The following is a 48,035-nucleotide window of genomic DNA, read 5'->3' as shown; positions in this document are numbered from 1 at the left end:
GAAAGTACTATGGCCTTGGTGCCTCTCTTCCCCCCACTGGTGGGTAAGGTCTGGGGGGGGGGGGGCGGCCGGCCGGGTCCCCCCCCCCCCCCCCCCCCCCCCCCCCCCCCGCGTTCTGTGGTGTGGCGGGCGCTGGGTCGCGGCAAGCACTGCGTTGGGGCACGCACTGCGTTGCAGCGGACCTGCTTGCTTGATTCTGCGCGCTATACCGGCAGTCTTGACATCAACGTGCAGCACGGGTGCACTGGTTGCGCACCAGACCGCTCGGAACAGACCCCCGTCCGACTTCCCCGGCGCCCCCACGGCCGCCCGGAAGGAGCCCTCGTGCCACCGGTCCGCAGCGCACTCCGTCGTCTGCTCACGGCAGCCACCCTGCTCGCCCTCCCACTGACCGCCGCCCCGGTTGCCGCCGCCACCCCGGCCACTGCCGCCCGTTCGGACCAGCTCGCCGCCACACCACCGATGGGCTGGAACGACTGGGCCCACTACCAGTGCGGCATCACCGAACAGACCATCACCTCCAACGCCGACGCGCTGGTCTCCTCCGGCCTCGCCGCCAAGGGCTACACCACCGTCACGGTGGACGACTGCTGGATGGCCGCCAACCGGGACAGCGCCGGCAACCTGGTCGCCGACCCGGTCACATTCCCGCACGGCATGGCCTGGCTGGGGGCCTACCTGCACAGCCGCGGCCTGAAGTTCGGCATCTACGAGGACGCCGGCTCGGCCACCTGCGGGGGCTACCCCGGCAGCGGCCAGCCCCAGGGCGGCGGCGCCGACCACTTCGCCCAGGACGCCGCGACCTTCGCCTCCTGGGGCGTCGACTACCTCAAGCTGGACGGCTGCAACGTCTGGAACGCCCCCGACCAGACCCAGGAGCAGGCCTACCACCAGGCGTACGACGCCGAGTCCGCAGCGCTCCGGGCGAGCGGTCGCGACATCGTCTTCTCCGAGTCCGCGCCCGCCTACTTCCAGAACGGCGAGTGGGGCAACCCGAGTTGGTTCTCGGTCCTGGGCTGGGTCGGCCAGGACGGCCAACTCTGGCGCGAGGGCTGGGACATCGCCACCTACGACGCCAACGACCCGACCGCCTCACGGTGGAGTTCGGTGCTCTCCAACTACGGCTACAACCGCTGGATCGGCCGCTACGCCAAGCCCGGCAACTGGAACGACCCGGACTTCCTGATCGCCGGCGACGCCGGGCTGACCGACGACGAGTCACGCAGTCAGGTCGCCCTCTGGTCGATGATGGCCGCGCCGCTGATCCTCTCCTCGGACGTCGCCCAGCTCTCGCCGGCCGCCGTCGCCGCGATCGGCAACCCCGACTTGGTGGCGATCGACCAGGACAGCGCCGGCCGGCAGGCCGCCGTGGTCTCCACCGACGGGACGACCGACGTGCTGGCCCGCCCGCTGGCGAACGGCGACCGCGCGGTGGCCGTGCTCAACCGGTCGTCGTCCGCCCGCGCGGTCAGCACCACGCTCGCCTCGGTGGGTCTGCCCGGGTGCGCGGTGACCGCCAAGAACCTCTGGACGGGGGCCAGTTCGACCACCTCATCGGCCCTCACCGCGACCGTGCCGGCGCACGGCACGGCGATCTGGCGGCTGAGCCCGCGGGGTTGCGCCCCGGCCGTGCCGACCGGCCAGCTCACCGGGAACGGTGCGAAGTGCGCGGACGACTCCAACAGCGGTACCACGGACGGGAATCCGGTGATCCTCTACACCTGCACCGGCAACCCGAACCAGCGGTGGACCATGCCCACCGACGGGACGATCCGCACGCTGGGCAAGTGCCTTGCGGAGTCCGGGAGTTCGACTGGCTCGTGGGTGACGCTCAGCAGCTGTGACGGCGGCGCCGACCAGCGGTGGGCGGCACGACCGGACGGGACGGTGGTGAACTCCGCCTCCGGCCTGTGCCTGGACGGCTACGGCGGCAGCACCGCCGACGGCACCCGACTGGACGCCTGGACCTGCGGCGACCACCAGGCCAACCAGGCCTGGTCCCTCCCGGCCTGAGCCGGCCCCCACCCGCCCCCTGTCCGCCGGCCGCGGCGCGCCCCACCGCCCGCGGCCGGCTCTCCGCTTCGCCGCACTCGCCCGCGCTTCACCCGCACCCGCCCCGGGCATCGCCCGGGAAAGCCGCGCCCTGTCGCGAGAAGTCGGCCCGGCCGACGCCAGGCGCCAGGCGCCAGGACCCGCGCTCACCACTCCCGCCAGCCCCACCCACGCGCAGCCGCCCCGCCCCTCTCAGTCCGCCGGGGCCTCCGGCAGGCCGATGAGGTCCGCCATCTCCTCCACCGCCCGCGCGAAGAACTCGTCCGCCGGGTCCACCGAGCCGGCCAGGCGCCCGAAGAGTTCGAAGCTGATCATCCCGAACAGCTGCGTCCAGGCGATCATCGCCCGGACCAGCACGGCCTGCGACAGCTCCGGAGCGTGCCGGGCCGCCAACTCGGTCAGCTGCGTGGCGAGCACCGGCGACGCCGGACGGCCGGGGGCGCCGTCCAGGTGACCGGCGGCACCGCGGATCACGTCGACCAGTGCGAGCGGGACCCGGGTCGCCAGGGCGACGGTCTCCTCCGGCGCGTGGTACCCGGGCACCGGGGTGCCGTAGATCAGCGCGTACTCGTGCGGGTGCTCGACGGCCCAGCCGCGCACCGCGCCACAGAGCGCCCGCCAGCGCTCCCGTGCGCCCTGAGCGCGCTCCGCACGGGTGGGGCCGGCGCCGGCCGTCGATCCCCCTCGGGCGGCGCCGGCCGACCCACCCACCAGCGCCCGCTCGACGGCCTCGGCCAGGTCGGTGTAGGCATCGACGATCAGGGCGGTCAGCAGGTCGTCACGGCTCGGGTAGTACCGGTAGAGCGCCGAGGACACCATCCCCAGCTCACGCGCGACCGCGCGCAGTGAGAGCTGCTGCGCCCCCGCCACGGCGACCTGGCGGCGCGCCTCTCGCTTGATCTCCTGGGTGAGTTCCTCGCGAGCCCGCTCCCGGGCGGTCCGAATCACTGCCATGCGTGACAGCCTGCCACATTTCGGAGCACTGCACACGACTTAGATCAGTAGTCACAATTCAGATCAACAGTCCATAACAGGAGCAGTGCTCTCACAAGAGATCGCCGACCATAAACGAGAGCACTGCTCTTGACTCAGCCGGCCGCCACTGGAAGAGTCCAGTGCACCGAAACGAGAGCACTGCTCTCGAAAGAGTGCACCGCTCCACACCACTGCACCGCCGCCCCGCCCCGCGTCGCACACCAAGGAGCCCCCTCATGGCATCGACCGACGGCTCACCGACCGACGGCCCGCGCTACCTCGACCCCTCCGGCAGCCGCGCCGCCGCGATCGGCAACCGTCTGGTCGCCGGACTCGCCGGGCTGGGCCTCAGCCTCCGGGGTTCCCAGGTGCTGGCAGTGCGCGGGCGCAAGAGCGGGCAGTGGCGCACCACCCCCGTCAACCCGCTCAGCCACCACGGCGAGCGCTACCTGGTCGCCCCGCGCGGCCACACCCAGTGGGTTCGCAACCTGCGCGCCGTCGGCACCGGCGAGCTGCGCCTGGGCCGCCGGACCGAGGCGTTCCGCGCCACCGAGCTGGCGGACGACGAGAAGCCGGAGGTGCTGCGCGCCTACCTCAAGCGGTGGCAGTCCCAGGTCAGCGGCTACTTCGAGGGGGTGGACGCCGACGCCCCCGAGGCCGAACTGCGGCGGATCACCCCGGGGTTTCCGGTGTTCCGGATCAGCCGGAGCTGAGCCGGCCCCGAGCGCCGGCGCACCCACCGCTCCGTCGCCGCCCACCGCGCCACCGCCGCCGGCCGGCCGAGCGGGAACCCTCCGGCCGGCTCCGACCTGCGCCTTGGCAGACTGACCTGATGGACATCGTCATCCGTGCCGCCCTCGAAGCCGACCTCGAACAGGCCGGCGAGGTCACCGTCGAAGCGTTCGTCGGTGACGGCCACACCCAACCGGACGGGTCGTACGTGGAGCTGCTGCGGGATGCTCGCCGGCGTTCCGCCGAGGCCGAGCTGTACGTGGCCGTCGATCCCGCCGATCTCTCGCGCGGGGCGGCCGGGCGCGTCCTCGGTTGCGTGACCTTCGCGGTCGGCGGCAACCCGTGGGCCGACATCGCCACCCCCGAGGAGGGCGAGATCCGGATGCTGGCCGCCGCCGCGGCCTCGCGTGGCCGCGGGGTCGGTGAGGCCCTGGTGCGCGCCTGCGTCACCCGCAGCCGCGAACTCGGCCTGGCCGGCATGGCGTTCTCCACCCGCCCGGCGATGACCGCCGCCCACCGGATCTACGAGCGGGTCGGCTTCCGGCGCACCCCGGAGCGCGACTGGTGCGTCCGCCCGGGGGTCGACCTGTTGGTCTACAGCCTCGCCTTCTGACCGGCGCGCCCGGTCAGCCCACCGCCGCCGCGCGTTGCAGCAGGCGGGTCCGCAGGTACGCGTCGAAGGCCGGCGCGGCGGCCGTGGCGGTGGCGTCCTGCGCCGCGCCGCCCGGCTTCACCGTGCCCTCGACCGTGAGATAGCCGTACCGGCCCAGCGTGCCGTGCGTGCCGGCACAGCCCGGACCGGTGCAGAACGACACCGCGCCCGGGGCGGCCAGGCCCTGGAGCTGCCCCTGGAAGCCGGCGAACGCGGCGTCGGCCTGGCTCCGGTGGTCGAAGACGGCGACTCCCAGGGTCACCACGCTGTCCCTCGTGACGAAGCTGACCCTGATCACCTGACGGCAGTCCTGGGCCGCGAGCAGGTTGCCCAGCCCGCCGGTGGTGGCCTTCCAGCACGGCTCGGTGGCCGCCTCGGCGGCCCGGGTCCAGGTGGCGCCGGCCACCGTGACGGTCGGCTCGGGGAACAGGCCGGCGGCGGAGAGCGGCGCGGTGTCGGTGGCGGCGTCCCAGAGCGGGGTGGTCGGGTCCACCGACGCCGTCGAAGCCCCCGCGGCCGCCACGGCCGCCGCCCGAGGCGTGGCCGGGGACCTCGCGAGCAGCACCGCCGCCCCGGCCCCGCCCAGCACCACGAGCACGCCCAGTGCCCCCAGCAGCACCCGCAGCCGGCCCCGGCGACGGGCCTCGGCCGCCGAGCGGTCGGCCAGCGCGGTCCAGTACTCCACCGGAGCGGTGGCCACGACGGGCGGCGCGCCCGGCAGCACGCCTGGTGGCTCTCCCGGGTACCCCGGGTACCCGAAGCCCGCTCCCGAATCCCCCGCCCCTTCACTCACGGGTGACGATCCTATGACACCCCGGCAGCTGACACGCCGGGATCCCCGCCGACGCACCCTCAGCCCGCCCGCACCGGGCCGTCCACCCAGCCCGGTAATCGATCCGTGTCCGAAGCGGTGGCTCACCGACCCGCCTCCGTCACCAGTCCGCCACGCCACGCCACACTACATGTGGGTGTTACATCCATCAGCCACCACTACATGTATGCTCGCTCTCGCTGTCGACGCAGGGGAACCCGGTGTGAGTCCGGGACTGCCCCGCAGCGGTGAGCGGGCGCCCCCACGAGGCGCCGGCGAGTCCGAGTACCTGCCGACGGTGTGCCACACGGCTTCCCCGCAGAGGCCTTGAAGCACGTCCAGCTTGTGTCCGGGCCTCGCGGGTGGGCCGGGGATGCCGCCGCAGCGCGCCGCCGGGTACGGGTGGCCGCGCCGAGCTCCCCTGCGCTGCCCCGGTCCGGTTCGTCCCACCGTCCGTCGCCGTCGCCAGGAGAGAGCGCCTTGACCACCGCTGCCTCAGCCACCCTGCCCGCCCAGGGAACCAGCACCGACCCCCTCGACCGGTCGGAGCCCGGCGCCGCGCTCCTCCGGACGCTGACGGACCGGAGCAGCGACCTCCCCCAGGTGGACCCCGGCCACGTCGCCGCCGCCGCACTGCGCGGCCGGCACGCCGGCTCCGACTTCGCGGAGCTGCGCGGGCTGGCCGTGGAGGCCGCCGCGTCGATGATCGCCGAGGACCCGCAGTACTCGAAGCTGGCCGCCCGACTGCTCGCCCAGGAGATCGCCGACGAGGCCGTCAGCCAGGGCGCGATCTCGTTCGCCGCCTCGATCGCCGTCGGCCACACCGAGGGCCTGATCGGCGACACCACCGCCGACTTCGTGGCCCGACACGCCGCCGCGCTCGACGCGCTGATCGACCGCCGGGGCGACGACCGCTTCGAGTACTTCGGCCTGCGCACCGTGCAGTCCCGCTACCTGCTGCGCCACCCGATCACCCGCAAGGTGATCGAGACCCCGCAGCAGTTCATGCTCCGGGTCGCCTGCGGCCTGGCCGTCGGCGACAGCGCCGAGTCGGTCACCGAGGTGGCCGAGCTGTACCGGCTGATGAGCACGCTCTCCTACCTGCCGTCCTCGCCGACCCTGTTCAACTCCGGCACCCGGCACCCGCAGATGTCCTCCTGCTACCTGCTGGACTCGCCGCTGGACAACCTGGACTCGATCTACTCGCGCTACGCGCAGATCGCCCGGCTGTCCAAGCACGCCGGCGGCATCGGCCTGTCCTACTCCCGGATCCGCTCGCGCGGTTCGCTGATCCGCGGCACCAACGGCAAGTCCAACGGCATCGTCCCGTTCCTGCGCACCCTGGACTCCTCGGTCGCCGCGGTGAACCAGGGCGGCCGGCGCAAGGGCGCGGCCTGCGTCTACCTGGAGACCTGGCACGCCGACATCGAGGAGTTCCTCGAGCTGCGCGACAACACCGGCGAGGAGGCGCGCCGCACGCACAACCTCAACCTGGCGCACTGGATCCCGGACGAGTTCATGCGCCGGGTGAACGCCAACGCCGACTGGTCGCTCTTCTCCCCCGCCGACGTCCCCGAGCTGGTCGACCTGTGGGGCGAGGAGTTCGACGAGGCGTACCGGAAGGCCGAGGCCGCCGGCAAGGCGGTCCGCACCATCCCGGCTCAGACCCTGTACGCCCGGATGATGCGCACCCTCGCGCAGACCGGCAACGGCTGGATGACCTTCAAGGACGCGGCCAACCGCGCCGCCAACCAGACCGCGCTGCCCGGCCGGACGGTGCACTCCTCCAACCTCTGCACCGAGATCCTGGAGGTCACCGACGACTCTGAGACCGCGGTCTGCAACCTGGGTTCGGTCAACCTGGGTGCCCACGTGGCCGCCGGCGCCACTGCCGGCGACCTGCTGAACGCGATGGACTGGGACCGGCTGGACACCACCGTGCGCACCGCGGTCACCTTCCTGGACCGGGTCATCGACATCAACTTCTACCCGACCACCGAGGCCGGCACCTCCAACTCCCGTTGGCGGCCGGTCGGTCTGGGCGTGATGGGCCTGCAGGACGTCTTCTTCCAGCTGCGGATCGACTTCGACTCGGCCGAGGCGAAGGAGCTCTCCACGCTGATCTCCGAGCGGATCATGCTGACCGCCTACGAGCGCTCCAGCGAGCTGGCCGAGCAGTTCGGGCAGCACCCCGCGTACGGCGAAACCCGGGCCGCCCGGGGCCAGTTGCACCTGGACCACTTCGCCGGCGCCACCCCGCACTGGGCCGAGCGCTGGGACGCCCTGCGGGCCCGGATCGCCACCACCGGCCTGCGCAACGCGCTGCTGCTGGCGATCGCCCCGACCGCGACCATCGCCTCCATCGCGGGCGTCTACGAGTGCATCGAGCCGCAGGTCTCCAACCTGTTCAAGCGGGAGACCCTGTCCGGCGAGTTCCTCCAGGTGAACCCTTACCTGGTACGGGAGTTGAAGGACCTCGGGGTCTGGGACCAGCAGACCCGGGACGCCCTGCGGGACGCCAACGGTTCGGTGCAGGAGCTCAACTGGCTGCCCGCCGAGGTCCGTTCGCGCTACCGGACGGCCTGGGAGCTGCCCCAGCGCGCGCTGATCGACCTGGCCGCCGCCCGCCAGCCGTACCTGGACCAGAGCCAGTCGCTCAACCTCTTCATGGCCGCACCCACCATCGGCAAGCTCAGCTCGATGTACGCGTACGCCTGGAAGGTCGGTCTGAAGACCACCTACTACCTGCGGTCGCGACCGGCCACCCGGATCGCGCAGGCCGCCACCGGCGCCGCGCGCCCCGCCGTCGCGATCCCCTCCCCCACCCTCACCCCGGAGCAGGAGGCCGCCATCGCCTGCTCCCTGGAGAACCCCGAGTCCTGCGAGGCCTGCCAGTGAGTACCACCCCCAACCGCCCGAACAACCTGCTGGACCCGGGCTTCGAGCTGACCCTGCGCCCGATGCGCTACCCGTCGTTCTACGACCGCTACCGGGACGCCATCAAGAACACCTGGACCGTCGAGGAGGTGGACCTGCACTCCGACGTCGCCGACCTCGCCAAGCTGAGCGAGGGCGAGCGGCACCTGATCGGCCGGCTGGTCGCCTTCTTCGCCACCGGTGACTCGATCGTCGCCAACAACGTGGTGCTGAGCCTCTACAAGCACATCAACTCACCCGAGGCCCGGCTCTACCTCTCCCGGCAGCTGTTCGAGGAGGCGGTGCACGTCCAGTTCTACCTGACCCTGCTGGACACCTACCTGCCCGACCCGGACGACCGCGCGGCGGCCTTCGCGGCGGTGGAGAACATCCCCTCCATCCACCAGAAGGCGCAGTTCTGCTTCAAGTACATGAACGCGGTCGACCACATCGACTCGCTGCAGAGCAAGGAGGACCGCCGTGCCTTCCTGCTCAACCTGATCTGCTTCGCCGCCTGCGTCGAGGGCCTGTTCTTCTACGGCGCCTTCGCGTACGTCTACTGGTTCCGCAGCCGCGGCCTGCTGCACGGCCTGGCCACCGGCACCAACTGGGTGTTCCGCGACGAGTCCATGCACATGGACTTCGCCTTCTCGGTGGTCGACACCGTGCGCGAGGAGGAGCCCGACCTCTTCGACGAGGAGATGGCCAAGCAGGTCACCGAGATGCTGGAGGAGGCCGTCGAGGCCGAACTGCAGTTCGCCCAGGACCTGTGCGGCGACGGCCTGCCCGGCATGAACACCGAGTCCATGCGCCAGTACCTGGAGGCCGTCGCCGACCAGCGGCTGGCCCGCCTCGGCCTGCCGATCCGCTACGGCTCCAGCAACCCGTTCGGGTTCATGGAGCTGCAGAACGTCCAGGAGCTGACCAACTTCTTCGAGCGCCGGGTCTCCGCGTACCAGGTAGCCGTGGAGGGTTCGGTCTCCTTCGACGACGACTTCTGAGAAGGACGTCCCGGGAGGACTTCCGAACCGGCGGCAACGGCCGCCGTCCCCGAGCGGGTTCGCTCGGGGACGGCGGCCGTCCGGTGTTCAGCGCGCGGTGAGGTAGGTGTCGCTCTCCCAGAGCGCGCCACCGTTGCTCGGCCCGCCGCCCGCACGGTAGACCACCAGGTTGCCGTCGTCCTGCATCACCGCGTAGGCCCCCGGGTGGCCCCAGGTGCCGCTCGCCCAGAGCGCGCCGCCGCTGTTCGGCCCGCCGCCCGCCTGGTAGACCACGAAGTTGCCGTCGCTCTGCTGGATCGCGTAGGCGCCGGGGTTCTGCTCGGTGTCGCTGGCCCACAGCACCGCGCCGTCCCGCCTGCGGTACATCACCAGGTTGCCGTCCGCCTGCATCATCAGCCGGGTCAGCGCGCCCTCGGTCCACTCGCCCGGGCCGAGCACCGTGCCGCCGGGCAGGACGGGCCAGACCTGGTACGTCCCCGAGTCCCACAGCGCGCCGCCACGGGTCGGACCGCCGCCGGGCGCGTAGACCACGAAGTTGCCGTCCGCCTGCACGGTGGCGGAGGAGCCGGGCCGGTAGGTGGCGCTGCTCCAGATCGGCGTGCCGTCAGGCCGGTAGACCACCAGGTTGCCGTCCCACTGCATCAACACGTGGGCGCCCGGGTTGCCCTGGGTGCCGGTGCTCCACATGGCCGGATCCGCCGCCGAGTCGCCGACCGCCGCGTAGGCGACAAGGTTGCCGTCGGTCTGCATGGTCACCGTCATCGTCGAGCTGGAGACGCTCTGCCCGGCGTCCAGCCGCTGGCCGGGGGCCAGGTTGTTCGCGCCGGCGGGCGAGCCGACGTCCAGCGCGTCGCCGTCGATGTTCAGCCGGCTGCCGCCCCAGGTCTCGCTCACCCCGCCGGAGTACTGGTGGACCCGGCGGTCGTTCGGCCAGTAGCCCGGTCCGGGCAGGCCCATGGCGGCGGACGAGGTGGTCTGGTCGGCGTTCCAGGCCGCCGACCAGACCACGTCCGGCCGCGGGTAGCCGCTGTTGTCGTACTGCCCGGCGAGATCCCTGATCCCGCTGCCGGCGCTGGAGTAGACGCCCGCGCGGTAGCCCGCGGCGTGCAGCCCGTTGGTCCAGCCGGCCAGGTAGGCGAGCACCCGGGCGCTGTAGCCGGCCGGGTTGTAGGCCTCCAGGTCGGCGTAGAGCACCGAGCCCGGGTGGAAGCCCAGCCCGGCGGCCTTGTTGGCCGCGTCGGCGGCGGCGGCGGCGCCCTGCTGGCCGGCGGCGGTCGGGTCGGCGTCGATCAGCACCGAGCCGATGGTGGCTTGCGGGCCGACGTAGACCGGCAGGAAGGTCCAGCCCTGGGCGGCCCGCCCGCCCACCCAGTCGGCGGTCAGGTTCGGTTGGGCACAGGCCTGCGAGGGGCCGCCGATGTAGATGCCGACCGAGCGGTACGGCGAGTGCCCGAGCCAGGCGGACATCGTCGCGGCGGACGGCGCGGCGCAGGTGTCGAACCCCCTGCCGGTGGCGTCGGTGCCCGGCACGGCCGTGCTGCCCGCGGCCTGCGGCACGGCGGCCGGACGTGGCGGGCGCACCGGGGCGGCCTTATTCAGCCGCGCGCCGGCCAGGATCCGGTTGACCCGCCGCGGGTCGGTTCCGTAACTGGCCGTCACCTGGAGGCCGGTGCCGCGCAGCTCGGCCCGCAGTTCGTGGTCCGCCGCCCCGGCCGCCAGCACCTGCGCGGGCAGTTCCCGGCCCGGCTCGACCACCGGCGCGGCCTCGCGCCCGGAGACCGGCGCCGGGACCGGTTCGATCAGCAGGTTGTCACCCCGGCCGGCCGGCAGGTGCGCCGGGCAGTCCTGCTCGGCGCCCGGGGTGCCCAGGTAGACGGTGTGCCGGTCGAGCCGGACGCAGCTGTCCGGCTCCCGGTCCAGGTCGACCACCCGCCAGTCGGCCGGCACCCGCAACTGGTAACCCTGGTACTCCACCAGCCGGGTGGCGCTGTCGGCCCGGGCCCCGGCCGCGCCGGTGGAAAGCGAGGCCGCCGCCACGATGGTGGCGGCGGCGATACCGGTCAGTCGTCTCCGCACGGCACGTCCCCCTGGGGATACGATCGGTGACTAGCCATCAACAGATCGTATGCGGGGCTCTTGCGCCCTCCGGGGTACGCCACTCCGCGCCGTCCCTCGAATGCGCCGACGCGGCCGCCCCGCCGAGCGGGACGACCGCGGATTCGCGCCGACGACGTGTCAGTCGTTCGGGACCGTGGCGTACTTCGCGGTGCCCTCGGCCATCTGCCGCAGCGCGTCCTTGCGGTCGCGCTTGGAGAGCCGGTCGATGTAGAGGTAGCCGTACAGGTGGTCGGTCTCGTGCTGCAGGCAGCGGGCGAAGAAGCCGGTGCCCTCGACCCGGATCGGGTTGCCGTCCTTGTCCTGGCCGGTCACCGCGGCGTAGTTGGGGCGGGGCAGCTCGGCGTAGGCGGTCGGCACCGAGAGGCAACCCTCGTTGCCGTCGTCCAACAGCCGCCGCTCGGCCGGCAGTTCCTCCAGCACCGGGTTGATCACGTGGCCGATGTGCCGGACGTTGTCGTCGTCCGGGCAGTCGTAGACGAACACCTTGGCGTCCACGCCGATCTGGTTGGCCGCCAGGCCGACGCCCTCGGCCGCGTACATCGAGACGAACATGTCGTCGATCAGCGCGGACAGGTCGGCGTCGAAGACGGTGACCTCCTTGCACTCGCGGTGCAGCACCGGGTTGCCCACCACCGTGATCGGGCGCGCGGCGCCCTTGGAGAGGTCCGGCTCCTCACCGATCACCGTGACCGGGGCCTCGGCGTGCTCGTGGTCGTGCTCGTCGTGCTCGTGCTCGTGCTGGTCCGCCATCGCTGCTTCCGCTTTCTGGATCTCTCCGAATGACAGCCCTAGCGTACGGCCCCGCGAGCCGGGCTGGTCCTTACCGGTCCTAACAGACCTCTTCGACGTCGCGATAGGCCCGGGTGGTGGGCGAGGCCGCCACCCAGCGGTCCAGCAGCAGCCGGACCAGGCCGGCCGGGGCCGCGATGCCGCACTCCCGCTCGGTCAGCCAACCGGCGCCGTCGCTGCCCTGGCTGAGGTGGCTGAGGTGGCCGGGGTGCGCCGCGTCACCGTCGTCGTGCGGGTCGTGGTGCACGGTCCGGCCGTCGTCGGTCACCATCCGGCTCTCCGAGCAGGCTCGGCAGAGCAGCCGGACCGAGGAGGTCCAGTCCTCCGCCGCGTAGCCGGCGTCGGCCACCAGCCGCTCCAACGCGTCCCGGTCGGCCTCGGTGGCGGCCTGCAGCAGCACCACGTAGGTCGGCACCGGCGAGGGCGCCCACAGCTCGATCTCGTCGAAGACCGGGTACGCGGCACCGTCCGCCACCCGCTCGCCGTGCGGCGCGCCGTCGTGCAGCACCACCTCGCCCCAACGGCGGCCGGAGGAGGGCAGCGGGATGGAGAGCACCTCGACCCGGGCCGGATCCAGCCGGCGGCCCCAGACCACTTCGGACTCGCCCTCCGGGGAGAGCCGCACCGGGGTGGTGCCGAGGTCGAGGCGGACCGGCTCGTCCGGCGCCGCGCTCGGGGCGGCCGGCAGCCGCAGGCCGTACGCCTGCCAGGCCCGGCGGGCCAGCGGCCAGTCCTGCAGGGCGGTCGCGGTGATCCCGAGGTTCCACCAGTCGGGGGCGCCGTGGTCGCGGTCCAGCAGCGCGACGGCCCGCAGGCCGGCTGCCCTGGCCTGCTCCCAGTCGCGCCGGAACTTGTGCAACAGGGCCAGGTTGAACCAGGAGTCGGAGAGCCAGGGCTCCAGGTCGGCCGCCATCACGAGCAGCGCGCCGGCGTCCTCGTACCGCCCGTTGTCGATCAGCGTGAAGGCCCGGTCGGTCGTCTGCCGCCAGGTGGCGGACGGCCGGTGCCGTGCCCGGTGGAAGATCTTCACGTTGCCCTGCCGCCTGTCCGCTCGGTCCTGCTGAATCCTGCTCGGGGCCGGGCCGCACCTGGCTCGTCCTGCCAGGCCGGCCGACCCGCGTCCCGCACGGGTTTCCGCCACCCGATCCGCCGCGCCGGCCGAGCGGCCGAGGCTTGGGGCCAGGGGCCCCGGATCGGGGTGTTCCACGCTATGACCGCATCCAACCACGGCAGCGGCAGGGTGCGCTTCCCGCACGGTGGTTCAACCGCTCTCCGGGCGGGCCACTCCGCACGGACCGGCCTCCGCCGCGGCGGTGGGCAGCGGTCCGAGCCTGACCAGCGCCTCCACCACCCGGGCGTCGTAGGCCCGGCCGCTCTGCTCACGCAGCGTGGCCAGCACGGGGGCCCGACCGGCCGGGCCCAGCAGGTCGTCGTGCGCGTTGGCCACCCGGATGATCCGGGCCGCCAGCGGCAGGCTCCGGTCGACCCGGCCGTCCGGGCCGCGGAGCGGGTCCGCCAACCGCGCGACCTGCGCGGCCACCTGCGCGGGCACCCCGGTGCAGCGGATCACCTCGCTGCCGAGCCGGGCGATCCGCTGCTGCTCGACGTCCGGCAGGGTGGCGGTGGCGCCGTCCGGGACCGGCTCGACCAGCGAGAGCTGGCCGATGTCGTGCATCAGCGCCGCGTACTCCAGCAGACCGAGTTCGTCGGCACTCATTCCCAGCTCGCGGCCGAGCGCGCACGCCGTGTCCGCCACCCGGCGCGCGTGGCCGGGCGCGGTGTACCCCGCCACGTCGGTGGCCCGGGCCAGCGTGGCGATGGTCTGGCCGTAGGTGGCCCGGATCGCCGCCGCCCGCCGGAAGGAGGCCAGCGCCAGCAACAGCGGGGTGCAGAACGCCGGCAGCGCCCACAGCCCGACCTCGCCGGCCGCCAGGCTGACCAGCATCCCGGTGGCGGCGATCGCCGACCCGATGCCGGGCAGCGCCCGCAGCTCCTCCTCCAGCGCGGCGCCGAACCGCTGACCGGTCCGGGCCCGCTGCTGCCCGGCCGCGAACACGGCGTCGCAGAGCGCCGCCAGCGCGGCCACCACGGTCAGCAGCACGCCGTAGCCGGGCCCGGAGAGCGGGACCCGGTCCAGCGCGCCGGTGTGGTAAAGCGGCTGGAACAGCGCCGCGGCGAAGCCGACCGAGCAGAGCCGGCGAGCCGCCTCGTCCCGCCGGGCCGCCGAGCGCGACAGTCGCCGCAGAGTGCCGAAGGCCCGGCGGTGGAGCACTGCCGGGCGCGGCCGGCGGTGCTGGCGGGCGGCCGGCGCGGTGTGCCGAGGCGGCGGCACCCGCGGCGGCGGCACCTCGGCCCGGCCCGAGCCCAGCAGCACGAACCGCAGCAGCCAGCCGACCGTCAGCCCGGCCCCCGCCACCGCCACCACCTGCAACGCGCCGTGGCTGGTCGGCAGCCCGCGCAGCGGCCCCAGCAGCGCGTACGCGAGGGCGGCCGCGGCGCCCAGCGGGGCCTGCTCCCGGCCGCCGGGCCGGCCGACCCGGACCGCCTCGCCGACCGCGATCAGCCCGACGAAGGCCACCGCCACCCGAGGCTGGGCGAGCCCGTGCACCAGCACCCAGCCGACCGCCCCGGCCGCCAGCAGCAGCGCCGCCGCCTGCAGCAGGGCCGCCCCGGCGCCCCGGCCACCGCCCGCGCCGGGCGCCAGCCGGCGCGGCACCGGCGGACCGTACCCGGCCGGACGAACCGCCGCCCGCCGCACGGTCACCGCGACCCGCCGGCAGCCGACCGGGTGACCGGCTCGGGCACCCCGAGCGGGATGTCCGGCACCTCGGGCGGCTGCTCGCCGTCCATCGGCGGCGCCGGTTGCCAGCCGTGTCGCTGCACGGCGGTCACCAGCGCCTGCACCATCACCGGGTCGAACTGGGTGCCCTCACAGCGCCGCAGCTCGGCGACGGCCTCCGGGACCGGCCGGCCGCGACGGTAGGACCGGGTGGAGGTCATCGAGTCGAAGGCGTCGGCGACCGCGATGATCCGGGCGAACTCCGGGATCCGCGACCCGGCCAGCCCGTGCGGGTAGCCGCGGCCGTCCATCCGCTCGTGGTGGTGCAGGATGCCGCCGTGCGCCTCGCCCAGGAAGTCGATCCCGCGCACCAGCTCGTGCCCGTACTCGGGGTGCACCTCCACCGCCCGGCGCTCCGCCTCGGTCAGTGGACCGTTTCTACGCAGGAGCTCGGTGGCCACACCGAGCTTGCCCACGTCGTGCAGGGTCCCGGCGAAGTGCAGGGTGCGCAGCCGCTCACCGGTGATGCCGAGCTGACTGGCGATCAGCACGGCGGCCCGGCCGACCCGTTCGCTGTGGCCGCGGGTGTAGGCGTCCTTGATCTCCACCGCCTGCACCAACGCCTCGACGGTGGCCTGGTGCGCCGCCCGCTCGCGGTGCCCCTGGGCGAAGACCCAGGCCGAGATGGAGAGCGGCAGCAGCGCCAGCACCGCCGCGAAGGCGCCGTACGGGCCCTGCCACAGCACCGCCATCATCAGGCCGCCGAGCGCGTGCGCGATGGCCGGCAGGCCGAGGCCGGTGAGCGCGCCGGGGACCAGCTCGACCGGCGGCCGGCGCTCCGCGAGCCACCGGATCCCGGCCACCAGCACGCTGCTGACCAGGCAGAACGTCAGCACGGCGGCGAGCGGCGGGAGCAGCGCGACCGGGTAGCGAGCGCCCAGCAACAGCCGCGGCCCGTCCAGCAGGTGGAACAGCGCCGCCGCCACCCAGGCGGCCAGCGCGAACTGCGCGGCGTTCCACAGCCGGCGCAGCACCCGCGGGGCGGTGGCCGCGCCGGTCAGCGCGGACGGCAGGGCGACCAGCGCGGCGGCGGCCGGCGGCAGCATCAGCACCCCGGTGAAGAGCACCGGCAGGAAGGCGTTGGCCGACGGCCGGGCCGGCTCCCGGCGCCCCACGGGCTCCGCACGGAGCGCCGGGCGGCCCGCCAGGCGACCGGCCAGCCGTAGCCCGAGCGCGCGCAGCCGGCGGAAGAGCCGCAGGCAGGGCGTGGGCAGCCCCTGCGCGACCGACTCCCAGCAGGCGTGCAGGAGGGCCAGCAGTCCGACCTTGGGCCAGTCCACCGGCCGGCCGAGCCAGCCGGGCAGCCCGGCGGCGGGGAGCAGGGGCAGCAGCGCGCACCCGGCCGCGCCGAGGACCAGCAGCAGGTAGACCAGCGCCGCCCTCGGCAGCCGCGCCGGTACGTCGTCAGGGAGCGCCCCAACCCCGCGTTCGACAGCGATCTCAGCCTCCCCACCTCATCTCAGGCCTGCGGCGGCCGGGTTGAATACCCGTCAGGAGGATAGGGCTCGGCTCGGGCCCGGAGACCCGCCATCGCACATCGCCCGGACCGGAGCGGCACATACTCACCCGATCGGGTGAGATCAGCGGACTGACGCGAAGATCACTCGCCGCCGGCGGGCCGGCCAAAGACGCGTCAGAGCCCCGGAGCGGCAGGTGCTCCGGGGCCCTCGACGGTCGCGTCCGGAGGCTACTCCACCGGGGTGGCCGCCACCTGGCCGGCGGGCTGCAACCCGCCCTCGTCGTGGCCGGACGACTCGCCGTGAGCGGGCGCCTCGGGATCGACCGAGACCTCGACCCGTGACTCGCCGCGCTGCCCGGCGCGGATGCTGTCGATCCGGGCGAGCACCTTGCTGCGCAGGTCGGACGGAGTGTCATCACACCCGCAGGAGCGCTTGATCAGCGCCTTGATGGCCTGTTCCAGACCGTACTTCTCCAGGCAGGGCGAGCACTCCTCGAAGTGCTGCCGGAGCTTGGCGCAGTCCCCCTCGGCCATCTCGTTGTCGAGGAACTCGTAGAGGTGGTCCAGCACCTCCCCGCAGTCCGTGTCGTGCGGACCTCCGCAGCTCATGAGCCCGTGCCTTTCGCCTCGCGCCCAGCCCCGCTGCCGGCCGGGACCAGGCCGCGCTCGCGCGCGTAGTCCTCCAGCATGCCCCGCAACTGGCGGCGGCCTCGGTGCAGCCGGGACATCACCGTACCGATGGGAGTGCCCATGATGTCGGCGATCTCCTTGTATGCAAAGCCCTCGACGTCCGCCAGGTAGACCGCGATGCGGAACTCCTCGGGGATCGCCTGCAGGGCGTCCTTCACGTCGCTGTCCGGCAGGTGGTCGAGCGCCTGGGTCTCGGCCGAGCGCAGGCCGGTCGACATGTGCGACTCGGCCCTGGCCAGCTGCCAGTCCTCGATCTCCTCGGCGGCGGTGCGCTGCGGCTCCCGCTGCTTCTTCCGGTACGAGTTGATGAAGGTGTTGGTCAGGATGCGGTACAGCCAGGCCTTGAGGTTCGTCCCCTCGCGGAACTGGTGGAACGAGGCGTAGGCCTTGGCGAACGCCTCCTGCAACAGGTCCTCGGCGTCGGCCGGGTTGCGGGTCATCCGCAGCGCGGCCGAGTACATCGGGTCGAGGTAGCCCAGTGCGTCGCGCTCGAAGCGCTCCCGCCGGGCCGTCTCGGTCTCGTCGGAGGACACCCGGAAGGTGTCCTCGCCGATCGCCTCGGCCAGCTCCTCACCGGTCAACGGCGAGGCACCCGACTCGTCCGTCGGTTCGTGCCCGGCCAGGCCCGCGTTCGGCTCGTCCTCGGTCGCGACGACCGGACCCACCTCCTCGGCATCACGGGCACGGCTCACGGCGAGCTGGCCCGGAACGGAGGATATCGGGCTCACGGACTTCTCGCCCGCGACCAGCCACTCCGACCACGGGATGAAGGCGCTCTGCGCGCTCTGCTCCTCGGGCCGCTCATGGCACGCGATCGAACCCATGTGGCTGCCTTTCCGCTGGGGCGTTCCTGACGAAGGGGTTAACCGAGCCGGTGGCGCGGACATTCCCACCCGCGCGACGGTCCGCTCGCGGCCGTGCGCTCAGCGCGGCACGGCCCCCGCGGTCAGCGCGGCACGGTCCGGGCCAGCCAGTCCGCCACCGCCTCGACGACCAGGGCCAGCGCCTCGGGCCGGCTCAGCGGGGCGGTCTTCGGCAGCGCGAGGCCGTGGTCGCCGTACGGCACCGGGACCAGCTGGTGCCCGGCCGGCAGCTCCGGGAACTCCGCGGGCCGCCCGAACGGATCCCGCTCGCCCTGCACCACCAGCGTCGGCCGGCCGCTGCCCAGCAGCTCCTCGGCCCGCGAGCGCTCCGGCCTGCCCGGCGGATGCAGCGGGAAGGCCAGCGCCAGCACGGCCACCGCGCCGCTGGCCGCGGCAGTCCGACAGGCCACCCGGGCCCCGGCGCTGCGCCCGCCGACCACCAGCGGCAGCCCCTCGGCGGCCAGCCGCTCGGCCACCGGCAGCCAGCCCGCGTCCAACGTGCCCGGCGCCGGCGCGACCTTCCTGCCGGCCACCCGCCAGGGCTGCTCGACCAGCGCCACCGCGACGCCGTGCCCCGGCAGCGCGGCGGCCAGCGCGGCCAGGTCGGCGGCCTCGATCCCGCCGCCGGCGCCGTGCCCGAGGCCCAGCACGGCCCGCGCCGCGCCGGCCGGGCGGTGCCAGCTGATCCGGGCCTCCCCGACCGGGGTGGCGACCAGCACGCCCGGGGCACCCGTCCTCGAGGCGTCCATCAGAACAGCGCCCCTTCCGCCTCGGCGGTCACCCGCCTGGTCAGCTCCGGCCCGTTGTTGCGGATGTTGCCCACCGCCGAGGAGACCGGGGTCAGCTCCAGCAGGCCAGGCTCCGGCGCGGTGAGCAGCCGGCGGGCCTCCTCGGACTCGTCGAGTGCGGGGTCCAGCCAGTCGTCGAAGGCCTCCGGCTGGAGGAAGAGCGGCATCCGCGGGTGCACCGGGGCGAGCAGCGGCTCGGCCTCGGTGGTGACGATGGCGCAGGTCACCAGCCAGGCGTCCGGATGCCCGGCGGGCACCCGGCGGTCCCGCCAGAACTCGTACAGCCCGGCCAGCGCCAGCGGCGCGCCGTCCACCCGGCTGACGAAGTACGGCTGCTTGCGCGGCCTGCCCTTGCCGGGATCGCCCTGGCCGTGCCCGGTCACCGCCTGCCACTCGTAGTAGCCGTCCACCGGGAGCAGGCAACGGCGGGAGGCGAAGGCCTGCCGGTAGGCGGGCTTCTCGTGCACGGTGTCGGCCCGCGCGTTGATCATCTTCACCGCGGTCTCCGGTGACTCGGCCCAGGCCGGCACCAGTCCCCAGCGCAGCACCCGCAGCTGCCGCACCGGCGGCCCGCCGCCCTTGGGCAACCGCTCCAGCACGGCGGCCACCGGAGCGGTCGGCGCCACGTTCCAGCTCGGCGCGAGCGTCTCGGCCGGGTCCCACTGTCGGACGTCGAACAGTTCGACGATGTCCTCCGGTCCGGTGCTCGCCGCGAATCGACCACACATGCCGTCAGCCTGCCACGTCCCGGCCGCCCCGGGGCACGGACCCGGGAACCGGGCCCTACCGTCCGGCCGTCCCTCCGTGGGAGGCTGCCCCCCAAACCTCCCGTACCACAGAGGAACGACCATGAACGGCGACAGCATCAGCGCGGTATGGCAGCGGGTCCTCGGCACCCAGCCCGACCCGCCCCGCTGGCTGGTGCTGGTCTGCGCCGGGGTCGCCCTGCTGGCGATCCTGCCGCACCCGGCCTGGCGACTCAGCCGCACCGTGGTGACCATCGCGCACGAGGGCGGCCACGGCCTGACCGCGCTGGTCACCGGCCGCCGGCTGGCCGGCATCCGGCTGCACTCCGACACCTCCGGGCTGACCGTCTCCTCCGGCAGGCCGACCGGCCCGGGCATGATCCTCACCGCCGCGGCCGGCTACACCGCGCCGTCGCTGCTCGGCCTGGGCGGCGCGCTGCTGCTCGCCGGCGGGCACGTCACCGCGCTGCTGTGGATCTCGATCGCGCTGCTGGCGGCCCTGCTGGTGATGATCCGGAACGCCTTCGGGCTGCTCGCGGTGGTGCTCACCGGCGCCGCCTTCTTCGCCGTCTCCTGGTACGGCGGCAACCAGCTGCAGGCCGTCTTCGCCTACCTCGGCGTCTGGTTCCTGCTGCTGGCCGGAGTCCGCCCGGTGATCGAGCTGCAGCGCAAGCGCCGGCAGGGCGGCGCGCGCGACTCGGACGCCGACCAACTGGCCCGGCTGACCGGGGTGAGCGCGCTGCTCTGGGTCGCGCTCTTCCTGGTGGTGGCGCTGGCGTGTCTGCTGGTGGGCGGCAGCCGGCTGCTGGCCTGAGCGGCACGTCCGGCCCGTGGAACACCAACGGGCGGCTCACGGGCCGCCCCCTAGACTTGGCGCATGACCGAGACCCTGTGGCCCGCCCCCGTCGCGACCGCCGCCGTCGACGCGACGGTGACCATCCCCGGTTCCAAGTCCGTGACCAACCGCGCCCTGGTGCTGGCCGCCCTCGCCGCCGAGCCGGGCTGGGTGCGCCGCCCGCTGCGCAGCCGGGACAGCCAGCTGATGGCGGACGGCCTGCGCGCGCTCGGCGTGGGCATCGAGGAGCAGGTCAACAACACCAGCGGTGGCAGCGGCGGTGGCGAGGCCTGGCGGATCATCCCGACCGGCCAGCTGCGCGGCCCGGCCCGGGTCGACGTGGGCAACGCGGGAACGGTCATGCGCTTCCTTCCGCCACTGGCCGTGCTGGCCGACGGCCCGGTGCACTTCGACGGCGACCCGCGCTGCTACGAGCGCCCGCAGCACGGCGTGATCGACTCGCTGCGCGCGCTCGGCGCCCGGATCGACGACGGCGGGCGCGGCGGCTTCCCGCTCACCGTGCACGGCTCCGGCGCGCTGGACGGCGGCACGGTCGAGCTGGACGCCTCGTCCTCCTCGCAGTTCGTCAGTGCGCTGCTGCTCTCCGGGGCCCGCTACAACCAGGGCGTCGAGATCCGCAACGTCGGCGGCCCGGTGCCCTCGCTGCCGCACATCCGGATGACGGTCGACATGCTGCGGCAGGCCGGCGCCCAGGTGGACGCGCCCGAGGACGGCGGCGAGAAGGACGTCTGGCGGGTCACCCCGGGCGCGCTGCTCGGCCGCGACCTGGTGGTCGAGCCGGACCTCTCCAACGCCGCGCCGTTCTTCGCCGCCGCGCTGGTCACCGGCGGCCGGGTCACCGTGCGCGACTGGCCACGGCACACCACCCAGCCCGGCGACCAGCTGCGCGAGATCTACTCCCGGATGGGCGGCTCCTGCCGCTTCGTCGACGAGGGGCTGGAGTTCACCGGGACCGGCACCGTCCACGGCATCGAGGCCGACCTGCACGACGTCGGCGAGCTGACCCCGGTGATCGCCGCGGTCGCCGCGCTGGCCGACTCCCCGTCGCACCTCTCCGGCATCGCCCACCTGCGGCTGCACGAGACCGACCGGCTGGCCGCGCTGGCCAAGGAGATCAACGCGCTGGGCGGCGACGTCACCGACACCGAGGACGGCCTGCTGATCCGCCCGCGCCCGCTGCACGGCGGCGTCTTCCACACCTACGAGGACCACCGGCTGGCCACCGCCGCCGCGGTGCTCGGCCTGGCCGTGCCCGGCGTCCAGGTGGAGAACGTGGCGACCACCGCCAAGACCCTGCCCGACTTCCCGCAGATGTGGGCCGACCTGCTGGACCCGCCGCCGGCGGCCACCGCCTGAGGAGACGTACGAGCACCATGCGCCGCTATGGCAAGGACGCCGACGAGGACGACATCCGCAACCGCCCGGGCCGCCGGGGCTCCCGGCCGCGGACCCGGATCCGGCCGAAGCACGAGGACGCCGCGGAGGCGATGGTCCTCACCGTGGACCGGGGTCGGCTGACCTGCCTGGTGGACGCGGGCAGCAGGGACGAGCGCGAGGTGCTCGCCATGAAGGCCCGCGAGCTGGGCCGCAAGGGCGTGGTGGTCGGCGACACGGTCAGCCTGGTCGGCGACCTGTCGGGCGAGCCGGACACGCTGGCCCGGATCGTCCGGGTCGAGGAGCGCAGTTCGGTGCTGCGGCGCACCGCGGACGACGACGACCCGTACGAGCGGATCGTGGTCGCCAACGCCCAGCAGCTGGCCATCGTCACCGCGCTCGCCGACCCGGAGCCCCGGCCCCGGCTGATCGACCGCTGCCTGGTCGCGGCGTACGACGCGGGGATGGAACCGCTGCTGGTGCTCACCAAGTCCGACCTGGCGCCGGCCGGGCCGCTGCTGGAGTCGTACGCGCCGCTCGGCATCGCCTACGTGGTCACCCGGCGGGACGAGCTGGAGACCACCGGCGCCGAGGCGGTCCGCGAGCACCTGCGGGGCCGCTCCACGGTCTTCATCGGCCACTCCGGGGTCGGCAAGACCACCCTGGTCAACGCGCTGGTCCCGGACCGGACGCGGACCACCGGGCAGGTCAACGCGGTGACCGGCCGCGGCCGGCACACCACCGTCTCGGCGCTCGCGCTGCGGCTGCCCCCGCCGCCGGGTGCCAAGCCCCGTTCGAAGAAGGCGCTGGACCCGGGCTGGGTGATCGACACCCCCGGCTTCCGCTCCTTCGGGCTCTCCCACATCGACCCGTCCCGGGTGATCCACGCCTTCCCGGACCTGGAGCCCGGCACGGTGGACTGCCCCCGCGCCTGCAGCCACGACGAGCCGGACTGCGCGCTGGACGCCTGGGTCGCGGACGGCAAGGCCGAGCCCGCCCGGCTCTACTCGCTGCGCCGGCTGCTCTCCACCCGGGAGGCCCGCGAGGGCGACTGAGGCGACTGAGGTGCCCCGGCCGCGCCCTCTGGCGACCATGGGAGGGACGGCCGATCACCCGAGGAGGAGACATGGCTTGGTTCATGGTGGTCCTCGCCGGCCTGCTGGAGACCGGGTTCGCGATCAACCTCAAGCTGAGCCACGGCTTCACCCGACTCGTCCCCACCGTCGCCTTCGCCCTCTTCGCCCTGAGCAGCTTCGGCCTGCTCACCCTCTCCCTCAGGCAGCTCCCGGTCGGCAGCGCCTACGCGGTCTGGACCGGCATCGGTGCGGCCGGCACCGCGCTCTACGGCATGATCTGGCTGGACGAGTCCAGCTCGGTGCTCAAGCTGGTCTCCATCACCCTGGTCATCGCCGGCGTGATCGGCCTCCAGATCAGCGGCTCCGGCCACTGATCCCGGGCGGTCGGCGGGGTGTGCCAGCATGGTGGCAGCTACCTCAGGAGGTCCGGCATGAGTGTGATCGACGAGCGCGCCCACCGTTTCCTCGACTCGATCGAGGTCCCCGAGGGCTACCGGGTCGAGCTGCTGAACGGGGAGATCATCTTGACGCCGTCGGGCAAGCCGCTGCATTGGGAGATCCAGTCACTGCTGCTTCGCCAGATCTGGTCCCACCAAGGTTGGGAGGCAGCGGCTGAGCAGACCATCAGGCACCCCGAGTACGGTGACGAGCCCAAGCCCGATGTCTTCGCGCTGCCCGCGACGGTCAAGGTCGACCCCGAGGGGGTCTACCCCGCTCAACATGTCGCACTCGTCGCCGAGGTGCTCTCGAAGAGCACCAAGGGCACCGACCTGGTCACCAAGGTCGAGGTGTACGGCCGCTTCGGCATCCCGCTGTACCTGATCATCGACCCGTTCAAGCGCGTCTGCACGTTGCACTGCTTCCCCCTGCCCACTGGCTACGAGGACTCCGTCAGCTTCGAGTTCGGCAAGCCGGTCCCGCTGCCCGAGCCGTTCCGATTCGCCCTCGACACCAGTGGTTTCCCCGCCTACCGCTCGCCCGACGGTTCCTGACCCCGCCGTCCGCTGAGCGAGCCGAACTGTCGGGAACGCGGGCGGCTCGCTACTGTTCCAGACATGGCCGACTACCACGACGATCTCCGACTCGCCCACGTCCTCGCCGACTCGGCCGACTCGGTCACCCTGGAACGCTTCCGGGCGCTGGACCTGAAGATCGAGACCAAACCCGACCTCACCCCGGTCAGCGACGCCGACAAGGCGGCCGAGGAGCTGGTGCGCGGCGTGCTGCAGCGGGCCCGGCCACGGGACGCGGTGATGGGCGAGGAGTTCGGGCTGATCGGCTCGGGCCCGCGCCGCTGGGTGATCGACCCGATCGACGGCACCAAGAACTACATCCGCGGCGTCCCGGTCTGGGCGACCCTGATCGCGCTGCTGGAGGTGGACGAGGCGGGCGAGGAGCGGCCGGTGGTCGGCATCGTCTCGGCCCCGGCGCTGCACCGCCGCTGGTGGGCGGCCCAGGGGCTGGGCGCGTTCGCCGGACGCAGCCTGGCCAAGGCGAGCCGGATCCAGGTCTCCTCGGTGTCCCGGATCGAGGACGCCTCGCTCTCCTACTCCTCGATCTCCGGTTGGGAGGACCGCGGCCGGCTCGACCCGTTCCTCGACCTCACCCGGGCCTGCTGGCGGACCCGCGCCTACGGGGACTTCTGGTCGTACATGATGCTCGCCGAGGGCGCGGTGGACATCGCGGCCGAGCCCGAGCTGAACCTGTGGGACATGGCCGCGCCGTGCATCGTGGTGCAGGAGGCGGGCGGGCGGTTCACCGGCCTGGACGGCATCGACGGACCGGGCGGGGCGGACGCGGTGGCGTCCAACGGTCTGCTGCACGAGGAGGCGCTGCGCCGGCTCAGCTTCTGACGCCAACCAGCCGCCACCACGAGGGAGTTGGATGCGGGCCCCGGAGCCAGTGCGGTGGACTGGTCCCGGGGCCCGCGGTCTGTCGGGGTGCGGTTACCGCTGCTTGCGCAGCTCACGCACCGCGGCCTCCAGGCGGCGGCCGTAGTCGGCGTCCGCCCGGCGGAAGTTGTCGATCGCGCGCTCGACGATGTCGTCGCGGTCGGCGGAGACCTTGGCGATGAAGCCGGCCAGGTTGGCCACCAGGCGCTCCTTCTCGGCCTCGCTGAACAGCCGGTAGAGGTTGCCGGCCTGCACGAAGTCGTTGTCCTCGGCGTGCGAGGGCGCCGCGTGGTCGCCGGTCACCCCGCTCACCGCGGTGGCGGCCCAGAGCGGACGGCCGGTCTCGACCGGGCCGCCGAAGCTGTTCGGCTCGTAGTTCTTCCGGCGGCCGTGCCGGCCGTCGTAGAGGTAGCCGTCCCGGCCGTTGGTGCGCGCCTCGGTGGCGTGCGGGCGGTTCACCGGCAGGTGGTCGGCGTTGACGCCGACCCGGTAGCGGTGCGCGTCCGCGTAGGCGAAGAGCCGGCCCTGCAGCATCTTGTCCGGGGACGGGCCGATGCCGGGCACGAAGTGCGACGGGCTGAAGATCGACTGCTCGACCTCGGCGAAGATGTTGTCGGGGTTGCGGTTGAGCTCCAGCTTGCCGATCTCGATCGGCGGGTAGTCCTCGTGCGGCCAGACCTTGGTCAGGTCGAACGGGTTGAAGCGGTAGTTGGCGGCGTCGGCGGCGGGCATGATCTGCACCTGGACCGTCCAGCTCGGGAACTCGCCGCGCTCGATCGCCTCGCGCAGGTCGCGCTGGTGGCTGTCCGGGTCCTCACCCGCGAGCTTGGCCGCCTCCTCGGAGGTCAGGTTCCGGATGCCCTGGTCGGTCTTGAAGTGGTACTTGACCCAGAAGTGCTCGCCGGCCTCGTTCTGCCACTGGTAGGTGTGCGAGCCGTAGCCGTTCAGGTGGCGGTAGCTGGCCGGGATGCCGCGGTCGCCGAAGAGCCAGGTCACCTGGTGGGTCGACTCGGGCGACAGGCCCCAGAAGTCCCAGACGTTGTCCGCCTCCTGGGAGCCGGTGTACGGGTCGCGCTTCTGGGTGTGGATGAAGTCCGGGAACTTGATGGCGTCCTTGATGAAGAACACCGGGGTGTTGTTGCCGACGAGGTCGTAGTTGCCCTCCTCGGTGTAGAACTTCAGCGCGAAGCCGCGCGGGTCGCGGACGGCGTCGGCCGAGCCGAGGTTGCCGGCCACGGTGGAGAACCGCAGGAAGGTCTCGGTCTGCTTGCCCACCTCGGAGAGGAACTTGGCCCGGGTGTAGGCGGTCACGTCGGCGGTCACCGTGAACGTGCCGTACGCGGCGGCGCCGCGGGCGTGCACCACGCGCTCCGGGATGCGCTCCCGGTTGAAGTGCGCGAGCTTCTCGAAGAGCAGCTGGTCCTGGATCAGCGCGGGACCGCCGACGCCCGCCGTCTCGGTGTTCTGGTTGTCGGCCACCGGCGCACCGGCCTCGGTGGTCAGGGTTGGCCGCAACTCGTCCTGGGCAGTCATGGGAGCACCTCCGCGTCATCCGGTCGTGTTGACCAGATCCTATCTTGGACTTTGTCTAAGTCAACACTGGAACCAGAACGAGATCTTGCTACTCTGGGTGGTATGAGCGACCTGCTGGAACGCCTGCGCGAACGAGGCTGGAGACTGACCGCACAGCGGCGCGTCGTGGCCGAGGTGCTCGACGGCGACCACGTGCACCTGACCGCGGACGAGGTGCACGCCCGCGCGGCCTCCCGGCTGCCCGAGATCAGCCGGGCGACGGTCTACAACACGCTCGGCGAACTGGTCGGCCTGGGCGAGGTGTTGGAGGTCAGCACGGACGGCCGGGCGAAGCGGTACGACCCCAACGCGCACCACTCGCACCAGCACCTGATCTGCTCGCGCTGCGGCACCATCCGGGACGTCCACCCGGCCGGCGACCCGCTCGCCGCGCTCCCCGCCGAGGAACGCTTCGGCTTCACGCTCTCCGGCGCCGAGATCACCTACCGCGGCCTCTGCCCCGACTGCCGCTGAGGAGCCACCCGCGCTACGCGGTCATCTCCGGGTGCAGCGCGTCGAGCAGCCGGGCGGCCCGCTCCGCGACCTCGGCCGGCCCGTAGTCGGTGGCCCGCCGGCACCAGTTCTCCGCCTGCACCGGCTCGCCCCGGCGCAGTGCCAGCAGCGCCAGGCGCAGCGCGGCCCGGCCGTGGCCGGCGTCGGCGGCCCGGGTGTACCAGAGCATCGCCTCGGCCTCGCTCTCCTGCCGGGCCAGCAGCAGTCCCAGGTTGAACGCCGCGCTCCGGCTGCCGCCCTCGGCGGCCCGCCGGTACCAGCTCTCGGCGATCTCCAGCGCGCCCCGCTCGGCGGCCCGCACGCCCATCCGCACCTGCGCCCGCGCGTGCCCGGCGTCGGCCGCCATGGCGTACCAGTGCTCGGCCTCCTCCTCGGCGCCACCGCGCCGGTCCAGCAGCGAGGCCAGCCGGAACGCGCCCTCGGCCGACCCGCCCTCGGCCGCCTGCCGGTAGCGCTCCAGCGCGGCGGTCAGGTCGCCGCGCTGTTCCTTGGCCACCGCGAGTTGCAGTGCCGCCTCGCCGTGGCCCTCGGCGGCGGCCCGGGCGTACCACTCCTGGGCCTGCTGGTGCTCGCCGCGATTGGCGTGCAGGATGCCCAGGTTGAAGGCGCCGTCCACGCTGCCCGCCTCGGCGGCCTTGGAGAACCAGGGCTCGGCTCCCGACTCGTCGCCGCGCTGCAGCAGCACCACGGCCAGCGCGTTGCAGGCCTCCCGGTGGCCGGCGTAGGCGGCCCGGCGGTACCACTGCTCGGCCTGCGCGTCGCGGCCCGCGGCGGCGCAGAGCAGGCCGAGGTTGAACGCGCCGTTGTGGTCGCCGGCGTCCAGCGCCGCGCGGTACCAGCGCTCGGCGGCGGCGTCCTCGCCCCGGCCGGCGTGCAGCGCGCCGAGCGCGTTGGCCGCGTTGCCGTCGCCCGCCTCGGCGGCCTCCTGCCACCACTCGGCGGCGGCCGGCAGGTCCCCCGAGTCGCGCAGCAGGAAGCCCAGCGCGCAGGCCGCCCGCGGCTCGCCGTTCTGCGCCGACTGCCGGTACCAGCGGGCCGCCTCGTCGCGCGCCCCGCGCTCCTCGACCAGCACGCCGAGCCGCAGCGCGGCCCGCGGGTGGCTGCGGACCGCGGCGGTGCGGTACCAGGTCTCGGCGCTCTCCTTGTCGCCGGCCGCCTCGCGCATCCGGGCCAGCCGGTAGGCGGCCTCGCGGTGGCCGGTGTCGGCGGCGGCCTTGAACCAACGCTCGGCACGCACGTCGCGCCGGTGTTCCATCAGGTCGCCCAGCGCGTACGCCCCCAGCGTGTGCCCCTGTTCGGCGGCGAAGTGCAGCCAGTACTCGGCCGCCTCCTCCTCACCCTGGTCGCGCAGGTGCAGGCCGAGCGCGTGCGCGGCCGGGGCGCTGCCGGCCACCGCGGCCTGCCGCCACCACTGGCCGGCCTCGGCCCGGTGCCCGCGCTGGTGCAGCAGCACGCCCAGGTTGTTGGCGGCGGCCCGCAGGCCGGCGCCGGCGGCGCGGCGGAGATACGGTTCGGCCTCGTCCAGGTCGCCGCGGCGCAGCAGCAGCGCGCCGAGCTGGCTGGCCGCGTTCGGGTCGCCCTCGTCGGCGGCGGAGCGGTGCCTGGTCTCCAACGCCGCGGACTCCCGGGCCGCCAGCTCGGACTCGAAGCTCGCACCGGGCGTGCCCAGTGCCGCGGCGCTGCCGGCGGTCGCCGGATAGGGTCCGGCCAGCTGCGGTGCCGGGACGTGCACCAGGCTCTCCGGCCCGTACGAGCGGTTCTGCGCCGGCGCGCTCCCGCGCTGTGCGGGCACCGGGGCGGTGGCCTCGTCGCCGTCCCCGACCGGTTCGGCTCCGGTGTCGCCCCTGCCGATCAGCTTCATGCCGACTCCCGCTCCCCCCAGGTGCTGCGGCATCCGCCGGGGACGCGTCGGGGCGCACGCATCGTCAATCTCCGTGCACCGTCCCCCATGTGCTCCATCGTCGCATCACCCGATACCCGCGTACACCAGCCTCGCGCAATTTTGCCGGGCCGGCCGAAGCCCGCGGGGCAGCTTCGGCGCTTTGTCGACTTCCCGACACTTGCGCCTCACAAACCCCCAACTGTCAAAGGGGATGAACCGAGCGTCCGCCAATAGTACCGGAGGCGGTGCCACCGCTTCGGCTGGCACCGCCTCCGTCAGGTCACGGAAGCTCAGTTCAGACTGATGTCATCGGCGTAGTACGTACCCTGCCCATACCAGCCGTGCACCCAGACCTGCACCGAGTTCACGTTCGCGCCGGTGGTGAACGAGGTGGAGAGCTTGGTCCAACCGGGGCTGCTGGTCCAGGTCGAGGTGTCGTCGCCGGAGCCGGTGACCCCGAGGTAGACGTAGTTGCCCTGGACCCAGCCGGCAAGGGTGTAGGTGGTGTTCGGTTGGACGGCCACCGTCTGCGTGCACTGGGCGTCGTCGGAGCTACTCGCGGCGCTCGCGAGCGCGTACGAGCCGGAGTGCACCGGGCTGCTCACCACCGTGCCGAGGTTGCTGGTGCAGCTCCACGGGGAGAGGGCACCGGTCTCGAAGCCGCCGTTGACCACGCCGCTGGTGGGGGTGGACGTCGGCGTGGGGGTGGGCGTCGGCGTGGGGGTGGGCGTCGGCGTGGGGGTGGGAGTCGGCGTCGGGGTAGGAGTGGGCGTCGGGGTAGGAGTCGGCGTCGGGGTAGGAGTCGGCGTCGGGGTGGGCGTCGGCGTGGGCGAAGCCGGGCAGCTGCTGGCCGAGCCGTCGGTGTCCGCCACCGCCGCGTTGAAGAGCGTGGCCGCCGGGTCCAGGTCGTACAGCGAGAACATCATCGTCCCGCCCAGCCCGTTGCAGTGCAGGTAGTCGGCCTTCGCCTGGATCGACTGGGCGTCCTCACCGGACCAGAAGTTGGTCCCGTCGTAGAAGTACGCGGCCTGCGCGACCGGGTCCCAGAAGGTGTCCGCCGAGTTGTCCACCACCCCCGACAGCTCCTTGTACATCCGGATGCCGGCCACGTTCCCGGAGTCGGCCGAGCCCGTCGCCGGTCCGGTCGCGGTCTGGAAGAGCCCGTTGGCGCTGCCGGCCGGCACCCCCGTCCAGCCCCGGTAGTAGAACGGGATCCCGATGTTGAGCTTGTTCGCCGGGAAGCCGCCGGGGATGCCGTACTGCGGATCGCCGACCGTGTAGGCCTTGATCGCCTCGTCGATCGAGTACCTGCTCGTCCCGGGGGTGATCGGGCTGGACGGGTCGGCCGGGTTGTCGTAGATCGGCGACTGGTGGTTGGTCGGCCCGGTGGGCTCCCAACCGCCGTGCATGTCGTAGGTCATCGGGTCGCCGAAGGTCAGGTACTGGGCGATCTGGTCGGTCTGGATGTTGGAGATCTTGTCCTGGCCGGAGGGCAGCGCCGCCGAGAGCGCGTAGGTCTTGCCGTCGGCCGCGCCCTGCGCGTCCAACTCCGAACGGAACTCGGCCAGCAGCGTGGTGAAGTCCTGCTTGTCGGCGGCCGAGGCGTGGTTGCCGACGTGCCCGCCACCGCCCGGGTACTCCCAGTCGATGTCGAACCCGTCGAAGATGCCGGCGCCGGTACCGGGACCGCCGTATCCGTTCTGCGAGGGCAGGTTGCCCTTGATGAACATGTCGATGCAGGAGCTGACCAGCTTCTTGCGCGAGGCGTCGGTGGCCGCCGCGTCCGAGAAGTACTTGGAGTAGGTCCAACCGCCGACCGAGAGCAGGATCTTGAGGTTGGGGTACTTCGCCTTCAGCTCCTTGAGCTGGTTGAAGTTGCCGGCGATCGGCTGGTTCCAGGTGTCGGCGGTGCCGTTCACGCTGATGTCCGAGCCGAAGCTCTTGCCGTAGTCGGCGAACGAGTCACCGGCCCCGTCGCCCGCGTTGGGGTCGCTCTCGTCCTGCGAGGCGGCCTGGTCGGCCTCGAAGCAGGTCAGGTTGGTCGGGTCGATGTTCTCGAAGTCGTAGATCAGGTAGTCGAGTTTGCCGGCCATGCCCTCCTGGTCCACGTTCTTCAGGTAGAAGGCGTTCTGGTAGACCGACCACTGGTCGTAGTACGCGACCTTGAGGCCGCCCGAGGTGGCGGGCGCACCGGTGGTGTCCGCCGGAACGGCCGGTGGGGCGGCCGCCGGGTGGTTCTGGGTGGCCTGGGCGTGGGCCGCGTCCAGCACCGACAGGACGGCGGCCAGCAGCGTGGCGGCGGCCGAACTCACCGCCCATGCCGATCGGGTGGTTCTGCGCATGCGGTTCTCTCCTGTGATGTGGGGGCGAGGAGACGGGGAGTACGGCCGGTCAGCTCATGCCGTGCAGGTGGCCGCCGACCGTGGTCGCGATGGAATTTCCGTTGCCGGCATCCCAGTTGGTGGACCAGGTCATGGCGCCGCCGATGCCGGGCCAGCTGGTGGGGGGCTTGAAGGAGCCGCAGTTGGTGCCGCTGGCCAGGCAGTCCAGCGCGTTGTCGACGGTCTGCGGGTCGACGTATCCGCTGCCGGCCGCGCTGGTCGAGGCCGGCACACCGAGGCCGACCTGACTCGGCGCGAGACCACCCTGGAGCTGGATGCAGGCCAGCGCGGTGAGGAAGTCCTCACTGCCCTCGGAGTAGACGTTGCCGTCGCAGCCGTTCATCGAACCCGAGTTGTAGTACTGGGTGTTGACCATCGTGAGGATGTCCTTGGTGGCCAGCGCCAGTTGGAAGTAGGCGGTGCCGGTGGACTGCATGTCGATGGTCTGCGGCGCCATGGTGAGCACGAAGCCGGGTCCGGCCTGCTGCGCCAACTGGTGCAGCGCGCTGGACATGTAGGTCGCGTTGACACCGTTCTCCAGGTCGATGTCCACCCCGTCGAAGCCGTACTGCTGCATCAACGCGTAGGCGCTGGAGGCGAAGCTGGCGGCCGAGGTGGCGTCGCCGACCGAGATGGTGCCGTTCTGGCCGCCGACCGAGAGCACCACCTTGACGCCGGCCGCCTGCTTGGCCTTGATGTCGGCCTTGAACTGGGCGTCGGTGTAGCCGCCGAGCTTGCTCGCCAGGGTGGGGTCCAGGCCGAAGGTGATGCCGCCGGGGTTGTTCGGGTCGGCGTTGGCGAAGGCCACCGCGATGATGTCGTAGGCCGGGTTGACGTCACTGAGTCGCTGGTCGGTGGCGCCGTTGTCGAAGTCCTGCCAGTAGCCGGTCAGCAGGTGCTTGTTCCCGCCGCTCGGGCCCGTGGGGGTGGGGGTGGGCGTCGGCGTGGGGGTGGGCGTCGGCGTCGGTGTGGGCGTCGGCGTGGACGGCGGCGTCGGGGTGCCGCCGCCCGGGCCGCTCAGCACCAGGTCGTCCGCGCTGTACGCGCCGGTGCCGTACCAGCCGTGCAGGTAGATGGTCACCGATGTGGTGGACGGGCCGGTGGTGAAGCTCGTACTCAGCTGGTTCCAGGCCGAGTTGCTGCTCCAGTCGGAGGTGTCCGTCCCGCCGGTGCCGCTGTCGCCCAGGTACACGTAACTGCCCTGGACCCAACCGCTCAGCGAGTAGGACGAGTTGGGAAGCACCGCGACCTGCTGGACGCACTGCGCGTCGTCGCCGCCCGTCGGGGTGGCCAGCAGCGCGTACGTCCCGGAGTGCACCGGGCTGGTGACCACGGCTCCGGAGCCGTTGGAACACTGCCAGCCCTGCAGGGTTCCGGTCTCGAAACCCGGGTTCTGCAGCAGGTTGGCGCTGTCGGCGGGCGTGGCCGCGGTGCTGGCACTGGCACCCCCGGCGAGCAGCACCGCACCGCTCACCGCGAGCGCGAACGCCACCGTACCGGCCAGCGCCGCTCGTGCGCCGAGGCCGGCTCTACCGCCCGGCCCGTCGGCCGGTCTGCTCTGGTTCTGTCGGGTCGCACGGTGCACGAGGCGGCTCCTCGGTTCGGTGGGGCGGCGCGGCACGGCGAGCCGCGGCACGGAGGCGGGCACAGGGGCGGTGGGGCCGACGGCAGGAGGAGGGCGCTCCTCGACACGGACGAGCAGCACGTCCCGGGCCCCGGCAAACACAGAGTGGACTAGACCAAATAGCGGGTCAAGGGCTCGCGTTCCGACCGCCCGCCGGCCACTCCCCGGACACCGGCCGCTCACCCGCCCAGGCTCGGATCGCCCCGAAGAGCCGCAGGTCAGCCCGGTCGACCGGGGGACGGCGGACGCGTCCACGACATCCGGATTCCATTCGCCGTCCATTCGCCGGACCGCCCGTAGCAGGCCGTCAGCGAGTGCGCGTGGTATTCGCCGTCGCCCTCCGGCCGCAGCAGGCCGTGCTCGGCCAGCAGGTCGAGCAGTTCCTCCGCCCGCGGCACGTCCACCCCCAACTCCCCAGCCACGGCGGGCCCGAGGAAGCGGGTGCCACCGGACCGGCAGAGTCGCCGGAACGCCACGGCGGCGGCCGGACCGCCCGGGCCGCGGCGCAGCCGTCGCTCGGCCGAGACCAGTGCCGCCACCACTCCCCCACCACCCGGACCGAGTTCGGCCAGCCACCGGGTCTCCTCGGTCAGCCGCTCGGCCAGCCCGGCCAGCCCCCGCCCGGGACGCGCGGCGACCCGGGCCGCGGCGGCCCGCAGCGCCAGCGGCCACCCCGCGCAGACCGCCAGCACGGCCTCGGCCGCCGACCCGTCCGCCTCACCCGCCCCGGCACCGACCGCCGCGGCCCGACGCAGCAAGCGGCCCGCCTCGGCCGGCCCGAGCCCGCCGAGCGGTACCACCCGCGCCCCGGCCGGCCCGAGCGCCCGCCCGCGCCCGGTCACCAGCACCGCGCAGCTCGGTGCCCCCGGCAGGACCGCCGTCACCTGCGCCGCGTCCGCCGCGTCGTCCAGCACCAGCAGCAGCCGCCGCCCCCAGGTGACCGACCGGAACAGCGCCGCGCGCTGCTCCAACTCCACTGGCAGCGCGCCGGGTTCGACACCGAGGTCGGTGAGCAGCCGGCCCAGCAGGCGACCGGGCGACCGGGGCCGGTCGGCCGCGTCGTGCAGCGCCGCCCAGAGCTGCCCGTCCGGGAACCGCTCGCGCAGCAGGTGCGCGGTGTGCACCGCGAGTGCCGTCTTGCCGATCCCGGGCGGACCGGTCAGCACCGCCACCGACACGGTGGCCGGTCGGCGGTCCGGAGCGAGGATCCGCCGCAACGCCCGGACCTCCGCCACCCGTCCGGTGAAGTCCGCTGGCTCGCCCGGGAGTTGGGCCGGACGCCAGAACGGTCGGGCCGGCCCGGCGAGCATCGCGGCGGGCCGGCCCGGCTCCAACTCCGGGTCGGCCCGCAGGATCCGCTGGTGCAGCTCGTCCAACTCCCGCCCAGGCTCCAGCCCGAGCTCGGCGACCAGCTGGTGTCTGGTCTCCGCGAAGACCGCCAGCGCCTCGCCCTGCCGGCCGGCCCGGTAGAGCGCCAACATCAGCAGCCCGCGCAGCCGTTCACGAAGCGGATGCGCGGCGGCCAGCAGACCCAGTTCGGCCACCACCTCGCGGTGGCGCCCCAGCAGCAGCGCCAACTCGAACCGCTCCTCCTGCGCGGCCAGCCGCAGTTCGACCAACCGGCCACGATGCAGCGCGGCGCACGGACCGGGCAGGCCGTCCAGCGGCACCCCGCGCCAACTCGCCAGCCCGCCTTCCAGGGTGGCCTCGCAGCCGGCCAGGTCCCCGGCCGCTCGCTGCTCGCGGGCCCGCGCCCGGGCCGCCTCGAAGAGCCGCAGGTCCAGGCAGCCCGGCTCGACCAGCAGCCGGTAGCCGGCCCCCTCGGTGGCGAGCACCCCGCCGAGCGACCGCCGGGTCCGACCGGGATCCACCACCCGCCGCAGCCGGGAGACGTAAGTCGCCACCAGCCCGGGCGAGTTACCGGTGGCCCGGGCACCCCAGACGGCCTGCACCAACTGCTCACGGGAGACCGGCTCGTTGGCGTTGAGCAGCAGCACCGCGAGCACCGCCCGCTGCATCGCGGGCCCCAACGCGCTTTCCACGCCGGCCCGGTGGACCCGCAACGGTCCGAGCAGTTCGTACTGGAGCGGCCCGCCGTCCACCTCCGGCCCGGGCATCGGCCCCCGCTCCTCTCCACCTCGGGCGGCCGCCCGCCGGGTGGACCCACGGTGGACCAGCCGCCGGGCCGCGTCAACACACCGGGAGATGAGAAATCGCCGGGACGGTGCGACCCCGACGAAGACCGAGGACAGCGAAGGCCGAAAACGCCGAAGGCCCGGAGGAATTCCTCCGGGCCTTCGGCGAGAGTAGCGGGGACAGGATTTGAACCTGCGACCTCTGGGTTATGAGCCCAGCGAGCTACCGAGCTGCTCCACCCCGCGTCGTTGTGTCTCAACAATAGCACGATCACGGACCACCCCACGCACCCCGCCGGTCACGGGGTGCGCGGGAGCCCGGCTCGGCGTCACGACTCAGGGCCGCTGCTCGGCCGCCGCCGCGGCGTTCAGCGCGTTCTGCAGCGCCTGCTGCGCCGTGCCGTACGCCGCCCAGTCGCCGTTCTTCAGCGCGGTCTGTCCGTTCGTGAAGGCCTGCTGGGCATCCGCCAACGCCTTCCGCAGCGCGGCGTCGCCCCCCGGCGACTGCGACGCCCCACCACCCGACGCCCCACCACCCGATGCCGAGCCGCCGGACGACGCCGTCCCGGTGGCCCCGCCGGCCCCGCCCAGCACCTTGGCCAGCGCCGCTTGAAGGGTGTCCTCGAAGGCCACGTTGTCGTTGCCGTACACCGCGAGCACCTTCTGCAGCACGGGGTAGTTGGCGCCGCGCCCCTTCACGTACACCGGCTCCACGTTGAGGAACCCGCCGCCCACCGGCAGGGTGAGCAGATTGCCGTACTCCAGGTCGGAGTCACTGCCGTTCTTCAACAGGGTGAGCTGGTTGGCCACGTCCGGATTGGAGTTGAACTGCGACTGCACCAGCTTGGGCCCCAGCGTCTTGCTGTCGCTCGGCACCCTCAGGATCCGGATCTTCCCGTAGTCCGGCCCGGGATCGGAGTCCACCGACATGAAGGCCGCCAGGTTGTCCCGCCCGCTCGGTACGAAGGTGCTGGTCAGTGAGAAGGTCGCGGCGGACTGGTCGGGCATCCGCAGGGTCAGGTAGTAGGGCGGCTGAGCCTGGCCGGTGTCGTTGGTCGGGTCGACCGGCACCTGCCAGATGTCCGTCCCGTTGAAGAAGGAGTTCGGGTCGGTCATGTGGTACATCCCGAGCAGGTCGCGCTGCACCTTGAACAGGTCCTGCGGGTAGCGCAGGTGTGGCAGCAGCGCGGCCGGGATGGCGCTGCGCGGCTGGACCGTGCCGGGGAACGCCTTCATCCAGGTCTTCAGCACCGGGTCGGTGTCGTCCCACTGGTAGAGCGTCACCTGCCCGGTGTACGCGTCCACCGTGGCCTTCACCGAGTTGCGGATGTAGTTGACCTGGTTGGCGGGTGTCAGCACCCCGCCGCGCTGGTCGCTCAGCGAGTCCTTGGTGGCGTCGCCCAGCGTGGTCCGGGTGGAGAACGGATAACCGTCCGAGGTGGTGTAGCCGTCCAGCACCCAGGTCAGGTGACCGTTCTGCACCACCGGGTACGGGTCGCCGTCGATCGCCAGCCAGGGCGCGACCTTCTCCACCCGCTGCTGCGGCGTGCGGTTGTCGAGCAGCCTGGCGCCCTTGGTGATCGCCCCCGAGTAGAGGATCTGCGGCTCGTGGTACTTCACCGCGTAGGCGGCCCGGGTGATCGGGTCGTTCAGCGAGACCCCGCTGCCGCCCTGGTACTGGTAGGTCTGGTCGCCGCTGTCCGCGGTGTAGTCGATCTCCCGGTTGCTGCCGCCGACGATGGCGTAGGTGTCGGTCTTCTCGCCGTAGTAGATCCGCTGCTGGTAGTCGCCCAGCGAGCCGGTGGTGGGCAGTCCGGACTCCGTGAAGACCGGCTGGCCCTTGTCGTTGACCTGGTTGCCCTTGGCCGCCACCACGCCGTAGCCGTGGGTGTACTTGAAGTGGTCGTTGATCCAGTTGCGCTGCTGGACACCGTTCAGGTCCAGCTCGCGCAGGCCGATCACGGTGTCCTGGGTGCCGCCGGCCGACGGGTAGCGGTCCACGTCCAGGGTGGACGGGAACCCGTAGTAGGAGCGCTGCTGCTCGATCTGCTGGAAGGTCGGCGAGACCACGTTCGGGTCGAGCAACCGGATGTCCGCGATGGTCTGGGCGTCCGGCGCGACCGCCCCGGCGTTGGTCGAGCCGGCCGGGGTGTACTGCTGGGTCTGGCTGTCCGCGATCCCGTAGGCCTGCCGGGTCGCGTCGATGTTCTGCTTGAGGTAGGGCGTCTCCTTGGCCTGCTCGTTCGGCTTGACCTGGAACTGCTGCACGATCGCCGGGTAGAGCCCGCCGATCAGCACCGCCGAGAGCGCCATCAGCCCGAAGCCGATCAGCGCCGGTGCCCAGGTCCGCCGGACCGGGGTGAGGAAGAACAGCACCGCGCAGATCAGCGCCACGAAGAACAGGATGGTCTTGGCCGGCAGCACCGCGTTGGCGTCCACGTAGCGCAGGCCCGTCCAGCCGGCCACGCCCTTGTAGGCGCCGGTCTTCACCGCCAGCCCGTACCGGTCCAGCCAGTACGCGGCCGCCTTGAGCAGCACGAAGACCCCCAGCAGCACCGCGAGGTGGCCCTGCGCCCCGACGCCGACCCGTCGCCCGGGGCCCTGCAGCCGCAGGCCGCCGTAGAGGTAGTGCACCGCCAGCGCGGCGGCCAGCGAGACCACCACCGCGCTGAACGCGAAGCCCAGCAGGAACTCGTACCACGGCAGGTCGAAGGCGTAGAACGCGACGTCCAGGTGGAACTGGCCGTCCTTGGTCCCGAACGGCGTCGCGTTCGTCCACAGCAGCCAGAGCCGCCACTTGCCGGACGCGGCCGCCCCGGCGATCAGGCCGATCACCAGCGAGACGCCGAGCAGCGCCAACCGCCGGTACGGCGCGAGGCCGCTCCGGTAGCGGTCCAGGCTCTGCTGCTCGACCGACATCGCCGACAGCGGCGGGCGCAGCCGGTACGCCAGCCAGATGTTCGCCCCGGTGACCACTGCCATCACCAGCCCGAAGGCGGCGAACAGCCCGAGCTGCGTGCACAGCCGGGTGGTGAAGACCGAGGCGTAGTGGACCGAACGGAACCAGAGCCAGTCCGTCCAGAACCCGGCGAACAGCACGAACGCCAGGAACAGCAGGAGCAGCAGACCGACGGTGAGCACCAGCGCCCGGATGCGCCGAGAGGGCGGGCCGACTCTTGGACGGAACCCCGACCCGCCACGGTCGGGCATCTGGAACACCAAGGGGGCACCTCTGCTGTGGTCGGACGGCCAGGGACGATGGAGCCGGGTGGGTGACACCGGGTTTGCCGGGCGGCCCACCCAGAGCAACTTAATCGGCCGTCGGCCGAGTTCCCAGGCGCCCGGTGCGTTCCCCGGGCGGCCACCCCGGCCACCGGGCGTCGGCGCGGCCCGGGGCGTGTGAGGATTGAGCCATGTCCGATGCCCGTAACACCCCCGCCGACGCCGGCCTCCCGCCGGCCGCGACCCCGCTGACCCGCGCCGCCCTGGAGATCGACGAGTACGTCGCGGGGCTCGGCTGGGACCTGCCCGCCCGGCTGTTCGCCCTGGTGGACAGCGCCCAGCTGCGCCGGACCGACCCGGCCCTCGCCAAGCAGCTCGGGCTCGACGCCGCGCAGGACGGCTCGCTGACCCCGGTCGAGCAGGACGAGCTGCCCGCCGGCATGGCGCTGGACGAGTTCCTCGGCACCATCGCCTGGCCGGACATGGTGGCCGGCTGCGCCCTGGTGGTCGAGCGGCTGATGCTGCCGCCGGGCGCCGAGAAGACCCGCCCGGCCAACGCCACCGAGGCGCAGATCGCCGAGTGGGTGGCCAACCACCCGGACCGCCAGGAGGTCCGGATCACCGCGGCCGTGCTGCGCGACGGCAAGCGCGAGACGGCGCTGCGACTGCGCGAGAAGGACCTCGCCCGTGAGGTGCTGACCGGTCCCGACCTGGTTCCCGGCCTGACCAAGGCGCTGCTGGCGACCTTCGCCTAGGACCTCGGGACGCTCCGCCCGCTGACCCGCCCCGGTCGAGGAGCCGCGCGGGTCAGGGCGCGGAGCGGGGTCGCGGGGCGGAGCGGGTCAGGAGGCGGAGCAGGACGGCAGCGCGGAGTCCTGCCCGGCCCGGATCTGCGCCAGCGCCTTGAGCGCGCCGTCCAGCGTCTGCACCTTGATCAGCCGCAGCCCGCTCGGGGTGTCCTTGCTCGCCTCCGCGCAGTTGTCGGCGGGGGTGAAGAAGTACTGCGCACCGGCGTCCCGGGCGGCGATCTCCTTCATCGAGATCCCGCCGATCGCGCCGACGTTCCCGTTGTCGTCGATCGTCCCGGTGCCGGCCACGAACGTGCCGCCGGTCAGGTCGGTCGGGGTCAGCTTGTCGATCACGCCGAGCGAGAACATCAGCCCGGCGCTGGGGCCGCCGACGTCCTGCAGCCCGATGTCGATGTTGAACGGGTACGTGTGCGTGGTGCCGGGGACGATCCCGACCATGGCCCGGTTGGGGTCGTCCGGCGCCTTGGTGGTGGTGATGGTGACCTGCTGCTCGTCCGCCGGGTTCGGGGTGGCGCTGGCCTTGTCGTGCGGGACGACCGTGAAGACCACGTTCTCGCCCGGCTTGTGCTTGGTGACCAGCGGCGCCACCTTGGCCGGGTCGGTGACCGGGGTGCCGTCCACCGCGACGATCTGGTCGCCCGCGTGCAGCTTGCCCTCGGACGGGCTGCCGGCCACCACCGAGGAGACGATCAGCTCGGTGCCCACGGGGTAGCCGAGCTCGGTGAGCGCCGCGGTCTTGGCGCTGTCCTGGGAGGAGGCGAACTCCTCGGCGTTCTCCTGCTCGGCCTGCTGCTCGGTCTGGTTCGGCGGGTAGATGCTGCTGTGCGGCACCACCAGCACGTCGCTGCGCAGCCAGCCGACCACCACCGAGACCAGGCTCGGCTGGTAGTTCGCGCCGGTGACCTGGACGGTCGTCATGTTGAGGTGCCCGCTGACCGGATAGGTCTGGTGCCCGCTGATGCTGATCACCGGGGTGCCGGCCTTGTCCTGCGCGCCGAGCGTGTTGTAGGTCGGCCCGGGGCTCAGCTCGGTGTACGGCACCTTCATCAGCACGGAGGCGCAGAGCAGCGCTATGAGCAGCAGGGTGGCGGCGAGCATCGTCGCAGAGCGGCGTGGCATGCCACGACAGTACGGGACCAGTGCCACTCGGCGCCCCCCGGGTCCGCGAGCGCCCCTACTCGACCGGGTCCTCGGGCCGGCGGGCGACGGTGGTACTGCGCTCCATCGCTGCCAGGAAGCGCTGGTGCTCGGCGAGCGAGGCGCCGTCGCCGGTGGCCCGCGGCGGGCGGGCGGCCCAGGCCGCCCAGAGAGCGGCCAGCAGCGCCGCGACGACGGGGATCCCCAACCAGGCGAGCGCTGCCATGTCCCATCTCCCAGTTCATCGTGCCTATCAGCACATTAACCGCCCGGACGGAGAACGGCCTCGGCGCCAACCGGGTTACGACGCCCCGCGTGTCACCACCCCAAGGGCGCATTGGTCGGACCGGAAGGCCGCCATCCGGAGGACGGCGGGAGCGCTCAGCAGGAACCGGCGCCGACCCACTCCTCCTCGCCGTCGGTGAAGACCTGGTGCTTCCAGATCGGCACCTCGTGCTTGATGTCGTCGATCAGCCTGCGGGCGGCGGCGAAGGCCTCGCCACGGTGCGGGCAGGAGACCGCGACGATCACCGCCGCGTCGGCGATCTCCAGCCGGCCGACCCGGTGCACCGCGGCCAGCGCCCGGACCGGGAAGTCGGCCACCACCTTCTCCGCGATCCGGCGCATCTCGGCCTCGGCGCTCGGGTGGCAGCTGTACTCCAGGGCGGCCACCGACTTCCCGCCGTCGTGGTCACGGACCGTGCCGACGAAGACGGTGGTGCCACCGGCGGCGTCGTCGCCGACCGCGGCGTGGACCTCGTCGAGGGAGAGCGGGGCCTCCCGGATCGCGAGCAGCCGGATGGGATCGTCGTGGTTCTCGGACATGCCTCCATGATTGCCGATGCCGGCCGGGGCCCGGCAAGAGCCCGCTCGTCCCACGATTCCCGGCCCACGACGGCCCGGACTTGGCGGGTTGTCCAAGTCCGGGACACCCCCGGTGGAATCCGGACGCTAGATCCGGCGGCGCTTGCGGGCCCGACGGACCAGCGCCGCCGTGCCCACCAGGGCCACCGTCGCCCCCGCCGCGCCCAGGCTGGTCGCGGCCTCCTTGCCGCCGAGCCGCCGACCGGCCACCGCGTGCTTGCCCGAGACCTGCTCCAGCAGTTCGGCCAGCACCTCCTCGTTGGTGTACCGCGGCCGCCAGCCCGCCTCGTGCAGCCGGCTGCCGGAGACCACCCAGGGGTACATGGTGTACGCCAGGTCCCCCGCGGGCGCCGGGGTCAGGCCCAGCCGGTGCAACCGGGCCGCGGTGCCCAGGGCCAGCGAGGCCGGCAGCTCCATCCGCCGGATCCCGGAGAGCTCCTCGACGTCCTCCTGCTCCAGCCAGCCGTCGCAGCCGACCGTCATCTCGCCCTCGACCAGGCCCAGCGCGGCGTACTCCAGCGCCGAGGCCAGGTCGTCCAGGTGGCAGAACTGCCAGCACGGCCGGGAGCCGGCCACCACCAGCAGCCGGGGCGCCTCGAAGTGCCGGGTCAGCACGGTGTCCACGCCCGGCCCGACCACCACGGCCGGCCGCAGCACGGTGACCTGCAGCCCCGGGTGCGCGCGCGGCGCCCGGTGGGCCAGCCGCTCGATCTCCAGCAGGTCGCCGACCAGGCTGGCCTCCTCGGTGGCCCGCAGCTCGGAGTCCTCGGCGAGCGGCACCTCGTTGTCCGCCAGCGCGCCGTAGACCATCGCCGAGGTGCAGAGCACCACCCGGTGCACCCCGGCCGCGGCGGCCGCGGTCAGCACGGTCTGCGCACCACGCACGTTGTAGGCGCTGCGGGCCCGCGGGTCGGACGCCATGCCGAGGTCCATCGCCAGGTGCACCACCACGTCGACCCCGCGCAGCCGCTCGGCCACCACCGGGTCGCGGACGTCCAGCACCCGCCACTGCACTCCGGCGGCCTCACCGCGGCGGTCGTCGATCGCCAGCACCCGGCGGACCCCGGGTGAGTCGACCAGGCGCGCGGCCAGGCGCTCGCCGAGCACCCCGGCGGCGCCGGTGACGGCGACGGTGAGCGGCGGACCGCCGTAGGCTGGGGACGGTGAACCCGGGGTGGCCTGGTCCTCCTCGCCTCCGGTCAGCCCAGAGCGAACGTCCGAGGGCGGGGAACTCACCGGCCATCCTCCACGGTTAGCTTATGTGCGTACGTACGAGTGTCACGTACCGTCCATCCTGCCCGAGGAGAGGGCTCGGCGGTGCACCCGGCGCGGGTGAGCCCGCCCCGAGCCGTCGCCGAGGCCGTTCCCCCACTGCTTTTCCCGCCACTCCAACCGCGTGACGGCCGACCAGATCGAGGACCCCCGTGAGCGACCTCCCCTTCGGATTCGGTGTCCCGCCCGAGGAGCCCGAGGACGGCAAGGACGGCAAGAAGGACGACCAGGGCAAGTCCGACAGCGGGCCCTCGCAGCCGCAGCCCTTCGGCTTCGGCGGCAACCCGCTCGGCGCGCTCTTCGGCATGGGCGGCGCCGGTGGCCCGGGCGGCGACAACCCCTTCGCCGCGATGATGGGCGGCTTCAACCCGAACGACCTGGGCGCCGCGTTCCAGCAGCTCGGCCAGATGCTCTCGTTCGAGGGCGGCCCGGTGAACTGGCAGCTGGCCAAGGACATCGCCCGGCAGACCGTGGTGGCCGAGCCGGCCGAGGGCAAGGCGAAGGACCGCTCGGTGGGCGCCGCCGAGCGCTCCGCGGTCGCCGAGGCGGTCCGGCTGGCCGACCTCTGGCTCGACTCGGCCACCGAGTTCCCGTCCGGCGGCGGCACGGCGGTGGCGTGGAGCCGTGCCGAGTGGATCGAGGCCACCCTGCCGGTCTGGCAGGAGCTGGTGGACCCGGTCGCCGAGCGGGTCGGCAACGCCATGGGCGGCGTGCTGCCCGAGGAGATGCAGGCCATGGCCGGCCCGCTGATGGGCGTGATGCGCTCGATGGGCGGCGCCATGTTCGGCACCCAGATCGGCCAGGCGCTGGGCGCGCTGGCCGCCGAGGTGCTCGGCTCGACCGACGTCGGCCTGCCGCTCGCGCCGGCCGGCAAGGCCGCGCTGCTGCCGCAGAACATCGCCGAGTTCGGCGAGGGCCTGAGCGTGCCGGCCGAGGAGGTGCGGCTCTACCTGGCCCTGCGCGAGGCCGCCCACCAGCGGCTCTTCGCCCACGTGCCGTGGCTGCGGGCGCACCTGTTCGGCGCGGTCGAGGCGTACGCCCGGGGCATCAAGGTCGACACCTCCCGGATGGAGGAGTTGATGGGCCGGCTCGACCCGGAGAACCCCGAGGCGCTCCAGGAGGCGCTGTCGAACGGGCTGCTGCAGCCCGAGGACACCCCCGCGCAGAAGGCCGCGCTGGCCCGACTGGAGACGGCGCTCGCGCTGGTCGAGGGCTGGGTGGACGCGGTGGTGCACGCCGCCGCCGAGCCCCACCTGCCGCAGGCCGGTGCCCTGCGCGAGACACTGCGCCGCCGCCGAGCCTCCGGCGGACCGGCCGAGCAGACCTTCGCCACCCTGGTCGGCCTGGAGCTGCGACCGCGCCGGCTGCGGGACGCCTCCCGGCTGTGGGCCTCGCTGGCCGACGCGCGCGGGCTGGAGGGCCGGGACGCACTCTGGGAGCACCCCGACATGTTGCCCACCGCCACCGACCTGGACGACCCGGACGGCTTCGTGCACCCGGCGGGCGAGGAGCCGGCCGAGGGCGCGATCGACTTCGACGCCTTCGACAAGCTGCTGGGCGAGGCCGCCGCGGGCCGCCCGGAGGACTCGGCCGGCTCCGGCGACTCGGCCGGCTCGGACGACGAGGGCAAGGACGGCGGCCCGGCCGCATGAGCCGGGAGACCACCACCGTCACCGATCCGATGCACGCCGATCCGATGCACGCCGATCCGATGCACGCCGACGCGGTGCGGGCGCTGAGCGCCTGGGCACCCGGCGACCCGGCGCAGGACGAGCTGCGGCTGGCCTACCTGGCGCACCTCGCGGAACGCCCGGACGGGCTCTGGCGCGACTGCCTGCCCGCACACGTCACCGCGTCCGCGCTGGTCGTCGACCCGGCGGCCGGGCGGGTGCTGCTCACCCTGCACCCCAAGGTCGGGCTCTGGCTGCAGACCGGCGGCCACTGCGAGCCGGGCGACGGCACGCTCGCCGGCGGCGCGCTGCGCGAGGCGACCGAGGAGTCCGGGATCGCCGGCCTGACGCTGCTCGCCGGGCCGAACGGCCCGCTGCCGGTCAAGCTCGACCGGCACGAGGTGCACTGCGCCGGCAAGGACCGCCCGGCCAACACCCACCTCGACGTGCAGTACGTCGTGCTGGCTGCGCCCGGCGCCCGCGAGGTGATCAGCGAGGAGTCGCTGGAGCTGCGCTGGTTCGACTACGACGCCCTGCCGGAGCTCACCGACGACTCGGTGCGGGTGCTGGTCGCCCGGGCCCGTGAGCTGACCGCCTGACCGTCCGATGCCTGGCCGTCCGAACGTCGGGCGGCCGGACGGCCGGCGCGTCACTCGCAGCCGGTGGGCTCCTCGGCCCCTCCCGCGGCCCGGGCCCCCGGGATGTGCGGCAGCCGGGCGGCCGCCGCCACGCCCTCCAGGTAGCCGCGGGCCCGCTCGGTGCGCGGGTAGGCCTCCAGCAGCTCCCAGAACCGTGGGCCGTGGTCGGGCACCAGCAGGTGGGCCAGCTCGTGCAGCAGCACGTAGTCCAGCACGTACTCCGGCATGCCCTGCAGCCGGTGCGAGAGCCGGATGGTGCGCTCGCTCGGAGTGCAGGAGCCCCAGCGGGAGTTCTGGTTGGTGACCCAGCGGACCTGCTCCGGGCGGGCCCGGCCGGCCAGGTAGGCGGCGGAGAGGCGCTGTGCGCGCTGCGCGAGGTCGTCGTCGCCGAGGCTGCGGCGGCTCTCCTGGGCGGCCAGTCGGTCGAGCATCTGGGCGACCCAGCGCTGCTCCTCGGAGGGCGACATCCGGGCCGGGATCAGCACGATGGTCCGATCGCCCTCGCGGTAGGCCGAGACGGTGCGGCTGCGGCGGGCGCTGCGCCGGACCTCCACCGGACCGTGGCCCTGGCCGCGCGCCTGGCCGGACGTCGCGACTCCCGACCCGGCCGCTGGGCGGGCCCGCCGAGGCGACGCCGAGGGCTGGGAGTCCCGTTCGGCTGCCATGGCACACGACGGTACCGGCTGGCTGTGACGGATCGCCGGTGCCCTGGCCGAATTGTTGTCAACATCGGTCGCAAAGTGACCGACTGATCCGGCCGATCGTCGGATGTTACTCCCAGGGCTGTGGATAACCAGGGCCCCGGTTCCCGCAGTTCGGGCATGCTGATCTCACCCACCGTCCACATGCGCTGCCACAGGGTAGCGAGAAACAAGGGGGGCTCAGATGCGCCCGATGCTCAAGACGGCCCTGTCCCGGACCTGGCGGGATCCGGAGGTCCTGCAGTTCGGCACCGCGCCCGAGCGGGCCCAGCTGGCCAGCCCGGCCGACGCCCGGTTCTGCGCCTTCCTCGATCTGCTGGACGGCCGGCGGGACGCGGCCGCGGTGGTGGCCGCCGGCGCCGGGCTCGGCCTCGACCCGGAGTATGTCGAGCAGACGCTGCGCTCGCTCACCGAGGCCGGCCTGGTGGACGACTCCGCGGTCGCCGAGGCCGAGTTGGCCGGGCTGACCCGCACCAGGCGGGAGTTGCTCGACCCCGACCTGGCCTCGCTCTCGCTGCTCTACCCGGCGCCCGGCGAGGGGGCCAGGGTGCTGCGCCGGCGGAGCGCGGTCCAGGTCGAGGTGCGCGGCGCCGGCCGGGTCGGGGCGGCGCTGGCCGGCCTGCTGGCGGCCGCCGGGGTCGGCGCGGTCGTGGTGGTCGACCGGGGCCGGGTCGAGGCCGGGGACTGCGCGCCGGGCGGGATCCCGTTCCAGGACATCGGGCGACTGCGCGGCACGGCGGCCCGGGAGGCGGTGGGGCGGGCCGCCGGGGTGGCGGCACCCGCCCGGGAGGCGGTCCGGGCCGGGCCACCCGATCTGGTGGTGCTGGCCCCGCGGGACGGCAGCGGTGCCTTCGCGGGGGACGCCCCGCAGGCCCGCGAGCTGATCCGGGCCGGCGTCCCACACCTGTACGTCGGCGTGGTCGAGCACCTGGGCGTGGTCGGTCCGCTGGTGCTGCCCGGCGCCTCGGCCTGCGGCGGCTGCGTGGCGTTGGCCCGGACCGACCGGGACTCCGCCTGGCCCCGGCTGCTCGCCCAGCTGGCGGCCGAGGGGCCCGGCCGTCCCCGGGCGCCGGCCTGCGACGGCGCGGTCGCGGCGAGCGTGGCCGGCCTCGCCGCGCTGCACCTGCTGCTGCACCTGGACGGCGAGCGGCCGCCGAGCGTGGACGGCTGGTGCGAGATCTCCGCGGCCGACGGGATGGTCCGCCGGCTGCGGCTGCCACCGCACACCGACTGCGGCTGCTTCTGGCGTGAAGGCCGCTGGTAGCCGCTCGGGGGCTGCCAGGGGGCTGCCCGGAGCGCTCCGCACCGGCCGGGTCCGCCAGCCCCCGGGCCACGGCCGGGCCTTGGGAGTGAGCGGGCACAATGGCCTAGTGACCGCCGTCCTCCAGCGCCGCAGCCGCGGCGGCTGCCGGCACACGTTCGATTGGGAGGCCCGAGTGAGCGATCTTCCGCGCAAGGCTGTGACCCGTACCGCAAGACTCGCCGCCCTGCCCCTCGGGATCGCGGGGCGTGCCACGCTCGGGCTCGGCAAGCGGATCGGCGGGCGCTCGGCCGAGGCCGTCTCCGCCGAGCTCCAGCAGGCCACCGCGGACCAGCTGTTCAAGGTCCTCGGTGAACTCAAGGGCGGCGCGATGAAGTTCGGGCAGGTGCTCTCGGTCTTCGAGGCCGCGCTGCCGGAGGAGGTCGCCGGTCCCTACCGGGCCGCCCTGACGAAACTTCAGGACGCCGCGCCGCCGATGCCGGCCGCCAGCGTGCACGCTGCGCTCGCCGAGCGGCTCGGCGAGGACTGGCGGGCCCACTTCCGCGTCTTCGACGACCGGCCGGCCGCCGCGGCCTCGATCGGCCAGGTGCACCGCGCGGTCTGGCAGGACGGCCGCGAGGTCGCGGTCAAGGTCCAGTACCCGGGCGCGGGCGAGGCATTGCTCGCCGACCTCGGTCAACTCAGCCGAGTGGCCTGGCTGTTGGGTCCGCTGATCCCGGGGCTGGACATCAAGCCGCTGATCACCGAGCTGCGTGATCGGGTCTCCGAGGAGCTGGACTACGTCCTGGAGGCGGAGGCCCAGCAGTTGCACGCCGACGAGTTCGCCGACGACCCGGACTTCGTGGTGCCGCGGGTGGTGGCGCAGGCCGACCAGGTGCTGGTCACCGAGTGGCTCGGCGGCACCCCGCTGGCCGAGGTGATCGCCAGCGGCAGCCAGGCCGAACGCGACCGCGCGGGCCACCTGTTGGCCCGGTTCCTGTTCGCCGGGCCGGCCCGGACCGGCCTGCTGCACGCCGACCCGCACCCGGGCAACTTCCGCCTGTTGAAGGACGACGGTCCGGCGGCCGGCTGGCGGCTCGGGGTCCTGGACTTCGGCACGGTCGACCGGCTGCCCGGCGGCCTGCCCACCCCGATCGGCGACTCGCTGCGGATGGCCCTGGCCGGCGACGCGGTGGGCGTGCTGGAGATGCTGCGCGAGGAGGGCTTCGTGAAGCCCTCCATCGAGCTGGACCCGGACGCGGTGCTGGACTACCTGCTGCCGATCATCGAACCGGCCGCGGTGGAGCGCTTCCACTTCACCCGGCCCTGGATGCGCGCCCAGGCGGCCCGGATCGCCGATCCGCGCTCCCCCGCCTACAACCTGGGCAAGCAGCTCAACCTGCCGCCGGACTACCTGCTGATCCACCGGGTCACCCTGAGCACCATCGGGGTGCTCTGCCAGCTCGGCGCGCAGGCCCCGTTCCGGGCCGAGATGCTCGACTGGCTGCCGGGCTTCGCCGCGGCGGAGCAGGCCGCGGCGGAGTAGCGCCGGACGCGAGCGGGAGGACACCGGACAGCCCGCCGGCCGGGCCGCGACCCCTGTGCGGGGGTCGCGGCCCGGCCGGCGGGCCGATCGTTCCTCGGGGGAGCTGGTGGGGGGGGGGGGGGGGGGGGGGGGGGGGGGGGGGGGGGGGGGGGGGGGGGGGGGGGGGGGGGGGGGGGGGGGGGGGGGGGGGGGGGGGGGGG

Annotated in this window: 39 protein-coding genes, 1 tRNA gene and 1 riboswitch; of the genes, 17 read left to right on the top strand and 23 right to left on the bottom strand. The window is 73.4% G+C overall.

Annotated features, from left to right (window positions below; genetic code table 11):
- Window positions 1-324 precede the first annotated feature (324 nt).
- Window positions 325-2,013 carry a ricin-type beta-trefoil lectin domain protein gene (locus ACZ38L_RS05565; RefSeq protein ID WP_465689510.1) on the top strand — a complete coding sequence of 563 codons (1,689 nt, stop codon included), beginning with the start codon at window positions 325-327 and terminating at the stop codon, window positions 2,011-2,013.
- Between the two features lie 231 nt (window positions 2,014-2,244).
- On the opposite strand, the gene ACZ38L_RS05560 is transcribed toward ACZ38L_RS05565, so the two are convergent.
- Window positions 2,245-3,006, bottom strand: coding sequence for a TetR/AcrR family transcriptional regulator (locus ACZ38L_RS05560; RefSeq protein ID WP_465689508.1), 762 nt, complete (start codon window positions 3,004-3,006; stop codon window positions 2,245-2,247).
- A 257-nt stretch (window positions 3,007-3,263) separates the two neighbouring features.
- Between ACZ38L_RS05560 and ACZ38L_RS05555 the strand changes: the two genes are divergently transcribed.
- Together ACZ38L_RS05555 and ACZ38L_RS05550 are read left to right on the top strand one after the other, a co-directional pair.
- On the top strand, window positions 3,264-3,740 hold the full coding sequence (locus tag ACZ38L_RS05555) for a nitroreductase family deazaflavin-dependent oxidoreductase (RefSeq protein ID WP_465689505.1): 477 nt from the start codon (window positions 3,264-3,266) through the stop codon (window positions 3,738-3,740).
- 119 nt (window positions 3,741-3,859) lie between these two features.
- Window positions 3,860-4,372 (top strand): GNAT family N-acetyltransferase, encoded by a 513-nt coding sequence (locus ACZ38L_RS05550; protein WP_465689503.1) that lies wholly within the window; start codon window positions 3,860-3,862, stop codon window positions 4,370-4,372.
- Between the two features lie 13 nt (window positions 4,373-4,385).
- Here the strand turns inward: ACZ38L_RS05550 and ACZ38L_RS05545 are convergent, their stop codons facing one another.
- A complete protein-coding gene (locus tag ACZ38L_RS05545; RefSeq protein WP_465689501.1) occupies window positions 4,386-5,135 on the bottom strand; it encodes a hypothetical protein in 750 nt (249 codons plus the stop codon).
- 268 nt (window positions 5,136-5,403) lie between these two features.
- A riboswitch (cobalamin riboswitch) is annotated at window positions 5,404-5,533 on the top strand.
- A 193-nt stretch (window positions 5,534-5,726) separates the two neighbouring features.
- Between ACZ38L_RS05545 and ACZ38L_RS05540 the strand changes: the two genes are divergently transcribed.
- Both ACZ38L_RS05540 and ACZ38L_RS05535 read left to right on the top strand, forming a co-directional pair.
- The gene (locus ACZ38L_RS05540; protein ID WP_465689692.1) at window positions 5,727-8,120 is read left to right on the top strand and encodes a ribonucleoside-diphosphate reductase subunit alpha; all 2,394 of its coding nucleotides are present in this window, start codon (window positions 5,727-5,729) and stop codon (window positions 8,118-8,120) included.
- Between the two features lie 62 nt (window positions 8,121-8,182).
- Window positions 8,183-9,139, top strand: a complete 957-nt coding sequence (locus tag ACZ38L_RS05535; protein WP_465689690.1) for a ribonucleotide-diphosphate reductase subunit beta — start codon at window positions 8,183-8,185, stop codon at window positions 9,137-9,139.
- An 87-nt stretch (window positions 9,140-9,226) separates the two neighbouring features.
- Here the strand turns inward: ACZ38L_RS05535 and ACZ38L_RS05530 are convergent, their stop codons facing one another.
- From ACZ38L_RS05530 to ACZ38L_RS05490, 9 genes are all read right to left on the bottom strand, one after another.
- Window positions 9,227-11,215, bottom strand: coding sequence for a glycoside hydrolase domain-containing protein (locus ACZ38L_RS05530; RefSeq protein WP_465689499.1), 1,989 nt, complete (start codon window positions 11,213-11,215; stop codon window positions 9,227-9,229).
- Window positions 11,216-11,374: 159 nt separating this feature from the next.
- On the bottom strand, window positions 11,375-12,007 hold the full coding sequence (gene def / locus ACZ38L_RS05525; protein ID WP_465689497.1) for a peptide deformylase: 633 nt from the start codon (window positions 12,005-12,007) through the stop codon (window positions 11,375-11,377).
- 79 nt (window positions 12,008-12,086) lie between these two features.
- Entirely contained in the window at window positions 12,087-13,076 is a 990-nt protein-coding gene (locus ACZ38L_RS05520; protein WP_396557699.1) for a tetratricopeptide repeat protein, read from the bottom strand.
- A 231-nt stretch (window positions 13,077-13,307) separates the two neighbouring features.
- A complete protein-coding gene (locus ACZ38L_RS05515) occupies window positions 13,308-14,762 on the bottom strand; it encodes an HD-GYP domain-containing protein (protein WP_465689494.1) in 1,455 nt (484 codons plus the stop codon).
- 44 nt (window positions 14,763-14,806) lie between these two features.
- On the bottom strand, window positions 14,807-16,258 hold the full coding sequence (locus ACZ38L_RS05510) for an HD-GYP domain-containing protein (protein WP_465689688.1): 1,452 nt from the start codon (window positions 16,256-16,258) through the stop codon (window positions 14,807-14,809).
- A gap of 314 nt (window positions 16,259-16,572) precedes the next feature.
- Window positions 16,573-16,953 (bottom strand): mycothiol system anti-sigma-R factor, encoded by a 381-nt coding sequence (gene rsrA / locus ACZ38L_RS05505; RefSeq protein WP_465689492.1) that lies wholly within the window; start codon window positions 16,951-16,953, stop codon window positions 16,573-16,575.
- On the bottom strand, window positions 16,950-17,600 hold the full coding sequence (locus ACZ38L_RS05500) for a sigma-70 family RNA polymerase sigma factor (protein WP_465689686.1): 651 nt from the start codon (window positions 17,598-17,600) through the stop codon (window positions 16,950-16,952). Before ACZ38L_RS05500 ends, rsrA begins: the two co-directional genes overlap by 4 nt.
- A 380-nt stretch (window positions 17,601-17,980) precedes the next feature.
- Complete coding sequence (locus ACZ38L_RS05495; protein WP_465689490.1) at window positions 17,981-18,646, bottom strand: alpha/beta hydrolase family protein; 666 nt, start codon at window positions 18,644-18,646, stop codon at window positions 17,981-17,983.
- On the bottom strand, window positions 18,646-19,413 hold the full coding sequence (locus ACZ38L_RS05490; RefSeq protein ID WP_465689488.1) for an SOS response-associated peptidase: 768 nt from the start codon (window positions 19,411-19,413) through the stop codon (window positions 18,646-18,648). Before ACZ38L_RS05490 ends, ACZ38L_RS05495 begins: the two co-directional genes overlap by 1 nt.
- A 121-nt stretch (window positions 19,414-19,534) precedes the next feature.
- On the opposite strand from ACZ38L_RS05490, the gene ACZ38L_RS05485 reads away from it, so the two are divergent.
- From ACZ38L_RS05485 to hisN, 6 genes are all read left to right on the top strand, one after another.
- On the top strand, window positions 19,535-20,245 hold the full coding sequence (locus ACZ38L_RS05485; RefSeq protein ID WP_465689486.1) for a M50 family metallopeptidase: 711 nt from the start codon (window positions 19,535-19,537) through the stop codon (window positions 20,243-20,245).
- A gap of 63 nt (window positions 20,246-20,308) precedes the next feature.
- The gene (gene aroA, locus ACZ38L_RS05480) at window positions 20,309-21,643 is read left to right on the top strand and encodes a 3-phosphoshikimate 1-carboxyvinyltransferase (RefSeq protein ID WP_465689484.1); all 1,335 of its coding nucleotides are present in this window, start codon (window positions 20,309-20,311) and stop codon (window positions 21,641-21,643) included.
- Window positions 21,644-21,660: 17 nt separating this feature from the next.
- Window positions 21,661-22,716: a ribosome small subunit-dependent GTPase A gene (rsgA, locus tag ACZ38L_RS05475; protein ID WP_465689482.1), complete on the top strand. Its 1,056-nt coding sequence runs from the start codon at window positions 21,661-21,663 to the stop codon at window positions 22,714-22,716.
- A 71-nt stretch (window positions 22,717-22,787) separates the two neighbouring features.
- A complete protein-coding gene (locus ACZ38L_RS05470; protein ID WP_465689480.1) occupies window positions 22,788-23,111 on the top strand; it encodes a DMT family transporter in 324 nt (107 codons plus the stop codon).
- A gap of 57 nt (window positions 23,112-23,168) precedes the next feature.
- On the top strand, window positions 23,169-23,729 hold the full coding sequence (locus ACZ38L_RS05465) for a Uma2 family endonuclease (protein WP_465689478.1): 561 nt from the start codon (window positions 23,169-23,171) through the stop codon (window positions 23,727-23,729).
- A gap of 63 nt (window positions 23,730-23,792) precedes the next feature.
- The gene (gene hisN, locus ACZ38L_RS05460; protein ID WP_465689476.1) at window positions 23,793-24,590 is read left to right on the top strand and encodes a histidinol-phosphatase; all 798 of its coding nucleotides are present in this window, start codon (window positions 23,793-23,795) and stop codon (window positions 24,588-24,590) included.
- Between the two features lie 93 nt (window positions 24,591-24,683).
- On the opposite strand, the gene ACZ38L_RS05455 is transcribed toward hisN, so the two are convergent.
- Complete coding sequence (locus ACZ38L_RS05455; protein ID WP_465689474.1) at window positions 24,684-26,162, bottom strand: catalase; 1,479 nt, start codon at window positions 26,160-26,162, stop codon at window positions 24,684-24,686.
- 102 nt (window positions 26,163-26,264) lie between these two features.
- Here ACZ38L_RS05455 and ACZ38L_RS05450 point away from each other — a divergent pair, with 102 nt between their 5' ends.
- Window positions 26,265-26,675 (top strand): Fur family transcriptional regulator, encoded by a 411-nt coding sequence (locus tag ACZ38L_RS05450; RefSeq protein WP_465689472.1) that lies wholly within the window; start codon window positions 26,265-26,267, stop codon window positions 26,673-26,675.
- Window positions 26,676-26,688: 13 nt separating this feature from the next.
- Here the strand turns inward: ACZ38L_RS05450 and ACZ38L_RS05445 are convergent, their stop codons facing one another.
- The 6 genes from ACZ38L_RS05445 to ACZ38L_RS05420 form a co-directional block, all read right to left on the bottom strand.
- Window positions 26,689-28,575: a tetratricopeptide repeat protein gene (locus ACZ38L_RS05445; protein WP_465689470.1), complete on the bottom strand. Its 1,887-nt coding sequence runs from the start codon at window positions 28,573-28,575 to the stop codon at window positions 26,689-26,691.
- 311 nt (window positions 28,576-28,886) lie between these two features.
- The gene (locus ACZ38L_RS05440; protein ID WP_465689468.1) at window positions 28,887-30,938 is read right to left on the bottom strand and encodes a glycosyl hydrolase family 18 protein; all 2,052 of its coding nucleotides are present in this window, start codon (window positions 30,936-30,938) and stop codon (window positions 28,887-28,889) included.
- A 49-nt stretch (window positions 30,939-30,987) separates the two neighbouring features.
- Window positions 30,988-32,562, bottom strand: coding sequence for a chitinase (locus ACZ38L_RS05435; RefSeq protein WP_465689466.1), 1,575 nt, complete (start codon window positions 32,560-32,562; stop codon window positions 30,988-30,990).
- Between the two features lie 257 nt (window positions 32,563-32,819).
- Window positions 32,820-34,718: an AfsR/SARP family transcriptional regulator gene (locus tag ACZ38L_RS05430; protein ID WP_465689464.1), complete on the bottom strand. Its 1,899-nt coding sequence runs from the start codon at window positions 34,716-34,718 to the stop codon at window positions 32,820-32,822.
- 190 nt (window positions 34,719-34,908) lie between these two features.
- Window positions 34,909-34,982 (bottom strand) — tRNA-Met (locus tag ACZ38L_RS05425).
- A 90-nt stretch (window positions 34,983-35,072) separates the two neighbouring features.
- Entirely contained in the window at window positions 35,073-37,946 is a 2,874-nt protein-coding gene (locus tag ACZ38L_RS05420) for a UPF0182 family membrane protein (RefSeq protein ID WP_465689684.1), read from the bottom strand.
- A gap of 203 nt (window positions 37,947-38,149) precedes the next feature.
- Here ACZ38L_RS05420 and ACZ38L_RS05415 point away from each other — a divergent pair, with 203 nt between their 5' ends.
- Entirely contained in the window at window positions 38,150-38,713 is a 564-nt protein-coding gene (locus ACZ38L_RS05415; protein WP_465689462.1) for a PPA1309 family protein, read from the top strand.
- A gap of 87 nt (window positions 38,714-38,800) precedes the next feature.
- On the opposite strand, the gene ACZ38L_RS05410 is transcribed toward ACZ38L_RS05415, so the two are convergent.
- The 4 genes from ACZ38L_RS05410 to ACZ38L_RS05395 form a co-directional block, all read right to left on the bottom strand.
- Window positions 38,801-39,886: a YlbL family protein gene (locus ACZ38L_RS05410; RefSeq protein ID WP_465689460.1), complete on the bottom strand. Its 1,086-nt coding sequence runs from the start codon at window positions 39,884-39,886 to the stop codon at window positions 38,801-38,803.
- Window positions 39,887-39,941: 55 nt separating this feature from the next.
- Window positions 39,942-40,130, bottom strand: a complete 189-nt coding sequence (locus ACZ38L_RS05405) for a hypothetical protein (protein ID WP_396557735.1) — start codon at window positions 40,128-40,130, stop codon at window positions 39,942-39,944.
- 155 nt (window positions 40,131-40,285) lie between these two features.
- Window positions 40,286-40,729, bottom strand: a complete 444-nt coding sequence (locus ACZ38L_RS05400) for a molybdenum cofactor biosynthesis protein MoaE (protein WP_465689457.1) — start codon at window positions 40,727-40,729, stop codon at window positions 40,286-40,288.
- A gap of 126 nt (window positions 40,730-40,855) precedes the next feature.
- The gene (locus tag ACZ38L_RS05395) at window positions 40,856-42,004 is read right to left on the bottom strand and encodes an NAD-dependent epimerase/dehydratase family protein (RefSeq protein ID WP_465689455.1); all 1,149 of its coding nucleotides are present in this window, start codon (window positions 42,002-42,004) and stop codon (window positions 40,856-40,858) included.
- 188 nt (window positions 42,005-42,192) lie between these two features.
- Between ACZ38L_RS05395 and ACZ38L_RS05390 the strand changes: the two genes are divergently transcribed.
- Both ACZ38L_RS05390 and ACZ38L_RS05385 read left to right on the top strand, forming a co-directional pair.
- Window positions 42,193-43,692: a zinc-dependent metalloprotease gene (locus ACZ38L_RS05390; protein ID WP_465689453.1), complete on the top strand. Its 1,500-nt coding sequence runs from the start codon at window positions 42,193-42,195 to the stop codon at window positions 43,690-43,692.
- A 44-nt stretch (window positions 43,693-43,736) separates the two neighbouring features.
- Entirely contained in the window at window positions 43,737-44,309 is a 573-nt protein-coding gene (locus tag ACZ38L_RS05385; protein ID WP_465689682.1) for an NUDIX hydrolase, read from the top strand.
- Window positions 44,310-44,359: 50 nt separating this feature from the next.
- Here ACZ38L_RS05385 and ACZ38L_RS05380 read toward each other — a convergent pair whose 3' ends face one another.
- Window positions 44,360-45,013, bottom strand: coding sequence for a M48 family metallopeptidase (locus ACZ38L_RS05380; protein WP_396557744.1), 654 nt, complete (start codon window positions 45,011-45,013; stop codon window positions 44,360-44,362).
- Between the two features lie 220 nt (window positions 45,014-45,233).
- On the opposite strand from ACZ38L_RS05380, the gene ACZ38L_RS05375 reads away from it, so the two are divergent.
- Entirely contained in the window at window positions 45,234-46,313 is a 1,080-nt protein-coding gene (locus tag ACZ38L_RS05375; RefSeq protein ID WP_465689450.1) for a ThiF family adenylyltransferase, read from the top strand.
- Between the two features lie 172 nt (window positions 46,314-46,485).
- Entirely contained in the window at window positions 46,486-47,835 is a 1,350-nt protein-coding gene (locus ACZ38L_RS05370; RefSeq protein ID WP_465689448.1) for an ABC1 kinase family protein, read from the top strand.
- Window positions 47,836-48,035 lie beyond the last annotated feature (200 nt).

It is taken from the genome of Kitasatospora sp. NPDC024654, from assembly GCF_055559155.1.
This window is presented reverse-complemented; position numbering and strand designations above follow the sequence as displayed.

Excerpts from the sequence above, each read along its gene's own strand:
- ACZ38L_RS05560 (WP_465689508.1), bottom strand. The coding sequence starts at position 3,006 with ATGGCAGTGATTCGGACCGCCCGGGAGCGGGCTCGCGAGGAACTCACC.
- ACZ38L_RS05555 (WP_465689505.1), top strand. The coding sequence starts at position 3,264 with ATGGCATCGACCGACGGCTCACCGACCGACGGCCCGCGCTACCTCGAC.
- ACZ38L_RS05550 (WP_465689503.1), top strand. The coding sequence starts at position 3,860 with ATGGACATCGTCATCCGTGCCGCCCTCGAAGCCGACCTCGAACAGGCC.
- ACZ38L_RS05535 (WP_465689690.1), top strand. The coding sequence starts at position 8,183 with ATGCGCTACCCGTCGTTCTACGACCGCTACCGGGACGCCATCAAGAAC.
- def (WP_465689497.1), bottom strand. The coding sequence starts at position 12,007 with ATGGCGGACCAGCACGAGCACGAGCACGACGAGCACGACCACGAGCAC.
- rsrA (WP_465689492.1), bottom strand. The coding sequence starts at position 16,953 with ATGAGCTGCGGAGGTCCGCACGACACGGACTGCGGGGAGGTGCTGGAC.
- ACZ38L_RS05495 (WP_465689490.1), bottom strand. The coding sequence starts at position 18,646 with ATGGACGCCTCGAGGACGGGTGCCCCGGGCGTGCTGGTCGCCACCCCG.
- ACZ38L_RS05490 (WP_465689488.1), bottom strand. The coding sequence starts at position 19,413 with ATGTGTGGTCGATTCGCGGCGAGCACCGGACCGGAGGACATCGTCGAA.
- ACZ38L_RS05485 (WP_465689486.1), top strand. The coding sequence starts at position 19,535 with ATGAACGGCGACAGCATCAGCGCGGTATGGCAGCGGGTCCTCGGCACC.
- aroA (WP_465689484.1), top strand. The coding sequence starts at position 20,309 with ATGACCGAGACCCTGTGGCCCGCCCCCGTCGCGACCGCCGCCGTCGAC.
- rsgA (WP_465689482.1), top strand. The coding sequence starts at position 21,661 with ATGCGCCGCTATGGCAAGGACGCCGACGAGGACGACATCCGCAACCGC.
- ACZ38L_RS05470 (WP_465689480.1), top strand. The coding sequence starts at position 22,788 with ATGGCTTGGTTCATGGTGGTCCTCGCCGGCCTGCTGGAGACCGGGTTC.
- ACZ38L_RS05465 (WP_465689478.1), top strand. The coding sequence starts at position 23,169 with ATGAGTGTGATCGACGAGCGCGCCCACCGTTTCCTCGACTCGATCGAG.
- hisN (WP_465689476.1), top strand. The coding sequence starts at position 23,793 with ATGGCCGACTACCACGACGATCTCCGACTCGCCCACGTCCTCGCCGAC.
- ACZ38L_RS05455 (WP_465689474.1), bottom strand. The coding sequence starts at position 26,162 with ATGACTGCCCAGGACGAGTTGCGGCCAACCCTGACCACCGAGGCCGGT.
- ACZ38L_RS05450 (WP_465689472.1), top strand. The coding sequence starts at position 26,265 with ATGAGCGACCTGCTGGAACGCCTGCGCGAACGAGGCTGGAGACTGACC.
- ACZ38L_RS05445 (WP_465689470.1), bottom strand. The coding sequence starts at position 28,575 with ATGAAGCTGATCGGCAGGGGCGACACCGGAGCCGAACCGGTCGGGGAC.
- ACZ38L_RS05440 (WP_465689468.1), bottom strand. The coding sequence starts at position 30,938 with ATGCGCAGAACCACCCGATCGGCATGGGCGGTGAGTTCGGCCGCCGCC.
- ACZ38L_RS05430 (WP_465689464.1), bottom strand. The coding sequence starts at position 34,718 with ATGCCCGGGCCGGAGGTGGACGGCGGGCCGCTCCAGTACGAACTGCTC.
- ACZ38L_RS05420 (WP_465689684.1), bottom strand. The coding sequence starts at position 37,946 with ATGCCCGACCGTGGCGGGTCGGGGTTCCGTCCAAGAGTCGGCCCGCCC.
- ACZ38L_RS05415 (WP_465689462.1), top strand. The coding sequence starts at position 38,150 with ATGTCCGATGCCCGTAACACCCCCGCCGACGCCGGCCTCCCGCCGGCC.
- ACZ38L_RS05410 (WP_465689460.1), bottom strand. The coding sequence starts at position 39,886 with ATGCCACGCCGCTCTGCGACGATGCTCGCCGCCACCCTGCTGCTCATA.
- ACZ38L_RS05405 (WP_396557735.1), bottom strand. The coding sequence starts at position 40,130 with ATGGCAGCGCTCGCCTGGTTGGGGATCCCCGTCGTCGCGGCGCTGCTG.
- ACZ38L_RS05400 (WP_465689457.1), bottom strand. The coding sequence starts at position 40,729 with ATGTCCGAGAACCACGACGATCCCATCCGGCTGCTCGCGATCCGGGAG.
- ACZ38L_RS05385 (WP_465689682.1), top strand. The coding sequence starts at position 43,737 with ATGCACGCCGATCCGATGCACGCCGACGCGGTGCGGGCGCTGAGCGCC.
- ACZ38L_RS05380 (WP_396557744.1), bottom strand. The coding sequence starts at position 45,013 with ATGGCAGCCGAACGGGACTCCCAGCCCTCGGCGTCGCCTCGGCGGGCC.
- ACZ38L_RS05375 (WP_465689450.1), top strand. The coding sequence starts at position 45,234 with ATGCGCCCGATGCTCAAGACGGCCCTGTCCCGGACCTGGCGGGATCCG.